A 41,949-nucleotide genomic window follows, 5' to 3' on the forward strand; every position below is an offset into this window, starting at 1 on the left:
GTGAAGTGGTGCCGCGAGGGCGTGCCCGTGGAACTCCTCGTCGACGTCGGCCGCCCCGTCCCCGCCGCCGACTGAACGCAGGCACCGAAACGGCGCGGGCCCGGGAGCTCGAACTCCCGGGGCCGCGCCGTGTGGCGGTTTCTGTGGCGGCCTACGCGGCGGCCTGGTTCCCCGCCGTGCCGTAGTGCTTGCGCAGCACGTCGTACGCCTCTATGGCGATCTCCTCGGGCGGGCGGCCCGTCGCTTCAGCCTGGGCGATGAACAGGCGAGAGAACTCGGTCACCGCACTGTCGGGCAGAACCCACGCCGACGCCTCACCGGCCGGTGCGCTCGACGTGTCCGCACCGTTTCTCTCGGCCTCCCCCGCGGCGGCCGGTGCCGGTGCCGGCGCCTTCTTCGCGGCGGCCTTTTCTGCCCTGGCCGCCGCCTCCTCCTTCACGACCCGGGCAACGGTCTTGCGCGCGAGGGTTTCGAGCTTGTCCGGCGCCGGGATCTTCTTTCCGTCCCCGACGCGTTCCTTCGCGCTCTGCACGGCCGCTCGCAACACCTTGGCCGTGGGCTTGTTCTCGGACCCCTCCTTGGTGCCCTTCCACAGCGCCCGCGCCGAGTCCGCGCCCCACTCCCGGTAGGCGGGGACGAGCTCGCGCGCCGTGCCCTCGTTCGGGATGGACAGCTCCCGCATGACCGGCGCCGCCGCAATGAGGCGGTCGACCTGCGAGACCGACACCCCCCACCGGGCCATGGTGTACTCGGCCCACGTCATCCGGTAGTGCCGGTGGAGCTCCTTGTCCTTGATCGTGTCGAACGCCTCGCCCGCGTCGGCCGCAGCCTTCCCGAACGCCTGAATCCGGCCCTCGCACTGACTCAGGAGGAGCCGGTCCTCCTCGGAGAGCGGACTCACGGCGTCGCCCGTGTCGTCCGCCCCGGTGGTGGCCGGTGCGCCCCCCTCGTCGTTGTTCGAATTCGCATCGAACACTTTCCCGCCAATTGGCGGGACGCCCCCCTCGGCCGGGGCGGGCGCCGCCCCGGCCTCAGTCTCCGGAGCGGCCTCGACTCCCGGGGTTCCCGCGGGTGCCGGCACTCCGGGCGCGGTGAACGTGGCGGGTACTGCGGGCTTCTCGGGCTTGCCCGTCCCCACACCCCGCCCCCGGGTGGCCAAGGCGTCGCCGAACACTGCATCCATGCTCATCTACTGAATCGCCACCTTCGTCAGGATCTCGACAGCCACCCTATGCATGGGGTCGTCGTCGTCGAGAGCGAGTGCCTTCCCGAACGCCCGCGAGTAGCCGTGCTCGCCCTGCTGATTCGGGACGGTGCTCTCCAATACGGGGATCTCGCGCTTCTCCAGGGCGCGGCGGGCGTCGTCGGTGGCCTTGGCGGTGTGGTGGGTCCGGGTGAACAGGACGACGAGCTCGGGGCGGCGCCCCGTGGTGTCTTCCAGGTACTTGAGGGCGAGCCACACGGACGCCGACCGGTGGAGCTCACCCTCGGCGGGCTGGAGACACAGAACGACGAGATCCGACATGGCGAGTGCCGAGTGATGCGTACCGCCGGGGGTGTTGGACCATGCTCCGGTGTCGATGCCGAGCAGGCCACCGGCCGGGGTCTCCTCGGCGATGGTCCCCGGGAGGTGAAGCGCGCTGTACTGCGCCTTGACGGGGCGGCCCTTGACCATGCCGCCGCACATCTGATCCCAGGTGTAGAGAGAGCCGTCCTCGTCCTCGCCCGGCTGGTCGGAGTCGATAGCGTTCGTCGGGTAGCCCATGCGGGCCCAGTGGCCGCGGACGTGGGCGAGGGTGTGAGTCTTGGTCGACCCGCCCTTGCCGACGAAGGTCACGCGGCGGCCCTTTTCAGGGAGCTGGAACATCAGTGATGACATGGCGGAAGGCTATCCGCCGCATCCGTGATCCCGGCGCCGCTTTTCACTCGCGCGGCGCGGCGTGGCCGCTCGGCGCGGACCCCTATCCCCCGTACGTGTCCCGGCACAGGTCGGCGAGGCCGCGCGCGGTCCACCGGTTCGAGGGACACGCCCCGCCGCCTCCGTGCCTCCTCCCCTGTCGGGGCGCCCGCAGGGCCGGGGGAACTGGGGCGTCGTCCCTGGTCACACCAGACACCGGGCAGGGCGCCGACAGGGGGCGCGACAGGGGGTGCGACCGCCCGCGCGGCCGTGCGTCGGGGACGAGCTCGACCGGCCGCGCCGGGGCGGCGGGAGGGTCGAGGAGCTCCTCGTCCTCCTGGTCCTGGTCCTCGACGACGTCCTCGGCCGTGGCCTCGACGGCGGCGCGGTCCGGGTCGTAGATGGCGGCGAGTCGGGCGAGTTGCTCGCCGATCCCCCGCGTGCCTGCGAGCGGCGCGGCGAGCTCGTCCCAGACCTCCTCGGCGAGCTCGACGTACGCCCGGCCGCCGAGCACCGTCACGGCCGCCCCCGAGATCCCGAGCTCGTGCGCCTGCCGGCGCAGCGTCTCGCCGTCGACCGTGCCCGGGTCACCGGCCTTGAGGTCGTAGTTCAAGAGGTGCCGGTCGAGCTCGACAAGCCCGTACTTGGCCGACAGGATCAGCACCCGCCCCGACCGGCCGCCCTGGGTGAGGACGTCGGCCGCTCGGCGCATCGCCCGGTGGTAGCTCCCCACGTAAAGCGCCCCGGCCCGCTCGCCGATCACCGGCTCGCCCTTGCGGACTCCGTCGGCATACACAGCCTTGCGGCCCCCGCACGCCACGAGTACGACGCGCTCGCGCTCCTCGGCCGCGGCCCGGCGGCGGCCCGCCGCGGTGATCCGGACCTCTCCCGCGTCGAGCTTCCACACGGCCTCGGCCACGGGCACCGTGCGGCCCTGGGGCCGCGTCCACTGGACGAGCCCGGCCGCCCCCAGGGAGCGCGCCGTCCGGAGGTTCACGGACGCGGGGAGGAAGCCCTCCGGGTGCGCGGCGGCGGTGTGCAGCCAACGGCGCTGTACCGGGGTGAGCTCGACGGCGGGGAGCTCCTCGTCCTCCTGGTCCTCGACGACGTCCTCGGCCGCGGCCTCCTCGACCGGCGCCTCGTCGGCCGGGAGCTCCTCGCCGTCGAGGGCGGCGAACAGGCGGGCACTGCGGCGGTGCTCGGCGGCGCGCAGCTCGGCGAGCTCACGCTCGAACGCCTCGGCGGCCGGGTCCTGGGTGTGGTCCGCGGCGGCGAGGAGCTCCTCGGCCTCGGCCTCGTCGTGCATGGCGTACAGGGACACCGGGCCCTCGGCCTTGACGACGTCCCACGCGATACGCGCAGCCTGGTCCCACATCGGGGCGGCCGGGTCGACGTACCGGGGAAGCGCGGAGATCCCGAGGAAGTCGGCGACGGCGGCGAACGCGTCGGCACGGAACCGACGGGCGTACGCGCGGGCCCCGCCGGCATCGGTGCATTCGAGGGCCTCCTCACCGGCCGCGCTGCGGGCCCACCGGCCGTAGATGCGGACGGCCTTGGTGGTCAGGGCCTCGACGCGGGCGAGGTAGCGCGGGACAGCGGACAGGTAGCGGGCGAGGCGCTCGGGGTCGCCGGACACGTCGAGGCGCAGCTCGTCGGGCGTCGGCGCCGGGGCGTCGGGACTGGCCGGGTTGTAGTGCAGCGTCCTGTACGGGTGGCGGGCCTCCACCCGGTAGATCACCGCGAGGCGGCGGGCGGCGGCGGCGCGGGCCTTGCCCTTCCCCGCGGCCGGGGGGAACTCGACGGCGGCCTCGGCGCGGCCACGGGCGACGGCGATCCGGGTTCGGGTGGCGTACTCGGCAGGCATTCGGCGCGGCTCCTGTGTTCGGGGTGCTGATCTCCGGACACTTTCGCACAGTCGCACTACAACTACAAGTGAAACTCACAGTTGTGGTCCAAGTTCGCGCAGCGAAAGGGGCGGGCCCCGGTAGTTGCCTACCGGGGCCCGCCCTGCCGTGCGCGGTCCGCCCTACTCTTCGCGACCCGCGTCCCGGCCTTCCTTGATGAACCTCGCGGGATTCGCGCCCTTGGCCACCGTCTCTCGGAACCACTCCATCGGCCGGACGCCCTCCTCCTTGCAGTAGCCCGGGTTCGGGCCGAGGCGGAACCCCCCCGGCAGGGGCGTCCCGTCGGGCTTGCGCGGCACGACCGCGCGGGCCGTCGGGTGCGCCGAGGGGTAGATCACGCAGTCAGACAGGACCGCGAGCGGGACCAACCCGAGCGCGTTCCACGTCTTGACCATCTTCCGGTGGGCGCCGACCCGCGCCGCACTGATCACGGCGGCGCGAATGTCCGGCCGCCACGTCGGCCGCTTGAGTGCCGGCCACGGCGCGTTACGCCCCTCGCGCTTCCCCTGCGGCTTCTCTCGCAGCTTGCCGATACCGCCCTTCGCCGTTTGCTTGATCGCCGACAGGAGGGCGACGGCCTCGGGGTCACGCTCCTTGACGGTGGACATGGCCGAGAGGAAAGCCTCCTCGTCCATGTCGGCCGTGATGCCCAGATCGGCGAGGGTGTCCATGTAGGCATCCCGCAACCTGTTGTGCCACAGGTCGAGGTACCCGCCCGCCTCGGGCCGCAGCCACGCGGCGATGGGCCGGACCTCGATCCCCAGCTCGACCGCGTACGCCAGGGTCGGCGTCGCGTACCAGGCCGGGCCCGTCGGCGCCTTCCCGTCCGGGGTGAACGGACTCGGGAACTCGGCCGGGAGCGTCTTCCATGCCTTGGTGACGAGATCCTTCGTGCGCAGCTCGGCGCCGGACAGGTCGACGAGCCAGGACCCCGGAACCTTCTTGTCGAACCGCGGCCCGTCGGTGTAGACGGCCTCGCCGATGCCCACCGTCAAGCGGTTGGCCGCCGCGAGAAACGCCGTGTTGATGTCGAGGCCGACGACGTACGGTGCGGCGGCCTCGGCCTCGGTCGGCGCCCGGTGCCACGCGAGGGCCTCCTCGGCGAGGACGTGCGCCGGGTCCTTGGCCTCGTCCCGGGTGCGGTCCTTGGCGAGCGGGTGCTCGTCCGGCGCCTCGGGCGGGGCCGGGTCGACCGGCGCGGAGAGCGAACCCTCGACCGGCACCCGGTGGGGCCGTCCGGTACCCCGGTCCCGGACGAGCCGGGTCGGCGGCCGAAGCGCGGTCATCAGGGCGAGGCTGCAAGCGGCCGTCGAGCCGGTCGGCGTGATCACGCGCTCGGCGTACTGGCCGAGGACGTACGCGAGGGCGGCCGGGTCGGCGGCGACGTCCTCAATCCCACCCCACCGGAGGTGATCGGCGAACGCACCCCACGGGATCGTGGCGACGTAGACCTCGACGCGGTCCCGGTACAGGAAGGACCAGGGCGCGAGGCCCGCGCGGGAGAGCTTCCACCCGCCCTCTTCCACGGCCTTGACCGCCGGGTGGTCGTCCGGCACCCGCAGCCGCTTGCGGTCGTCGAGCCGGGCGGGCAGGCCGAGGGCCTCGACGGCGCCCTCGGTGAGGACCAGGAGCGGGCCGGACTCCTCGCCGTACTGCGAGAGGGGACCGGCGCCCAGGCCGTACGCGACGGCCCACTCGGCGGCCGTCGCCAGGTCGACGACGTCCGCCGGCACGTCCATGCGCTGTACGTCCGTGCGGTGGGCGATGAGGACCCCGCCCTCGGCGTCGAGGACCAGGAGCGGAGCGGCGTAGGTCTTCTCGGTCATCAGCGGAGGTCCAATTCCACGTAGTCAATGTCTTTGAACTCGACGTCGAGTTGTTCGGCGTCGGTGCCGGGGGTGCGGAAATACTCCTCGGCGAGCCCCTGCCCGAGGAGCCGGTTCAACTCGTCCTCGTCACCCGCCCGCAGGGCGTCGAACACCTGCGGAATCAGGTGGTCGGGCACGTCCTCGGTGAGGCGACGTACGCGAGGGTCATCCGTACTGTCCGGGCCCGCGGTGAACCCGAACGACGCCCGGGTCTCGATCGTCATACCGCGCTGCTGGGCCTCCTTCTGCGCCCGCGCCGTAACGCGCGGCTGGTGGTCCTTGACGGCCTCCTTCTGCAAGCGGTCGAGGATCTCGGGCTTCGAGTTGGCGATGTTCCGCTCGCCCTTGACGTACCGCTGCACCGTCCGGCGGGAGACGCCGAGGCGTTCGGCCACCTTCGCCGTGTTGCCCTTCTCCTTGCGCATCAGGGCGTTGAACTGGCCCCTCGGGGTCTTGGGGGCGCTGCGCGTCTGGAACCGCGCTCGCATTGCGTCGATCAGCTTTCCCATGGTCACGGCTCCTCTCAGGCAATCCGGAAGACGGGGGCGGGGGCGGGCGGGTCGAGGCACACACCGCCGCCGCACAAGACGTTGCCGGGCAACGTGGTCTTGACGGCGGTTCGGCAGACCCGGCACTCGGCCATGCGCGGCGCGGTGCGCTGGGTGACCACCTGTCGGGCCGGGATGACGTACTGGGCCGGGAGCTTGCGGAGGAGCCTGTCCAAGTAGCCGTTCGGCCGGTACGCCTGCCGGTTCTCCGTCGCGTCGAGGGCGCGGAGGAGGGCCTCCTCGGGCCACCCGTTCCGCAGGCACCAGGCAACAGACTTGGCGGCGAGGGCGCGCTCCTCGTCGGTGACGCCGACGAACCAGCGGACGCGGTCGATGATGGACTCGGCGAGTGCCGGCACCGCTTCCAGTGCCGCCCCTTCCAGGCGCGGCGCGGTGAACCCGCTCAACAGGGTGAAGCGGTCCGCCTTGCGACCGAGGTTCTTCCCGTTCTCCCGGATCGGCACCGGGCGGAAGGCGACGAGGTCCGCGCGCACCAAGTGCGGCCGGTGGCGCTCGATGGTCCGCAGGCTCACGCCCGCGATCTTGGCGAGCTCCTCCATGTGGACCTGTCCCTCCCATCCGATGGCGGCGAGGGCGACGAGGCATTTCGCACAGGTGGGGTCGGGCGCAACCACGTTCGCCGCCCATTCCTGGGCCCCCGGCAAGAGCGGCTGACCGATGCCGCCGCCCAGCGGCGTGCGCCGGTCGGCGTCGATGCGGGAGTGTGCGAACAGGTGCGCCAAGTGATCCTGCGTGGCGCGCTTCTTGAGGCCGACGATTCGACCGAGGGCCTCGGTCGTGAGCCACGTCTCAGGGTCGGCCGTGTGGTGTTCTTCAAGGGCCCCGTAAACCTTGTGGCAGTTGGGGCAGTCGTCAGGGCTGATATCACGGTGGGGTGCCACTAATCGGCCTTTCCGTCCGCTGCGGTGTCTCACCCGGGGGTGCGCGGGTAGACTCCGCCACAGACCTAGAGCAGGGTCCATGCGGAAGCCTCGGACGGGTAGGAGAGCCACCTCCTATGACCCCGACGGGGCTTTTCGCATGTGTGGAGCGGGTCGAGGGACAGGCGCGCAGCCTGTACCGGGTCAGACCGTGATGACCTCCTGCGATCCGCCGACCACGGCGGCGATGCGCCGGGGGGAGAGCTTTTCCACGGCGTGCGTCGGGCCGCACAGGAGGTCAGGAACCGGGATGCCGTAGTGCGCGGACAGGCGGTCGATGTCCCCGAGGGACCAAGCGGCGGCGCCGGTCTGCTTGCGCGAGACCTGCCCCTGAGTGATCCGCAGACCCGCGGCGAGCGACGTCTGATTCTCGCCGCAGGCGCGCATCAGGGCCGCGACCGTGATCCGGAGCGTGCGCTCGCTGGTACTCAAGGCGGCTGCGAACTTCCCCATATGCTCTGACCTCACTTTTTGTGAGCTGGGCTCATAACGGCAGCTAGCGGGGTCCGGCGATTCCGGCCCGACCGGTGCACACTCTTCCACGGTTGCACGTCAACTACAAGTCTTGCTTGTAGTGAATCTCCGGACGTGTCATCCTCGGGGTATGACTGACACCCCCGTGAAGACGATCAAGGAACTGCGAGAGGCGTCCGAGGCGTCCGAGGCCCAGGCCAAGAAGGACAAGGCGGCCTTGCTGGACGCGACCGTGAAAGAGGCCATGACCTCGACCGCGTACGGCCATCTGTCCGCCGTCGCCCGCGAGGCCGGCATCGCCGCGCAGTACCTCCGGACCCTGATTGAGGACCGATACCCCGGATGGCTCGACCGGGCCGCCGAGGAGCGCGCGGCGGGGAAGGCCGAGCGTGGGAGCAAGTCCAAGAGTCGGGGAGCGAAGGGGGAAGGAGGCAGGGCCGCACGTAAGAGCGGTGCCACCGCCGCGTGATGATCCCGAGGCGGGTCGTCGCCGCCGTCGAGCACCAGGCCCGCCCCGTCCTCGCCTGACGTCCGGAAGGACTCCCATGGACCAGCCCGAAACCGCCCCCCAGGCACGCGAGTTGCTCCCCGCACCGTCGCGCAGTGAGACCGAGCTCCCGGTTACCCCGATGCTCGACGAGGCCGCCGCCCTGTTCACCCCGGAGGCCCGCAGCCTCGCCGAGGAGATCATCGCCGTGGGCCGCGTGAGCCGGTTCTCGCCGGACACGCAACGGGCCCTGTTCGTTGGTCAGTCGGGGTCGGGGAAGACGAGCGCCCTCGCCGTCACCCGGGCCCAGCTCGACGCCGCCGGCACCCCGTACGAGGAGGCCGACGACGGCCACGGCCGGATCACCATTCGCACCCGCCCGGCGGGTGCCGAGTCCCCCAAGGAGTGACCCCGTGAGTGCTCTCCCCGCCGAGGAACCGACCAACCCGTACCGCACCCAACACGGCGGCGGCCCGCGCACCGTCACGCAACTGCGGGCCGCCCTCACCGCGGCCTCGGCGGCGGACCGCGAGGAGTTCGAGGCGCAGCTCGGCGAGCTCGACCTCGACGACCCCGAGGAGTACGCCGCCCTCGTCCGCGCGTGGCGGCACCGCCTCGTCATGCGGACCCGGCCCGAGATCCTCGCCGCCGTCGCAGCCTCGACCGACCCGGCCGCCCCGCGCTTCACGTCCGAGGAGATCCTCGGCGCCGACGGCCACCAGGAGGCGAGCCGGTGACCGAAGGCACCCCGTGGGCGGTCGTCTACAGCGAGACCGGCCGCGCCGGACTGGCCACGGCCACGGCCGAGGAGCGGGCCGCCGTCCTCGGCTTCGAGAAGCGAGTCGACGCCTCGCCGTACACCTGCGGCGAGTTGTACCCGGACCGGGTCGGCGGCCTCTACACCGCACTACTCACCGTCGGTGGCCGGATGGCGTGGACCAGCGTCCTGTACCGGGTCGACGAGGCCCGGCGCGAGGTTCTGATCGTCGCTATCGTCTCGGGGCCCTGATGCCGGCGGGGGGAGCGATGGCGGACAGCTCGACGCCGGACCGGGTGGCGGCGGCCGTCGAGGAGCACGCCCGGCGGCGCGCGTGGTGGGAGGCCGAGACCGCCATCGCCGCCGTGGTGTCCGATCCGGAGGTTCGGCGCCTGGGCGAGGAGATCGAGCGGGCCGAGGCCCTCCTCGGCGAGGAGCTGCGGCCCCGCTTCCAGCCCTTCCGGGACCGCTACGACCGAGCCGTACGCGAGGCCGACCTCGACGCCCTCACGCGGACGTGTCCCGGGAAACACGGCCGGTGGGGACGTATCTGCGTACTCGACACCGGCCACGACTCGACCGCACCGCACTGGGGGATCACGGCCGAGGGACACCCTGTCGCGTGGCTCGGGAGCGCACCCGACGACGACTGACCCGGAAGGCGCCGGCACCGCGGACCGGAACGACAGAGCGCCCGCCCCGAGGAGGGGGCGGGCGCTCTGTGCTGTGCGGGTGCGTCAGTCGAGCGGCGCGGCGTAGCGCAGGGTCCAACCGCGGCCGAGGGTGTGCCGGGTGACCTCGACGACCCGGCCCTCGGCGGTCCGGCCGACGTGCGTCACGGTGAGGAGGAGCTCGCCCTCCTCGACGCCGAGGGCCTCGGCCTGGTCCGCCGTGGCGGGCCGCTGGTCGACGTCCTCGACGGCCTCGGCGCCCTGGTCGAAACCGGCCTCGCGCATCCGGGAGATGATCCCGCCCGCCCCAGTGTCGACCTGTTCGATACCGGCGGCCTCGGCGACGTCCGCCGGAATCCATGTGTCGGCGAGCTGGACCAGGCGCTCACCGTCGTACATGCGCCGGGCGCGGACGACGACCGGCCCCTCGACGCCGAGCAGCTCGGCGACGTCGGCCGGGGCCTCGGCGCGGCTCACCGTCACCTCGGCCCGGGGCGCCCCGCCGCTGCGGCGCGTCTCGCTCTCGTACGCGCCGTGCGCGCCGTTCGCCTCGCGGTTCTCGGTGCGGTACCGGCTGCGCGCGTCCCGGACGATGCCGCCGTTTGCGCCGATGGTGTTCTGTGCCATGTGCGTGATCCCTTCCGGTGGGGTGGTCAGTGGGTGGGGCCGAGCGGCCAGGAGTAGGACAGGCGCCACAGGTGGGTGGGCATTACGTGAACGGTGACCTCGACCGTGCGGCCGTCCTCGGTGCGCCCGATATGGGCGATCTCGTAAACGCGCTGGTCTTCCCGCATGTCGAGGCCCGCGACCTCCTCGGCGGTAGGAGGACGGACGTCGATCTCCTCCGTGATGGTGGCCTGCGCGTGACCGAGCTCGGCGAGGCGTGATTTAGACCCGCCCGGCCCCGTGTCGATCTCTTCGAGCCTGGTCCCCTCGGCGATGGCGAGGGGGAGGTACGACGTTGCGAGCTGCACGGGTACGTCATCGGCGAGCATCCGCCGGACGCGGGCGAGGGTCGACACATCGTTCGCGTCTACCCCGAGGAGGTCCGCCACCCATGCCGGCGGCCGTACGTGCTTGGTGGTGGTGACGCTCGACGGGGTCATGCCGAGGCCGCGGATCTCGGCCTCGAACGCCCCCCGGGCCTGCCCCTCTTCGCGGCGGGCCCGGACGTAGCGCGACGTCGAGTCCCGAACGATCTTCTTGACGATCCGGTGCACGAACATGCCCCGGCGGCTCTTGTCGATCAGTCCCTCGGAGGCGAGCAGGCGCAATGCCTGTGCGGCGGTCCCCCGATTCGTGCCGATCTCGTCGGCGAGCTCCCCCTCCGTGGGGAGCTTGGCACCCGGGGCGTAAGTGCCCCGCTGGATGCGCGTGCGCACCTCGTCGGCGACTGCGCGAAAGGTCGCTCGGCGCGGCTCGTCCTCTGTCATGCGGGTCACCTTATCTGGAAGCCATTCCGTGGCGCTTGCTACCGACACAAGCATGAATGGAATCCAAGACTATTGCAATGGATTCCATTCAGTGCTTCACTCATGTCGTGCCGATCAAACGGCACCAACGAGGGCCCTGGGGCCTGAGTTGCTGTGGTCCGCCACGCCTGAAAGGGCGCGGCCCCGGGGCGTCTAGTCCACGCACACCGGGGCCGCTCGGCGGACTCCCCTGACACGACAGAGGAGTGATTCCGCGTGCGCACCACCATGCCCGAAACCGCGCTTAACCTGCGAATCGGCACGGCCGATTCCGCCACCGGAACTGTCCCGTCCCGCCTCGACCTCTCCGCCGAGCTCGGCCTCGACGTCGACCTCATCCTCGGCCCCATCGGCGGCGACGAGAACGAGCTCGACGAGCTCGCCCGCCTGTACGCGCTGGTCGACATGGCCGACTCGGACCTCATCCCGCGCGGCGCGTCCCTCGACGTGATCGCCGGAATCGTCGAGGAGATCGAGCGCGAGGACGACGCCCAGGGTTACGAGGCCGACGACTTCGCCGAGGGGTGGGCCGCGTGATCACCCGCCACTCCGCCGCCCGCGCCGCCCGCGCCCTCCTCGGCTCCGCCGACCGGCTGCACCCCGCCGCCCTCCTGGTCCTGGTCCTCGCCTTCGCGGGACTCGCCCAGCTCGCCGCGCCGCTCGTCGTGACCCTCCTCACCGCCCTGGTGACCGGGGCCAAGGCCGCCGCGTTCCTCGCCGGGGCCGCCGTCCTCGCCCGCCTCGCCGTCCGCGTGGCCGCGACGTTTCCCCGCCCCCGCACCGCCCCGCCGGCATCCCCGACCGCGCCCCTCCCGCCCGCGGTCCCGTCGGTCCCGACCCCCCGCACGGCCCGATGACCGCCGCCGCGTGCGCCCTGGTCGGCGCCGTCTCCGAGGAGACCCTCACCGCCCACGGCTTCACCCGCCGGACCGACGTCCACCAGGCCGCCCGGTGCGCCGAGCTCTGGGCCGCCGAGAACCGCCGCCGCAGTGACCGCGAGGCCCTCGACCAGGACCAGGAGGCCACCCGATGACCACCGTTGCCCGCCGTGTCCTCGTCGTCTCGGTCGCCGGTTTCGCCGCCGCCGTCCACCACATCGCCACGGGGGCCCTGACCCTCTTCCTCCTGGCCGACTGGTTCCTCGTCTCGCTGATCGCCGGACACACCGGACAGGCCATCATCGCCGCCGCCGTCGGCGCCCTCCTCGCCGCCGAGGGCATCCGCGCCGACCGGGTCGGCCGCCCCTTCCCCCACTGCCCCATCTGCCCCCTTGTCCGCCGGGGCGCCCGTAAGGAGATCGCCAAGTGAGTACGTCGTTCTACGAGGAGCGCCGCCTCGACCGGAAGAACGAGCGCGAGGAGGACCGCCGCGACCGCCTCGCCGAGGCCGAGGCCATCCGCCAGGAACGCCTTGCCGAGGCCGAGGCCGCCCGCATCCGGGAAGAGGGCCGCGCCGAGCAGCTCCGCAAGGACAAGGAGGCCCGGCAGGAGGAGGAGCGCCGTCTCCGCGCCGAGCGCAAGCGCGAGAAGGCCCGCCGCAAGGCCGAGCGGAAGAAGGCCCGCGCCGAGCTGTTCGCCAAGCTCGGCAAGGAGGGTGACACCGTCGGCGCCCTGATCGTCATGGCGTGCGGCATCGTCCCGGCCCTGTACTTCCAGCTCCGCGCCCTCAACGGGGAGAACCTCCCCGGGATCATCAGCCTGTGCCTGGCCGTGATGCTGGAAGCCGGGGCATGGGTGGCCACCGTGAGCGGTGAGCGCGCCAAGCGCGAGGGCCGCCCCGTCGGCCGCTTCCGGGTGGTCATGTGGGCGTGCGCCACGTTCGCCGCCGTCATCAACTACTCGCACGCACCCGGCCCGTCCGGCGGGTGGCTCGCCTGGGTCCTCGCCGCCGCCTCGTACGCCGGGGTGTTCTTCTGGGAGGTCCGCGGGTGGGGTCGCCACGGCACCAAGGCCACCCGCACCAAGGCCCAGCGCAAGGAGGCCCGGCGCCGCCGCCGGCACGACCGCAAGCGCCGCCGCCGGTTCCCCGCCGTCTACGCCCGGTACACCGACATTCTGACCGCGCACCCGTACGGCGCCGTCGACCGCGAGAAGGCGTGGGCGGACGCGTGGCGCGACACCCACGGCGCCGACCTCGCCGTCACGGCCGGTGTCGTTGCGCACCGAGGCGAGGCAGACAAGGCCCTCGCCGCAGCCCACGGCGTGGGGGTCGAATCCCTCATGGTCGAGCAGCTCCTCGACGACGTGTTCGGCGGTGACGGCGGCGACGACGGACCGGCCGCGCGCCGCTCCTCGAAGGGCCCGAACGGAGGTCCGAGCAAGGGTGGCCGAACCGCGAAAACCCTTGGGCGCAAAGGGAAGCAGGCACTCGGCCGCCTCACCGGACGGACCGCTCCGAAGGTCCCGAACAAGCCCCTCGACGAGGCCGACCTCGAACGTGTCCGCTCCCTCGCCGACGTCCTTCCCGGCGGCGCCGGAGACCTGTCCGTGAACAACGTCCGGAACGTCATCGGCGGCGGCAATTACCGGTACGCGATGCAGCTCCGTGACGCCGTCAAGGCCGAGAGGGAGAACTGATGAGCGCCACGTTCAACCCGCCCCGGCTCCTGATCCTCGCGGCCCCCGCCGGCATCTACCCCACGATCACCCTCGCGCCCGAGCTCGGGTGGGACTGGTCCGCCGGAATCGGCGCCCTGGTGTTCGCCCTCGTCCTGTTCGGCCCCGCCCTGATCCGCCGCGCCGCCCAGGCCGCGGCGGTCCGGCGAGCCACCAAGAAGGCCGAGGCCGCCGCCAAGAAGGCGAAAGAGAAGGAGGGCAAGAAGTGATGGCCGAGAGCGTCTACCGCCAGATTGCCCGCGAGCTCGCCGCCGAGGCGGACCAGCACCGCGCCGACCGTCACCCCCAGCTCGGGCGGTGCGCCGCCGAGCTCGGCCTCGTCTACCTCGAATTCGACGCCCACCCCCCGGCCAGTGAGCACGGAGTGAAGGCGTGGGAGGCCGCCGAGGCGGCCCGCGAGTCCCTCCAGTTCGGGACGGCCGTCGGCTGCGGCGCCGACACCGCCGCCGCCCGCCTTCACCTCGCCCTCGACGCCCTCGCCCGCGCCACCGCCGAGCGCGCGACCCCCTGACACCCCCGGGCCCGGCCGCCCCCTCCCCCCGGCGGCCGGGCCGACGGCCCCCGTACTTGAGGAAGGAACCACCCGCATGAGCACCACCGAGACCGAGCACGGCGAGCGCGAGGCACAGCTCGTCGACCTCACCGTCTACCAGGACCCCGAGACCCTCCGCCGTCTCGGCGAGCTCTCCCGGACCGCCGCACAGCAGACCGAGAACGGCGTCGCCGACCTGTTCACCGGCACGGTGCGGCTGGACAAGGTCGAGGGGGCCCCGGCCGAGGCCGGCACCTTCGAGCAGCTCGACGAGGAGGAGCTCGACGAGGACGAGCGCGTATCCCTCGGCCTGCGCCCGATCATCCCCGAGACGTTCCTCGACCCGGGCGTGTGGCGGCAGCGCCGCGCGGTGTGGCTCAACTCGGCCGCCTTCCACGCCGTCCGCAGCCCCGTCTACCTGTGGCGGTTCATCAAGACGAGCGCCATCGGCGCCCGCGTCGGCGTCCGGGACGCCTGGTCGTACCTGTTCGCCACCGAGTACGGCGAGCTCGCCGACAAGGTCCGCCGCGCCAAGGCCGGTGCCGAGCACATCGCCGACCTGCGGGCCGACCGGCGCAAGGAGGCCAAGGCCCGGCGGCGCGAGCCGGTCACGGTCTACGCCCTGACCGGCTGCACCTCCTACGCCGCGGCCGTCATCGCCCTGGGGGAGACCTGGGGCCTGGTCCTCGCCGCCCCGGCCCTGATCCCGTTCTTCGGCCTCCTGTACGTCCTCGGACACCGCGAGCTCGCCCGCCGGGCGCCCGATGGGACGTTCGCGTTCCTCGACAGCACCGCGGGCGCCGACCACGACGGCCCGGTGACTGACGAGCGGATCACCAACGCCCTGCGCGAGATCAAGCTCCTGACGGCCGAGCAGACGATCAAGCCCGTGGGCCTTGCCACCCGCGACGAGCTCGGCAACACGACGCTTGAGTTCAAGCTCCCGGCCAACGTCATTTGCAAGGCCCTCAAGAGCAAGGCCGAGCAGTTCGCCGGGGCCCTGGGCCTGTCGCTGGAACGCATCGACCTGACGCAGGGCGAGACCCCGGCCGACGTCGTTCTCTGGGTGTCGGCGACGGTGCCGTTCTCCGGTGACGCGCCCGTGTCCCCACTGGTCAACGCCGACCGCTGGTCCATCTGGGACGGCGTCCCCTTCGGCTCGAACCGCAAGGGCTTGCGGAAGACCCTCCAACTCCTGTGGTCCTCGATGCTGTTCGGCGGCGCCCAGGGTTACGGCAAGACCTCGGCAATGCGGGTGCCGGCCGCCGCGGGCGCCCTCGACCCTCAGTGCCGGATGCTCCTCGCCGACTTCAAGGGCGGCGCGGACTGGGAGGAGCTCGAAAACATCGCGCACCGCGTGATCATCGGCGCCGACCCCGCGAGCGTCGACGAGTTCATTGACCTCGTCGACGAGCTGATCGAGGAAATGGACACCCGCTTTGCCAAAATCCGGCGGATGCCCAAGGCCGAGCGCCCCGACATGCGCCTGACGCCCGCCATGGCCCAGGCACACGGGATGCCCGTCCTCATGTTCCTGATCGACGAGATTCAAGAGGCGTTCGGCGTGGTCCTCGCCCGCAAGGACGGGTTGAAGGAATTCGCCGCCCTCGTCGAGAAGCTCGCCCGCCTCATCCGGCGCGGCCGGGCCTGCGGCCTCATCATCGTGGCCGCCGCGCAGCGCCCGAGCGCCAAGAGCGTGCCGACCGACTTCCGCGACGTCATCCTCAAGCGGTACAGCGTGCACACCGTGGACGACACGTCGTCCGACATGATCCTCGGCGACGGACAGGCCAAGCGCGGGCACACCGCCGCCGGACTGGGCCGGATCGGCGTCGGCATCCTCGCCGAGGAGGCCGGTTCCGAGAAGCTCCAAGTCGACCTGATCACCCCGCAGGAGTTCGAGGTCATCTGTGCCCGAGGCCGGGCCCTGCGGATCGAGGCCGGCACCCTCACCGGCTACGCCGCGTCGGGCCTCCTGACGGTGTCCGGCATCCTCGCCCAGATGCGGGCCGCGTTCGAGGCGGCCGGGGTTGAGGAGCTCGGCAGCACCGACATTGCCCGACTCCTGCACGAGCAGGACCCGGCGGCCGACTGGGGCCAGCGCGACGGCGAGAGCGACAAGGCATGGTCGAGCCGCGTCGGCGCCCGCCTCGGCCGCGAGATCGAGGAGGCCCTCGACGGATCGGGCCGCACCCTCGACCGCGTCAAGGTGACCACCCTCGCGGGCACCGAGGGCCGCGGATTCCGCCGCACGGACCTGACGCTCGTACTCGGTGCATAACGGGACGAACCGACGTGTCCGGGAACGTGTCCCCGCCGCAAAACCGCAGGTGGGGACGTGTCCCGGACGTGTCGGCCCCCCGGCCGGGGTGTCCCCAGCGGACACCCCGCCCAGGGGCCCGACACCCCCCTAGACACCGCCGAGACCTGCACAAACAGGGGCAAAGCCACCCCCCAGGACACCGCCCCGACACCCCGAAATCCCACGCACAAGGAGTCGAGACCCGATGGACGTCACCGCCCGCACCGCCCCCGCCGAGCCGGTCCTCTACCGCCCCGAGCCCGTCGAGACGGCCGCACTGGCGACGACCCTCCCGTACCTGTCCCCGGTGCCCATCCCGGGCGCCGTCGAGGCCGTCACCCCCAACGGCGCCCGGGTGTGGCTCCTGGTCTCCAGGATCGAGCCCACCGGCCCGGCCGCCGCCCCCGAGGCCCTCCCGTCCGCGCCCGTCCCCGCCTGGGCCAAGACGACGGCGCTCCTGGCTCTCTCCCTGTCCGGCTCCTCGGTCCTCGGCGCCTACGCCCTCGGCCTGTTCGCCGAGGGCCTCGCCGCCCTCGTCGCCTCGCTCGTCCTCTTGGCGAAGTTCGCGTTCGTCCTCGCCCTCGTCCTGGGCCTGTTCGTCGTCGTCGTCAAGCGCCGTGCCGGCGGGGGGAGCGTCACCGCCGAGGCCACCAGCACCGCCACCGCCCGGGGCCTGTTCGCCAAGGCCACCGCAACCGCCACCGCAACCGCCATCGCAAAGAAGTAAGGAGACCCCGCCCATGACCGCGATCAAGGTCCGCGGACCTCTCAAGATCGGAACCGACACCCTGCGGTGCCCCGGCCGCGGCGAACGCGACACCCCGCGCGAGCTCACCCTCATGGCGAACGGGAAGACCGTCACGGCGACGTGCGGCCAGAAGCACAAGGGCGAGGACGGCGGACGCCGCGCGCAGTGCTTCTTTCCCGTCGAGCAGCTCACCGCCGCGAACCTCGGCATCCTCGCCCGGGGCAAGCCCGGCCGCTTCCGCCTGACCCTCACGGACGGGACCAAGGTCGAGGGCATCCTCGCCACCGTCAGCGCCGCCGCCAACTCGACCGCCGCCCGTGCCGCCGCCGCCGCCGACGCCAAGAACGGGAAGACCGCCCAGGCCGGGCCCGCCAAGCCTGCCGGTCGGGCCACGGGCGGCGCGATGACGGCCGCGTTCGGCGCCCTCGCCGCCGTGGCAGGCGCCGCCGGACAGGCAGCGGGCGCCGCCGGGCAGATCGCAGCCGCCGGGGCCTCGGCCGTCGAGTCGGCATCGAGCCTCGGCCGCGAGGGGATCGGCGTCGCCCGCGACGGCATCCGCGAGGCGGGGGCGTACGGCGAGCGCCGGCACGAACGCAAGATGCGCGCCGCCGACGGCGGCGGGTCCGAGGACTGACGGCAGGAATCGAGCGCCCTCGGGGGCCGGGTGAATCGGCCCCCGAGGGCGCCGTCATGTCCGGGGCGTGCGCCGGGTCGAGGACGCGCTCGAACACCGGACGATACTTTCAAGTCAACTCACAGTTGGACTTGTAGTCGTGATGCAAGTTGTGCCATGGTTGACCCGCCGCACCACACCGAAGGAGACACACCCTTGAAGATCACCGACGCCCAGACCAAGGCCCTCCGCCTGATCCTCGACAACCCCCGTGGGGTCGTCGCGTGGCTGCGCGGCGAGACCGGTTTCCTCAAGATCCACGGCAACACCGAGAACCGGCTCCACTCGCTCGGCCTGGTCGAGGCCGTCAAGATCGGCACGAACACCCGCGCCGTGGGTACCGAGCACGTCGAGTACGACGTCACCGTCTGGACCCTCACCCCGGCCGGGTACGAGGCCCTCGGCGTCGAGGCCCCGGCCGTCGAGGAGATCCCGGCCGCCGAGGAGGAGGTCCTCCTCCCGCTCCCCGAGCGCTTCCGCGCCGCCTACGAGGCCGAGCTCGCCGAGACCCACGCCGACGCCGACAGCGCCCCGTACCGGCAGGTCTGGCAGCACGTCACCAGCGGTCGCCCCCTCGCCCCGCGTTGGCTCCTAGGCCACCTCGCCGACGTCGCCGCGCTCCTGGCGGACCTCGTCGAGGAGTCCGAGGAGCACCCCAACACCCGCGCCACCCGCAGCCGCGGCGCCGCCGAGCTCCTCGACCTCCTCGCCCGCCACGGCGCCCGCCCCTGGCCCTCCATCGGCCACGGCCTGCGCCCGTGGGGCGACGAGGCCCCGCACTGCGAGGACTGCGCCGAGCAGACCGGCCCCCGCCCCCCGGCCGCCGTCACCGCCACCGAGGCCGCCGCTGACGAGGAGCGCGCCGCCCGACGGACCGCCTACGAGGCCCGCCTCGCCGCCGAGCTGCGCAAGACCGAGGACGAGATCGCCGCCGAGCACGGCGAGCACATGCGGCCCGGCGCGGCCGTCGAGTGGACCAACCCCCACAACGGAGAGACCGCGTACGGAGTCGTTCAGTCGGTCTACCGCCGCCACAACGGCAAGGCCGCCGCGGACGTCGAGCTCCTCGGCCGCTCGGGCGGGTCCATCGACGCCGAGCAGCTCGGCCCGATCACCGGCCGGTGCGGCGCCGCCCTCCCCACCGACCCGACCCCCTGCGACGGCGCCCCGGCCGTGACCGTGCTCGACTCCTCCAACGCCGGGGCCGACGGGTGCGAACGCCACGGCGCCCGCCTCCTCGCCATCCTCGACGGCGGCCGGGTGTACGCCCTGCCGACGGCCCCCGAGGGCGCCGCCCTGCGGGTCCACCGGTCCGCCGGGACCGGCCGCCCTGCCGCCCGCGTGACCAGCCTCCGGGAGCTCGTCACGACGGCCCCGGCCCCGGCCCCCGCCTTCCGCCCGTTCCCGCGCTTCACGCTCGAACCCGGCTGGGTCGACGTGGACGTTCCCGGCTGGGAGCTCAAGGGCGACAAGGAGTCCGGCGAGTACCTGAGCGACTGTCACGAGACCTTCCGGCCGGACGACTCGAACGCGGACATCGAGGCCGCCATGGAGTGGGCCGAGCAGCTCATCGGCGCCCGGCAGGAGTGGGCCCACGTCCGTGAACGCGGCTTCGACCGGTGGGAGGCCGGCACCCGCGACTGACCGCACCGCACACCGCAGTGCCGGGCCCCGCTGGGTGAATCACCGGGGCCCGGCCCGACCCCAGAGAGGAACCACCGCAATGAAGACCGAGACCCGAAACAACGTCGTCCACACGATCCCGCTCGGGACCGCCCGCCTCCGCCTCCTGGCCCTCGGCCTCGTCCGCACGGCCGTCCCGGCGCTCGCCGCCGTCGCCGCCGCGTGGGCCGTCGAGCCGCAGCTCAACGCCGACGGGTTCGCCCGCGTCGCGTACCTCGCGCTCGTCGCCGTCCTCGCCCTGTCGGCCGTCGACAACGTCCTCGTCAACGCCACCGAGCGCGCCTACCGACGGGCGTACGGCCGCGTCCACGGCCCGCGCTCCTGGTCCTGCGAGGACTGCGGACGCCAGATCACGGCCCGGGAATGGACGCCGTTCGACGCCGCCGCGTTCGAGACCCACCTCGCCGACCCGCGCGCCCACGACTGCACCCACAGCTGACCCGCCGGCACCCCCCGGGGGTCTCGCCCGAGGCCCCCGGCCCGCATCGAACCGAGAGGAACCACTCGACATGACCGCCAACCGCGCCGCCGCCTTCCCCGCCGTATACGCCCTCCTGCGCGTCGCCGCCGACGTCGCCGACCACTGGGTACAGAGCGACCACCAGGCGCAGCACAAGGCCAAGCCCGGCGCCGAGGGGCACAAGGCCCTCGCGGGACACGTCGCCTCGTACACCGCCACGCAGGCCGCCGCACTCCTCGTCGGGAACCGCGTCCTCGGCCTCGGCCTGCGCCCCCGCAGCATGGCCGCCGCCCTCGCCCTGTCCGGCGCGACGCATTACGTGATCGATCGCCGTTGGCCGGTCCGCAAGGCGGCCGAGGCCACCGGTAAGGGCGCGTTCTACGAGCTCGGCGGCCCGCTCGGCGGCGCGTACCTGCTTGACCAGGCGACACACCACCTCGTCGAGGGGTTCGCCGCGTACCTCGCCGTCCGCGACTGACTCGGCCCGCTCGCCCGCCGGGCGGCGACACCGCCGCCCGGCATCCTCGAACGAACCGCACTTTCAAGTCAACTCACAGTTGGACTTGTAGTCGTGATGCAAGTCGTGTCATGGTTGACCCACCGCACCACACCGAGGGAAGGAACCCCATGAACGAGATCGTCGCCCGCGACATGACCCCCGAGCAGACGTTCACCGCCGCGGCCACCGGCCCCGTCCTCGCCGACGTCACCTGCCCCGACGGCACGGTTACCGTCACCGTCGACCCCGCCGCGACCGTCGCCCGCGTCCGCGTCTTCACCCAGGACGGCCCGGACTCCCCGGCCGCCGACGCTGCCCGGGGCGCCCGCATCCAGCAGAACGCCGAACGCCTGGTCGTCGTCGTCCCCAAGGTCAAGCAGAACGGCGCGAACTTCGGGGGCGTCAGCTTCCAGTCGTTCGGCGGCGGCGTGACCTACGTCAACGGCGTGCAGTACAGCGGCAACGTGACCGTGGTCAACGGACAGGTCATCGGGGGCGGCGCGCAGGGCTTCACGCGCGGTGTCGAGGTACATGTCACCCTGCCCGCCGGTTCCGGTGTCCAGTACAGCGGCGAGAACGGCAGCCTTCACACGTACGGCACCGTCGCCGCCATCCGGGCCGAGTCCAGCAACGGCAGCATCAAGGCCGAGACCGTCGGCCGCATCGAGGCCGAGGCGGGCAACGGGTCGATCAAGGTCGGCACCGTCACCGAGTGGATCGACGCGGACGCGAGCAACGGCTCGGTCAAGGTCGACAACCACATTGGCAACGTCGCCCGCGTCCGCGCCGGGAACGGCTCGGTCAACTTCACCGTCGGCGCCAGGGCCACCGGCCGCATCGACATCAAGGCGGGCAACGGCACGGTCAAGCTCTACGGCGTCCGTGGCCGTGACGACCTCGACGTTCGCGCCACGGCCGGTAACGGCAGCGTCAAGAAGTTCTGACCGCACGACACCCCGGCCGGGGCGGGACTCCCGCCCCGGCCGTTCGTATCCCAGGGAGGAACGTCCACCATGACCACCACCGCCGAGGCCCAGCACGCCGAACCGGCCGAGATCGAGCTCGTCAGCTTCGGCTACCTGCACGGCGACGCCCCCGAGGCTGACCTCGTCATCGACATGCGGCGCCACTTCCGAGACCCCCACGTCAGCCCCGAACTGCGCGAGCTCACCGCCGAGCACGAACTCGTCACGCGCGCCGTGTTCGGCACCGCGGGTGTCCCCGAGCTCGCCCGCGCCGTCCTTGCCGTCGTCGCCGCCTTCCGCTCCGGACCCTCGGCCGGAACGGTCCGCGTCGCCGTCGGGTGCGCGGGCGGCCGGCACCGCTCGGCCGCCATGGTCAATCACCTGGCCATGCAGTACGGCAACGAGCTGCGCGTCCGCGTCGAGCACCGGGACATTCACCGGCCGGTCGTCGCCCGATAGACCGACCGCCCTCAACCCGCCAACCCGCCTCACTCAAAGGAGCGCCCCCATGTACCAGGCCGGTGACGAGGTACAGATCCTCACCTGTGAAGACGACCCCCGCGCGGCCGGAAAGACGGGTGTGATCGTGGACGAGGTCCCGCCCGGCAAGCTCACGCAAGGCCGGTGGACTGTGAAGGTCAATGCCTTCTGGATCGCCAACGTCCTATGTCACCCGCACGAGTTGAGCTAGCAGGCCGCACACGGAAGCGCCCGGCCCCGGTGAGGGGGTCGGGCGCTTCCGTGTGTCAGTGGGGGAGTGGGCCCTACGCGGGGCCCCCGCTCGCACGTTGGGCCCGTTCGTCGACCAAGGCCGCCCGAACGGCCCGCGCGTAATCGACCCCGATCCGCAGCCGCTCGGCGCGCTCCCACAGTTCGAGCCGTCGCCTGTCAGGTATTCGCAGCTCGTCGAGCAGCCGCTCGCCGCCGGTCATCACTTCCATGCGCCCGCCCTCACCATGACGTACGACCACGGGGCCACCCGGAACCGTTCGTGTCCGGTGTCGCGGGTGTGCTCAGCCATCCAACGGGTGAGCGCCGCCTCGTCCTCCTGGTCCTTGGAGTCCGCGCCGCAATCGGCCTCCTCGCCGGACACGCACACCGCCTGAAACACCGGTTCTGCGAGCTCATCCGGCGTGACGCCGTACTGCCGGAACCGGTACGTCCCCCTCGTCACCGTGTCACCTCAGCCGCTCGCCGTGGTGGACGGGTGCGCCGTCCTCGCCGGTCTGAGGGTCGCGCGAGCTCACCGTCATGGTGAGTTGGTACTCCCACATGTCCACCACGGGCCCCGGAACCCGGGCGAGACTCAGGCCGTGCGGTTCGAGGCCGGGCGACTTCCGGGCGATGTCGGCGGCGGCCTGTAGGGCGTCCGCCGCGGTCGTGCCCGTGCACACCAGGGCGGTGAGCGCGCTCACGGTGACGTCGCTTGACGGGTCGAGTCGGTCGAGTGCACCGACGGCTTGACTGGCCTCGTCGAGGGAGCGCACGAGATCGTGCGCGAAGGGGGGCGTACGGTCCGGGTGCAGGAGCTCGACGCCGTCCTCGACGGGGCGGCGGGTGGCCGGCAGATGCGCGGCGGGGCCGCGGTCCGGGCGGGGTGTTCCGTTCGTTGAATGCGCCATGTCCGGACGGTACGGGCCGCCGGGCCCGGGGTGAGCACGCACAGTGCGTGCCTTGTTCCGCAGGCCCGTATGTCCCCAGCTCACAGAACATGAGGGATGCGCATACGGGCCGTTGGGGGCAGAGAAGCGGCCCCCCGGAGGGTGAATCACCGGGGGGCCGCCGCGGACCAGGGTACGGCGCCAAGGTGCCACCGAACCGACAGGCCCCCGGAGCCAAGGCGCGAGGCTCCGGGGGTCTGCGGGGGCCGTGCGCAGCTCCCACGGGGGGAGGAGCCGCGCACGGGGTCAACAGGCGCGAGCGTGTTCCACGCGCCGGGCCTCGGCGACGAGGACCGCCTCGCACAGCCGGGCAGGGTCAACGTACCGCGCGCAACCGAGCGTTGGGCGGCTGAGCCAAGCGGCTACGAACCCGCCCGACGGCCCGTGCGGGACGACGAGGTACGTCCCGGGCGTGAGGGCGCGTACGCCCTGCGGGCCCTCGACCGCGGACCCTGCGGGCACCAGGACGATGAGCTCGTTCCGCGCGTGGTCCGCGAACACCGGGTGTCCACCGTCGAGGGGTAGGTCGAGGACGTCGAGCGCCGCGAGGCCGCGCTCAAGAGGGGCAATGGCGAGGGCTTCCCACCGGCCACCGACGGTGTCCCACGGTGCGCCGACGGCGACGAGGGACGTAGCACCGCGGCCGGCATGTCGCAGCCGGTCGAGCGTCTCGTCATCAGGGTTGAGGAAGTCGGCCCACCTACGGGGGTTGTTCTCAGGAGTGGCCATATCCGGACCGTAAGGGGCGTACAACAGGAAGTAGGCACGCACTGTGCGTGCCTTGTTCCCCGGCCCGGAGAAGTGCCATGGAGACACAGGGAATCGGCCGCCGCGTCGCCTACTGGCGAGAGCGCCGCCGCATCACGCAATCCGACTTCGGGGCCCTTATGGGCCAGTCCCGCCGATGGGTGCAGGATCTCGAAGGCGGCAAGCGGCAGACGGACCCCCGCCTCTCCGTCCTCGAACGCGCCGCCGCCGTCCTCAACGTGCCGTTGGCGACGCTCCTCACCGACGGCCCCCGCCGTCAGTGCATTGACGGTGTCGAGCTCGACGCCATCCGGGCCGCACTGCAACGGCACGACGTACTGACCGGGACCGCCGACGACGATCCGGCCGCCCCGCTTCCGCTCGACACCCTTCACGGCCGCCTCGTCCATGCCCGCACCGCGTTCCAGTCCGGGCACTTTGCCAGTCTCGGCCGCCTGGTCCCCGAGCTCCTCATCGACACCAACCGGGCCGCCGCCCGCCACCAGGGCGACGACCGCCTCGGCGCCTTCCGGCTCCTGTCCCTCACGCTCGAACTCACCGAGGCCGCCGGCATCAAGTACGGGGACCACGACTTAGCCCTCGTCAGTGGCCACCGCGCCGTGGCTGCGGCCGAGCGGTCGCAAGACCCGGTCATCATGGCCTCGGCCGCCCGGCACCTCACCGACGCCATGACGGCCCAGGGACAGGCCGAGGCCGCCGCCGCGTTCGCACTCGCCGTCGCCGCCCGCCTCGAACCTGACCTTCGCACCCGGGGCGCCGACGGCCTGTCCGTCCTCGGGATGCTCTACCTCAAAGCCGCCTTGGCCGAGGCCACCATCGGCGCCTCGGACGACCGCCGCGCCTCGACCGCGGCCCGCAACGTGCCCGGCCTCCTGGACCAGGCCGACGAGCACGCCGAGGAGCTCGGCGCCGACGGAAACGCCGTGTGGACCGCGTTCGGGCCGACCAACGCCCGGTTGTATCGCGTGGCCGCTCACGTCCAGCTCTCCGAAGGCGCGGACGCCGTCGCCGTCGCCGCGGACATTCCGAACCCCGCCCGCGCCGCCCTGCCCAAGGAGCGCCGCGCCCACCTCCTCACCGACCTGGCCCGCGGACTCACTCAGGCCGGGCAGCGCACCAAGGCCGTCGATACCCTCCTCGACGCCGAGCGCGAGGCCGAGGAAGAGGTCCGGTGCCGGCCGCGCACGCGCCAACTCGTCGAGGACTTGCGCCTCCTGGGGGCCGGTTCCGCGGAAGGCCGCTTGCAGGCGCTCGCCTCGCGCTGTGGACTGCCCGGGTGACACAACGCACCCTGTACCTGATCTCATGTGCCGCGCCGCCCGCCCGGCACCTCACCGTCCCTATCCGCGGCGCCCAGGCCCGGGGGTGGGACGTCTGCCTCGTCCTCACCCCCAGCGCCTACCGGTGGGCCGCCGAGGACCCCGAGGGGAACCTCGACGAACTGCGCGAGCTCACCGGCCGGGTGGTCCGCCACGAGTACAAGCTCCCCTCACAGGCCGACGCGTTCCCCGACCCGGACGCCCTCCTCGTCGCCCCCCTGACGAGTAACAGCCTGAACAAGTGGGCCGCCGGGATCTCGGACACGCTCGCCCTCGGCCTGATCACGGAAGGGATCGGCCTCGGCCTGCCCATCGTGGCGTTGCCTCATTGGAACGATGCCCAGGGCCGCCACCCGGCCGCCGCCCGCAGCGTTGCCGAGTTGCGCGCGGCCGGGGTGACGCTCCTCCTGGGCGACGGTGACGCCCCCGGGTTCGTCCCGCACAAGCCCCGGCACGGGGACGTGCACGCCTACCCGTGGGAGCTCGCCCTCGACGCCCTGCCGACGTCCTGACGAACCCGCCCTTCCCTGCGCCCGGCTCCCCAGGGGCCGGGCGCGCGTTGTGCCCGGTGAAACCCGACGGCGCCCCGGCGCGGCCGTGCGCGAGGATCACAGGGCACGCCCCGCCGGGCGTGCGGGACAGAAAGGGGGAGACGTGGGAGCTCTACCGAACCCGAGGGACCTCGTCGACGGACTACCCGGCGGCGCGTTCGGCCTCGGCGGGGGTGGCTTGTTGGCCGGGATGATCGTCGTTGCGGTGCTCGCCAACCAAGGCACCCCGGGGGACCGGGAGAAGTTCAACCGGAGCATTGAACAGTTCTTCGGCAACGCCGCCGCCGGCATCGGCCGTTACCTGATCGGCCGCGAGCTCACCGGCGAGGCCCGCAGCGAGGCGACGTGGTGGAAGGCAGGCGCACCCCTGCCCGACGACAGGGCCACCGAGACGCCCGTCGAGCAGCTCGGCGCACGCCCCGGCACCCCGGCCGCCGTCTCGTTCGACAAGCCGTCCAAGGCCCGCCGTGCCGCCCGCGCCGCCACCGCCCCGGTGCGCCTCCTCGGCGGCGCCCTCGCGGGCATCTGGCGCGTTCTGCGCGCCTGGTCCCGGTGGCCGTACGCCGCCCGCTCGGCGGCCCGCCTCGCCCCGATCCCGCTCGCCTGGGGGTGGTGGCGATTCCCCGCCGAGACCGAACTCGCCCTTTACGCCATCGCGTTGACCGCGTTTGTTGCAGCCCTCACCAGTCCGGCCGCACTGGGGTGGTGGCGCATCCGTCCCCTGTGGACAGATGGACAAATCTACGGGCCCGGCGTCTGGGTTGCAGTGCGTCAGATCCTCCGAATGGAGGACACGGAACCGCGGGCGCGTTGGCTCTCTGTCCCTGATGACGTCCGCGCGGACGGTGCTCGAATCGTGCTGCGTATTCCGGCGAGTTGGATCGGCGGGCCCGAGGCCGTCGGGGCAATAGAGCGCATCATCGAGGAGCGGGTTCCCGGTGAATGGGTGCCCCAATGGGAGCGAACCGGCAAGGAGCATTACGTCCAGTGGACACCCGCGCCGAAGCCCACACCGAAACCCGTCCTCCCCGAATACGTCCCGTGGAAGTCGACGGGAGACCCGCGCCGCGTGTTCGTCGGCCTCGCAATCGAGGGGGATTCGATTGTCGACGCCGTCATTCAGACGCAGTCCGCTACGCCGCATTGGGGTGTGGCCGGTGCCACCGGTTCGGGTAAATCGACGGTGCTTTACATCCCCGTCGTGCACGGCCGCATGAATGGCGAACTGATCGACATTCTCGACACGAAACGGAACAGCCTCGCCGAGGCCGAAGGATATTCGGGCGTCCGCATTCACAAGACGGTACGCGAGTGCATCGCCGCGTTCGCGGAATTCCTCACGTCGATGATGGCGGCCGAAGCGGCAATGCAAAAGGGTGCCGATCCGGCACTTCGGGCCCAGCTCGTACCCCGCACGCTTGTTGTCGACGAATTGCCGACCTTGATCAAGCTCGCATATACGTGGTGGCGCTACGGCCTCAAGGGAAAGGGAACGCCCCCCTTCCTTGACTGGCTCTCGATCATCCTCCTGCAAGGGCGCTCGTCGAATCACCGCGTCGTCGTCGGAACGCAGCAATTCGCCAACGCATTTTTCGGTGGCACGATGGAGCGCGCCCAGATCGGCACGAAGATTGCAGTCGGACAGCAGGACCGCGTTTCGTGGGGCGTGGCATTCGGGCAGAGCACACCCGTTCTCGGGTACGACACCGACGTAAAGGGCCGTGGCGCCTACTCGGACCAGCGGAAAGACCCCGACGCCGATTACCTGTACGTCCGGGAGATTCAGCCGAGCTACATCACGCCGGAAGTCGGACAGTTCCTTTCGATGTGCCAGCAGGCCCCGGCCTGGTTCGATGCCGGCGCCATGGCCCCGTGGATTACCCCCGACGTCCTCGACGAGGTCAACGAGACCGCCGCGACGGCCGCGTTCCTCCCCGGTGGCAAGTACGGGCCCGCGGCCCTCCCCCCTGTCGGCACCACGGCCGCGAGGGGGATCACGGGGGGTTCGCCCAGCTCACAGCAGACGACACCGGTACTCACGACAGGGGGCGCGACAGGCGGCACGACAGGTGCTGGCCCCGAGCTCGTCCCGGCCGAGGCCGAGGACCAGGCCGAGGCCGTCGTCGAGACGTACAGCCTCGCCCAGGCGTTTGAGCGCGGCATCATCCCCCACAAGCCGAGCACCATCCGAACGTATTTCAAGCGCGGTGAAAAGCGCGGCATCAAGGCCCCGGAAGGCATCACCGACGGGCAGACCTCCTTTTACAGCGAGGAGGAGCTCACGGCCTGGCTTGCGGAATGGCAGGCGTGGCAGGACAAGAACAACACCGCGCCGCCGCCGCGAAAGAGCACCGAGGCGGACAAGGAAACCGAGGAGGCCCCGAGTGCTTGATCCGGCCCAGGTAAAAGGGATCTTCCGGGAATATCTCGCCGAGGAAGGTGCCGACCTGAAAGAAGGGAGGGCCGCGTTCCTCTCGGTCGATTTGGTTCACGGTCGTATCCGTGCATACTCGGCCGACGAGTACGCGGACATTGCCCCCGTTCTCGTCGGTAGCGGATGGCACATGCGTTGGCCTATCCCGCCCGTCGGCAACGCGAGGGCGAACGAACTAATCGCCGATACGGCCAAGCACGCGGACAACCTTTTCAAAATGGTTTCTCTGCGAACCGATCCCGACCCACACGGCGTGATTCTGTATGCCGGTGCAGGAACCGCAATCGACGCCATTCAAAGGCGCTGCGCGGAAGAGTGGACAACCTATTACGAGGCTCCCCAGGGGGTCTAAAAGGAAAAGCGGACGGGGGCGCCGAGTGGTCACTCGGCGCCCCCGTCCGCGTTCGTAGCGGGTGGCGCCTCTCTTAATGAGACGAACAAGTCCGCCGGTACTCCAAAGGTTCTAGACAGGATCGGGAACCAGCGCGGCGGGACTTTCTGTCGACCGCGCTCGACATGACAGTACGTCGATTTCGACACCTTGAGTACGCGGGCAACGTCCTGTGCGAGCAACCCGGCGGTAAGGCGAAGAGAAACCAGCGAAAGCGATTCGCCGTCCTCGATCAACTCGGAAACCGGCACGCCGAGGACATTCGCAAGGAGTTGCAGGCGCTCGGGGCGGGGGAGTCGACCCGTTGTTTCCCAAGTCGACACCGCAGCCCGTGAACAACCCAAAGCGGCGGCCAATTGACTTTGCGTCATCCCGCGCTTTCTGCGCAGGTGTCGCAGCCGCTCACGGCGTATGCGCACCCGTCTTGCCCCCCGTCTCGTTGGCCGTGTTGGGGCGGCACTCTAGCGCCCTTGATCACCTCCGTGGGCGCCTGTGTCACAGCCCAGCCACAACCTGACGGGGACGGTTACCAACTTCTTTGACGCTGTGATCCAACCCGGCATATGGTCGATCATCGAGTGGCCACATATGCCCAAGTGGGCTGAGTTGCGGGGGAGGTTACGGGGAGTGGTGTCGCTTGGAACCATCGCCCGGAAGGTCATGGGCCTGCCGGAGCCAACCGGTAAGGACGGGACCGGCGAGAAACCGACGGCCGGTGTCCCCCGGCAGAGCGAGGCGGCGCCGCACCGGCCAGTGAACCCGTGGGAGTCCGCGGGCGCCGAGCTGCGACAGCAGACCGCCACCGGCAAGGCCGCGAACGGCACCCGGCCCGCGCCGTCGAGAACCTCCTCGGGCACCCCGTGGACGCCGCAGGACGAACGGTCGGGCGCCGTGTTCTTGAAGCGTCTCGGCCGCGGCCTGGTCTGGTTCGTGGTCGTCCTCGCCGCCATCACGGGAGTGCGCGCCTGGTTCATCCCGCCGAAGGCGCCGGCACCCAAAGCGGCCACCGTGAAGACCGAGGCGGCCTACCCCGAGGAGGCGGCGCAGGCCGTCGCCGCGCGGTTCGCCCGCGCCTACCTCGGGTGGGACGAGAGCAAGGTCGAGGAGCGCGAGCAGCTCCTCGCGTCCGTCCTGCCCCCGGACGCCGACACCACCATGGGATGGGACGGGCACGGCCGCCAAGACGTCCTAGCCGTCCAGCCGGGCGCCGTGACCAAGACCAAGAACGCCCAGGCGCGCGTACACGTTGAGGTCCTCATCCGGCCCGTGGCCGAGGCCGAACCCGCCAAGGACAAGAAGAAGGCGACGGCCCCGGCCCAGGAGGCGGCCCGATGGGTCGGCCTCGACGTGCCGGTTGCCGAGTCCGGCGGGCAGATCGTCGTCACGGGACGGCCCGGCCTCGTCGGCATCCCCAAGCACGGACCCAAGGCGCCGGACACGCCCACGACAGAGACCGACGCCGAACTGAGCGCGCAGACCGAGAGCGCCGTCGACAAGTTCTTTGCGGCATACGCCGGGGGTGACACCGACTCCGTCACGGCGCCGGGCGCGAGCGTGCCGGCACTCCCGGCCGGGGTCGAGTACAAGGGGCTCGTTACTTGGTCCGCGGACGCCGGAAGCGGCGACAGTCGGACCGGTACCGCCCGCGTCTCCTGGTCCCTCGGCGGGGCCTCGGTCGAGCAGGTCTACCGCGTGACCATCACGCGGGTGTCGACGTCGGACGCCCACCGTTGGCAGGTGGACGACGTCCGCGGCGGGTCGGCCTGACCCGTCATGTCCCCAGCTCATAAATCATGAGCATCCGTCATAACTCCTGGCTAGCCTGCCCATTCACGTACAAGGGGGAACCCGTGGAACCTGTGCACCGCCTCGTCGAGCTCGCCGCGCCACTCACCACCGGGGCGGAGCTCAAAGACTGGATCTTGGTTGTGGTGGGGAACCTGTTCGCCGCGTTCCTCGCGGTGAGGGCCCTCGGACACTTCCTGAAAAAGGAGTGGGGCGAGATGGTCACCCTCGGGGTGGCCGCCGTGTTCGTCGGCGCGATCATCTGGGCCCCCGACGCCGTACAGGGGTTCCTTACGGGTGTGTGGGGCAAGGTCTCGGGGTCTGCCTGATGCGCGTAGGGCACACGTACACCAGGCATTTTGACCTTGAGACCAAGCAACACGAGTTGCTCGGGATGGACCTCGGGGAGGGGGCGCCGCGTCGCGCCCTCGTCCTGGGGCTCGTGCTCTACGGGCTGTGGACCGGCGCTCTGTTGCTCCTGTTCGGCCTCCCCTCCAAGATCACTTTTACGCTCTACTTCCTGCCCCCGCTGATCACCGTTGTCTACGGCACGCAGCGATCACGGATAGTCGAGCGCCGATGGAACATCACCCGGTGGAGCATCGGGATTCGGTACCTCGTCCTCGGTCACCGGCCGATCATCAGCGCCGGGCGTCGCGCCGCCAACCGAAGCGAGTGGATCAGCCGCCGCGCCCGGTGGGCCGGTAAGGCCGAGATCCTCGCCGAGTCGCCGCTCGGGCCGCTCGTCGAGCGCTGGCTCGGCGCCGAGGAGTCCGTCCCGTCCGGTGCCGGCGCCCCGGTCCGACTCGCCGCACGCCCTCGCCTGTACGGCCCTGACGCCGTCGGCAAGGCGTACGGCCGCAAGGCAATGCAGCAGTACAGGGGGAACACGTCGTGAAGGTTCTACAGAAGGTCGGGACGTTCCTCGGGGTGGGCGGTGACCGCTCGGCGATGCCGCCGCAGTACGTCGCCCTGGCCGACGGCCTCGTCATCACTGACAGCCACACGGAAGCCTGGTACGTCCTCGCCTCCTCGAACACCGACCTCATGTCCGAGACGGCGAGGGACGGCGAGCTCGACGCCGCGAACTCGGCCCTCGCGCGCACCCTCGCCGGGCACGACTGCCACCTACGGGTGTTGTGGTCCCCACTGCACGCCGAGGACTACGCCGCCGAGGCCGCCGAGATGTTCACCGCCGGGGACTGGCAGGAGTGGGCACAGATCCGCATTGGCCGCCTCGAACAGATCGCCCTGCCCTCGCGTCACCTCCTCCTCGGCGTCCGCCTCACCGAGCGCGCCGGGCAGGCGCAGAAGCTCGGCCGCCGAGGCGTCGAGGGCGGCCTCGGCCTCAACTCCTCGACCGTGGGTTCCCGTGAACTCGCGCGCCTCGATGCCCAGATGCGCCGCCTCGGTCGACGGCTGGAATCCTCCCCGTGGAAGGCGCAGCCGGCATCCGTCGAGATGCTCGCATGGATGATCAGCCGCGAGCAGCACCGCGGAACGCCCCTCCCCGCCCCGCGTGCCGGCGTCATCGCGGGCGCCAAGCTCGCCGCCCTGACACGCGGGCGCATCCTGCCCCACCCCGACCACCTGCGGGTGGTCGACGCACACGGCGACGTGACGGCCTGGGTGTCGGTGCTGACGATGAGCGGGTTCCCCGAGCAGATGGAGAGCCCGGGAAACGGCGAGTGGCTGCGCGTCCTCTCCGAGATCAACTACGTGCCGGACGTGGACGAGGACGGCCTCGACCCCGACCTCGACCCGGCCGCGCTCATCCAGCCCGTCAGCCCCGAGGCGTCCGTCCGGTTCCGCGTGATGCCCAAGCGGGACGCCCTCAAGAAGGTGGACGAGGCCCGCAGGTTGGCCAAGGAACAGCGCCGCAGCGCCTCGAAGGCATCGGCCGAGGACCCCGGCCGGGACATCGAGGAGACCGAGGACGTCATGGCCGAGCTCACCCGCGACATGCGGCGTGAGGACGTGACCCTCGTCGAGGATCACCCCCGACTCGTCGTGACGAGCGAGACGTCCCTCGAAGACCTCCGGGCCCGCATCGACGCGGTGATCACGCACTATGGCGGCTTCGGGATCGAGGTCACGGTCGGCGAGGAGGAGCAACGCGAGCTCTGGCTCGAAATGCAGCCGGGCGACCAACTGCGCGTGCCCGACCTCGGCCACACCCGCGACGTGACGGCCCTGTCCGGCTCCTGGTGGTGGGGCGGCGCCAAGGTCGGCGACGACCGCGGCCCCATCGTCGGATACCTCACCGGCAGCACACCCGGTGTCTTCCGTAACGATGTGACCGCGGGAAGCGACAGGGGAGACGCGACGACGACGGCGTTCGTCGGCCGGTCCGGACGAGGCAAGACGACGGCGATGATGCTCTCGCTCCTCGACGCCGGGTTCCGCGGCTCCTACGCCCTCGCGCTCGACTTCAAGGGCGACCTTGGCGGCCTGGTCACCGCGGCCCGCCGCTACGGCCTGAACGCTCACCTCATCGAGACCGGCCCCAAGTTCGCCGGGGCCGTCGACCTGTTCACGCTCCTGGCGTCCGAGGGCGTCGACGTCGCCCGCGGTGAAGTGCCCGCCCAACTCTCCGTTGCCATCCCCGAATGGCTGCGCGAGGCCGGGGCCGAAACACCCATCACCCGCGCGGTGAACGAGGTCATCGCCCAGGGCGAGCCCGCCACCTGGAAGGTGATCGAGTACCTGCGGAACATGGACGACGAGCTCGGCCGCAAGGCGGGCGAGGCTCTCTACGAACTCGCGCAGAACGCCTTGGGTGCGCCGTTCATGGGCCGCCCGACCGGCGCCGGGGCACCCATCAACCCCGAACCGGGGATCTTCGTCGTGCAGATGCCGGGTCTGTCCCTGCCGCAGCCCGAGGAGGGCCGCCGGGACTGGACTCCCATGAAGCGCCTGAGTGTCGCCCTCATGCACTCGATGTTGGCGTTCGGTGTCACCACCGCAGGCCGTCGAGACCTGCGCGGCCTGCGCAAGGTGGTGGCGGTCCCGGAGGTTCACGTCCTCACGGCGACGCGAGAAGGCTCGTCCTTCTTGCAGTACATCGCCCGAGTGGGCCGCGCCCTGGCGACGTCGCTCCTCCTGGACACGCAGGACCCCGAGTCGCTCGTCTCCATGGTCGGCGTCCTCGAACAGCTCACCACCGTGGCGGGTTTCCAGCTCACCACCCGCGAGCAACAGAACGCCTTGGCCGAGCTCCTCAGCCTGCCCAAGGACGCCCACAGCCGCGCCCTGATCCAGTCCGTGGGCCTCCTGCCCGACGGCGAGATTCGGCACGGCCATTGCGTGATCCGTGACCGCCGGTTCTCCTGCGCCACCGTCCAGTGGGACGTACCGAGCGACGAGCTTTTGAAGCTCCTCGACACCTCGCCCAAGGCGGCCGACCAGTCCGCAGACGACGACCCCGTGAGCATGGAAAAGGTGGACGCATGACGCGCAAGACGACGGCCGCCGTACTGGCCGCCGGCATCCTCGCCCTTGCCGGATGCTCCTCGGACGGCGACGGCGGAAAGGACAGCAACCCGAGTGCCGGCGGGCAGGAGGCCCCCCAGGACGACACGCTCGTGAAGGTGGCCAAGCGCTACCAGGAGGCCGCCAACCGCGAGGACTGGAAGGCCGCTTGCGGCCTCAGCTCCTCGCGGCTGCGCGGCGGCACGGTCGAGGAATGCGCCGACCGGCTCACCGTGGACGAGCCCACGCCCGACCCCAGCGAGTCGAGCCCCTCACCGTCGTTCTCCCCGCCGACGTACGCCGACGGCTCGACACCCGAACCCGTCGCGTCCCGCACGCCCACCGGGCCGGACCGTGCCGACACCGGCCCCGTCTCGGCCTCGGACGTCGTCGAGGTCTCGGCGGTCGAGGACCACCCGGCCGGGTACGGCGTGCTCGTCACCTACACCGTGAAGTGGCCCGACAAGGACGCCACCACCACTCGCCGCGCGCTGCGCCTGGTCCAGCAGGGCGGGGCCTGGCTCGTCGACCAGCACGAGGACGTACAAGAGGGCGACATGGGGCACGGCTCGCCGGTCCGCGCCGCCCTGTCAGGGGGGTAACAGTGCTCGTCTACTACAACCTGCCGCGGCTGCGAACCGTGGCGATTCCGCTCCTGTTCGCTTTCACCACGTTGATGGTGTTCGCCGGACAGGCCCACGCCGCGGATATCGACCCAACGGGAATCGGCGACCTCATGCCGTCGCCGGACTCCAAGGTGCCCGAGGGGGAGGGCACCCTCTATGAGACGTACAGCAATCCGACTCTGTGGCAGCTCGATTCCGATTTCGGCAAGTGGGACGTTCTCGACCCGATGGCCGAGTCCATCGCGGATATCTGCATGGGCCTGATCGCCGTACTCGGTACGGCGTGCATCGTGATCGTGCAGTGGATTTTCCAACTGACCACGATCCCGGAACTTGAGAACGCCATCACCAAGTCCATCGGCGGGGCCGCCAAGGGCCTTACCGTGACGCTCCTCCCGAGCGCACTCGCCGTCGGCGGCCTGGTGGCATTCGTTCAGCACAAGAAGGGCGGCGGGGGCGGGGGCCTGTCGCAAATCGCCTGGGTGCTGATCTCCGGTGTGGTCTCGATCTCGCTCCTGACCAGTCCTCAGACCTGGGTCGGCGGCATCGACAGCGCCCGTCAGGTCGGGTCGAGCGTCACCATGAACGCCACGGCGCAGGGCCTCGGCGACGGATCGGGCGACTTCCCGTTCAAGCTCGACCATAAGCCGAAGTTCAGCGGCAACGGCCGGGATGACGCCCTCCGCAAATCCAGTGACGCCGTGTGGCGCGCATATGTGGCGACCCCATGGTGTGTCGCAGAATTCGGCTCTTTCGAGGTCTGCGAGAAGTACGGCAAAGACCTGTTGGACCAGGGCACCGACAAGGACAAGCGCAAGGAATGGTTGCAAGACACCGTCGATGACGATGCAGTCGGCGGCGACTCTGTGACATGGCGTCAGGGACATAGCCCCGTCGGCCGGATCATGGTCACCATTCCCGCCCTAATCTCCATCATCCTGTTCGCGGCCCTAATCCTGATGCTCGCCTTCACCTCATTGGCGAGCCTCCTCGGCGCCCTCATGCTCCTGTTGACGGGCGTCATCTTCGCGTGCCTCTGGGTCATCCCCGGCCGCCCCCGCGAGTGGGGCCTCGCCTGGTTCGATCAGATCCTCGCGCGGACCCTCGAAAGCCTCTTCGCAACGATGGCCCTCGGCGCGGTTCTATCCCTACAGGCCGCTACGACGCAGATGTTCGGCGTGTACGGGTGGCTCCCCACCAGCGGCCTGAGCATTGCCGCTGCCATCGTTGGGATGAACTTCCGGGCCGTCGTCGCCCAAATCTTCGGCGTCCGTGGCACCACTTCCGGGATGCTCGGCGGCCTCGCCGTCGCCAAGATGCTGAACGGAGGCGGCGGAGGCCGCAGCCGCCGCCGGGGCGGCGGCGACTTCGACCACCAGCCCGTGCGCACCGTGCCCGGCCGCCGACGTCGCCGAGGCGGAGGCGGCGGGGGAGGCGGCGGGGGAGGCGACGACGACCTGCCGCAGCTCCCCGGCGGCGGGGGAGGCGGCGCCGCCGACGACTCGGGCGTCATCCTCACCCGCGTACCACGCCACCGGCCACCCGCGCCGGCACCCCGCCCGCTCCCGGCTACGGCCGGTGCAGGGGCAGGCCCGGCGCTCCCACCCGGCGGCGGCGCCGGGACTGTCGGCGGACGCTCCGACGCCCCGGTGATCACGCTCGACCGCGAGCGGTCCGACGTCACCGGCAAAGCCCGCGCCACCCTGCCCCCGCCGCCGTCGAGGCCCCGCGCCGCACTACCCGGCGGCAAGGAGGGCACCACGGGGCCCACGGGGACCGCCGCAGGGGCAGGAGCCGCCCGTCCGGCCATCGGGTCGGGCCCGACTCCGGTCATGCGCCCGGAGAACGGCGCCGCCCCTAACTACGCCTTCCGGCAGGCTCCACCGCCCTCGCGGCCGGGCGAGCCCAAGATCATTCAGGCGACGGTTATCCGCAGTACGCCCAACGGTCCGCCACCGCGGCCGACCGGGAGCACGCAACCGCCGCCCCGCGCCACCGCGCCGGCACGCCGCACAGCGGCCCCGGCGGTACCGGCGCCCAGGAACACCGGCCGACGGGGGTAAGCCATGGCGAAGAACGACGAACCGACCCCGGAGGAGTGGCGGGAGATCCTCGCCTCGTTCTCCTATCCCGAGGAGGTCAAGAAGGCCAAGGGCCGCCGCGGGCGACGCGAAGCCAAGCGCGAGCACCGCGAGAGCGTCCGCCGCCTCACCAAGGAATACGTTCGAGAGGAGCGTCGCCGCGACCCGCTGCGCCCGGCCGGGGCCCTGGTCATCGTGTTGGTGATCCTGGGCCTCGGCGTCGGGGCCCGTTTCCTGTGGCCGAGCCTCCTCGGCGACAGTCACACGGGCGACCGCGTCACGGCTACCGCGAGCCCGACCCCCGGCGCCCAGGAGGAGGAGCCCGCGGCGACGCCGAGCAGCTCCTCGGCGTCGGCGTCGCCGAGCTCCTCGGCGGCCGTCGACCTCAGCAAGCCGGACCACGTCGCCGAGGAAGCCGTACGGATCTACCTCACCCGCAACCCGCCCAAGGACGGCGACCACACGGCGAGCGTTCTCCGGGCACAGCCGTACATGACGGCGGCCCTCGTCGAGAACCTCGCCGGGCACACCGACCCGGGATGGGCCAAGCTCGTCAGCCGCGGGGGAGTGGCCACCGTCCGCACGGTCAAGGTCGAGCCCGTCGGCAGTGATCTGCCGGTGGACACCCCCGTTCGTGTCTGGCGGAAGACCACGGCGAAGGTGGACGTCGAGGGATACGAGGACTACAGCGAAACCACCGTGCTACAGGTCGAGTTGACGACCAACGGCGACGGCGACGGGTGGCGCGTCTCCCGAATCCTGGGGCTGTAGTGGACGGACGCGACGCCGTCCGGACCCTGGGCCGTTTCGCCGGGTCCGGACTCAAGATCAAGGCCACTGCCATAGCGTCGGTGGTGTTCGTGATCTTCCTGTTTGTCGTCGGCATCTTCGGTGCCGGCATCGGCGGGAAGGCGTTCGCCGACTCCTGCGGCGAACGCGGAACACCCGGCGTCGACTACGGCGACGACGGCGAGGGCACGGCCCAGCAGCCAACCGGCAACATCCGGAAGAACCAGATAGCGAACGCCAAGATCATTGACAAGGTGGCTGACGACGGCGGCCTGTCCGGTCGGGCAACGCTCATCGGCCTGATGACCGCCCTACAGGAGTCGACCCTCCTCAACCTCGATCACGGCCACCTCGACTCGATCGGCCTGTTCCAACAGCGGCCGTCGCAGGGCTGGGGTACGAAGACGCAGATCATGCAGCCCAAATACGCGGCCGGCATGTTCTTCTTCGGCGCCAACCGCGACACCACCGCCGGAATCCACGGCCTGACCGACATACAGGGGTGGGAGACGATGGGCCTCGGGGAGGCCGCACAGAAGGTGCAGTCGTCCGCCCATCCCGAGCTGTACGACGGCCAGGAGGACGCCGCCCGGCAGATCGCCAAAGAGGCCGGCATCGACCTAGACCGCCCCGGCAAGGGCGGCGACGCCGACGAGGACCAGGAGCAGGGCGACGACACGGCCACGGCCAACCCGGACGAGGACGACGATCCCAACGCCGAGTGCTACCCCGAGGACGCCAACGACCGCCCCGGCAAGCCCGGTGCCGCCTTCCACGACGGTGACGCCCCGTGGCCCGCGAACGTGAAGAACCCCCGCAGCACCGCGGACGCCATCGCGTGGGCCGAGAACGAGGCCAAGACGGGCGGCAAGGACTGGTATCGCGCCTGTCTCGCGTTCGTTGCTCGGGTGTACGGCTGGAGTTTCTCCGGGGTGCCCTACGCCATCGACCACTACCGCGAGATGCCGGCCAGCATGAAGCACGACAAGGACCGGAATCCGCCGCCCGGTGCCCTCATGTACTGGGAGACCGGCGGGCGGGCGGGTCACGTTGCTGTGTATCTCGGTGACGGGAAAATTGCCAGCAACGATATTCTCCGTCCGGGTTACATTGACGTCGTACCCGCCACCGACATTGAAAGCAAGTGGGGTTCTACATACGTCGGTTGGGCACCACCGTATTTCCCCAAGGGTGGATAGATCGGAGAAAGACCAATGACCATCACTGACCCCGACCAGATTCCCGCAACCCCGATCTACACCATCACCGTCAGCTCGAACGGCGTCGCCGCGGTCAACGGTGAGGAGGTCACCGAGCCGGGCCTCAACGCCAACGAGGCCCGCGTCCGCGCCCTCGCCGAGGTCCGGATCAAGGCGGCCTTTCACGGCCGCCCCGTCCGCGTGCTCGCCAAGGAGGCCGACGGGGCGGCCTGGCCCCTGATCGTGGACGTCAACGGCGACGTGGTGACGCTCGACCACCCGCACCCGACGCCGCCGGCACCCGTGCCCGCCCAGGCTCCCCCCGCGGCCCCCAGCGCCCCGGCCGCGGCCGAGCTGGTCGTGACCTTCGCCCCGGAAGGGGCACCCCAGCGGGCGGCGGTCAGCACTCAGGCCCGCACCGCACAGCAGCCCGCCGCGCCGGATGCCGGCCGCGCCACGGCCGCCGTACCGCCCGAGTGGGCCGCGCCCCTCCCGCCGCAGTACGCATCCGTCTGGGCCGAGCTCGTCGCCCACGAGAAGGCGGGACGGCTCGTCGAGGCCATCGTCGCCGCCGCCCAGCTCGAAACCGCCCTCTCGGGCGCCTTCGGGCCTCTCGCCCCGCCCACGGTCAACGTGATGACGACGAGGGCCGCGCTCACCGTGCGCCGGGTCGAGGAGACAGAGGATTGGGCCGAGACGATGGAGCTCCTCGTCCAGACGGCGCAGCGCCGCCGCGAGGCAGGGGCCCCCGAGGACGAGACACAGCGCGTGATCAGCAACGCGCACGCGGTGTGGATTCGCCTCGCCGTGGAAGATCCCGAGTACGCCCGCGAGACGGCCGAGCCGGTGCTCGTCCTCCTGGGGGACCAACCGGAGAACAAGCGGCGCGCACAGGCCGTGATCCGCGTCCTCGAACGGGGCGCAGCGGCGTAGCAAGGCACCGCCACCGCGAACGCGCGAGACCCCCCTCCCGACACACGGGGAGGGGGGTCTCGCGCGTTCTGGGCCGGGGCGCAGCGAGGGGGCGCAGCAAGGCGCGGCAGGGCGCGGCGTAGGGCCTCAAGCGGCCCTGACGGGCCCTTTCTTCCGGGGCGTGGCCCAGGGTGCCACACGGCACGCCGCGCACCGCCCTGCGGGCCCTGGCGGGCCCTCCGGGCGAATCGCCGGGCGCCTTCGGCGCGTTCACCGGCGATTCGGTCCCGCTTCGCGGGACCGCCCTTTTGCCTGCGCCTTCGGCGCGCACCGGCAAAAGGGTTGTCGGCCCTGCGCCTTCGGCGCGCACCGGGCCGACAAGCACGCGTCGCGCCGTGCGGCCTCCTGGGTCACGCCCCGGAAGCACAACGCGAAAGGCGCTTTCAGTGACCCCAATTTCATGCCCGCATTGCGGCGGCCTCTCGGCCTACCGCATTCGGCCCGACGGCCTGTTCGGGTGCCCCGAATGCGGAAACCTCCTCGACCGCCGCGATATCGACCTCGACGGATTCGAGGTCTGGGTCGTCGACGAGACCGGAACCCTCGGCAAGGTGCAGGACCCCACCGAGGCCCGCGAACGGCTTCACGAGTACCTCGACGACTACCTCGACGAGCCCCTCGACTCCTATTTCGAGGCGAGCATCCTCAACGCCTTTGAGTGGGCCGCCGCCGACGTCCTCGACGCCATGAACGCCGGTCTCCGCATCCCTGAAATGGAGAGCACCAAGTGAGCAACGGATTCCGATTCCAGCTCGGCACTCCGGACCAGGAATGCCGATACCCCGTCCGTCTCGACGGACTGCACATCGGCCGCATTTACCGTTGGCACGGCGCTTGGTACGCCGTCCCGGCGGGACACTCGGAAGAAATCCGAGTCGCCGCCGGAAGCGCCGGGAAGGAACTCGCCGCCGGGTACCTCGTCGCAATGTACGACCTGCGACAGATCACCCCGCAGGACGAGAACGAGGACGAGGCCGCCGCGCCGCGCGAATTGGTCGGCCCGGTGCCGCTCCTGCATCCCCGAATGCCCGCAACGCCTCGGAACACCGAGGCTGCGCGTAAGGCAATGGCCGGACTCGCGGAATTCCTTTGGACTCCGCTCGGCGGTTATCCGGGTGCGGATAACCCGTGGTTCCTCCGTTGCGAGCTCTGCGGATGGCAAGGCCCCCGCTATTGGTCCCACTTGCGCGGGCGCAATGGAAACCCGCCCTCGGCATTCCGGCACCCCGGATGCCTCGACGTGGAAAAGGTCCGCGCCGCAATCACCGTCTACGGCAAGTGAAAGGCAGAGGAATGACGGACCTTTACGCGGACGGCGCCGCCGAGGCCAACAGGACCCGCGCACACTGGGCACTCACGGCCCTGGAAGCGTTCGGCAAGGAGACCGGGCAAAACTACATCGACGGCACTCTCGACGTGGGCGACGACGTTCTCAGGGAATTGGGCGGCGACCTCCTCGCCGACCTGTTTCACCTCGCCCGCCTCAACGGCTGCGCCCCTGAACTCGTCATCGACGCGGGCCTCATGCACTTTGAGGCCGAGCTCGACGAGGAGCGGGCCGAGGAAATCGAGCCCTACCTCGAAAGGGCCAAGGCCGCAGGGGTGGAGCTCTCGCCCGGTGACTTCAAGTGGGACGAGGACCGGCCGACCATCGACGGGATGGAACCCGCCGACTGGTTCGACCACATGACGGACTGACAGAACGGCCTAGGTAACGACTAGGCAACAGAAAAAGGGTGACCGGTGAATGGTCACCCTTTTTCCATGCCCAAATGCGCGGCCAATCGACAGCCCTTCGGGCTGGGCCGCCTCTATGTGGCCTTCGGCCACGGGCGGCCTGGTCCCGCTTCGCGGGCCCGAAAGGAAACCCGCCCCCTAAGTGGCCTTCGGCCACGGGGCGGGAAAGACCCGGCCCTATCGGGCCGCCGCTATCGCGGTGGGCCCCTTTAAGGCGCTTCGCGCCGGGGCCCGCCCCTGCGGGGCAAAGGAAAACGGCCTACGGCCGTTTGGAAAACGAATGCTAAGGTATTCTCATAAAGCCAAGGAATTACCCGGAAAAGGCACTTGATAAAGAGGCGACCACCGCGCTTGACAAAGAATTTAGTAAGCCCTATGGTGGGAAACCTAAACGGAATTAGATAAGGGGAGGTGAGGGAAATCGGAACCAAGTTCGAGGGAAACGGAATCGACGAGGTCACCCCCACCCCTCCTAGCCAGCCTAGCCGCGAAGCGGCAAAAGCCCAGGTCAGAGGCCGCGAAGCGGCCAGAGCAACCCCCACAACCGCCGTGAAACGGCGGTCAGGCTCCGCGAAGCGGAGCCCTCGACGGCGTGAAACGCCGTCAGGGGATCGGCGAAGCCGATCCCTGGTGGTAGGCGGCGAAGCCGCCTACGGACCCGCGCGCGGG

At 71.1% G+C, this 41,949-nt stretch carries 51 protein-coding genes; 37 read left to right on the top strand and 14 right to left on the bottom strand.

Annotation, left to right across the window (positions count from 1 at the left end; all coding sequences use genetic code 11):
* Positions 1–151 precede the first annotated feature (151 nt).
* The 7 genes from ACZ56U_RS39075 to ACZ56U_RS39105 form a co-directional block, all read right to left on the bottom strand.
* Entirely contained in the window at positions 152–976 is an 825-nt protein-coding gene (locus ACZ56U_RS39075) for a hypothetical protein (protein WP_469088697.1), read from the bottom strand.
* 213 nt (positions 977–1,189) lie between these two features.
* Positions 1,190–1,879, bottom strand: coding sequence for a hypothetical protein (locus ACZ56U_RS39080; protein ID WP_469088698.1), 690 nt, complete (start codon positions 1,877–1,879; stop codon positions 1,190–1,192).
* 82 nt (positions 1,880–1,961) lie between these two features.
* Complete coding sequence (locus tag ACZ56U_RS39085; protein ID WP_469088699.1) at positions 1,962–3,761, bottom strand: DUF6884 domain-containing protein; 1,800 nt, start codon at positions 3,759–3,761, stop codon at positions 1,962–1,964.
* A 162-nt stretch (positions 3,762–3,923) separates the two neighbouring features.
* Positions 3,924–5,627, bottom strand: a complete 1,704-nt coding sequence (gene tap, locus ACZ56U_RS39090; RefSeq protein ID WP_469088700.1) for a telomere-associated protein Tap — start codon at positions 5,625–5,627, stop codon at positions 3,924–3,926.
* Positions 5,627–6,178 (bottom strand): telomere-protecting terminal protein Tpg, encoded by a 552-nt coding sequence (gene tpg, locus ACZ56U_RS39095; RefSeq protein ID WP_469088701.1) that lies wholly within the window; start codon positions 6,176–6,178, stop codon positions 5,627–5,629. The genes tap and tpg overlap by 1 nt, the downstream gene beginning before the upstream one ends.
* Before the next feature lie 14 nt (positions 6,179–6,192).
* Positions 6,193–6,960 carry a hypothetical protein gene (locus tag ACZ56U_RS39100; protein ID WP_469088702.1) on the bottom strand — a complete coding sequence of 256 codons (768 nt, stop codon included), beginning with the start codon at positions 6,958–6,960 and terminating at the stop codon, positions 6,193–6,195.
* Positions 6,961–7,302: 342 nt separating this feature from the next.
* Positions 7,303–7,611: a hypothetical protein gene (locus ACZ56U_RS39105; RefSeq protein ID WP_010645433.1), complete on the bottom strand. Its 309-nt coding sequence runs from the start codon at positions 7,609–7,611 to the stop codon at positions 7,303–7,305.
* Between the two features lie 151 nt (positions 7,612–7,762).
* Between ACZ56U_RS39105 and ACZ56U_RS39110 the strand changes: the two genes are divergently transcribed.
* From ACZ56U_RS39110 to ACZ56U_RS39130, 5 genes are all read left to right on the top strand, one after another.
* Complete coding sequence (locus ACZ56U_RS39110) at positions 7,763–8,101, top strand: hypothetical protein (RefSeq protein ID WP_469088703.1); 339 nt, start codon at positions 7,763–7,765, stop codon at positions 8,099–8,101.
* Between the two features lie 76 nt (positions 8,102–8,177).
* Complete coding sequence (locus tag ACZ56U_RS39115; RefSeq protein WP_469088704.1) at positions 8,178–8,528, top strand: hypothetical protein; 351 nt, start codon at positions 8,178–8,180, stop codon at positions 8,526–8,528.
* 4 nt (positions 8,529–8,532) lie between these two features.
* Complete coding sequence (locus ACZ56U_RS39120; RefSeq protein ID WP_469088705.1) at positions 8,533–8,856, top strand: hypothetical protein; 324 nt, start codon at positions 8,533–8,535, stop codon at positions 8,854–8,856.
* Positions 8,853–9,128 (top strand): hypothetical protein, encoded by a 276-nt coding sequence (locus ACZ56U_RS39125; RefSeq protein ID WP_469088706.1) that lies wholly within the window; start codon positions 8,853–8,855, stop codon positions 9,126–9,128. The genes ACZ56U_RS39120 and ACZ56U_RS39125 overlap by 4 nt, the downstream gene beginning before the upstream one ends.
* A gap of 17 nt (positions 9,129–9,145) precedes the next feature.
* Positions 9,146–9,529, top strand: a complete 384-nt coding sequence (locus ACZ56U_RS39130) for a hypothetical protein (RefSeq protein ID WP_469088707.1) — start codon at positions 9,146–9,148, stop codon at positions 9,527–9,529.
* A gap of 84 nt (positions 9,530–9,613) precedes the next feature.
* Here ACZ56U_RS39130 and ACZ56U_RS39135 read toward each other — a convergent pair whose 3' ends face one another.
* Together ACZ56U_RS39135 and ACZ56U_RS39140 are read right to left on the bottom strand one after the other, a co-directional pair.
* Complete coding sequence (locus ACZ56U_RS39135; RefSeq protein WP_469088708.1) at positions 9,614–10,174, bottom strand: UTRA domain-containing protein; 561 nt, start codon at positions 10,172–10,174, stop codon at positions 9,614–9,616.
* A gap of 26 nt (positions 10,175–10,200) precedes the next feature.
* Positions 10,201–10,980 carry a GntR family transcriptional regulator gene (locus tag ACZ56U_RS39140; RefSeq protein WP_469088709.1) on the bottom strand — a complete coding sequence of 260 codons (780 nt, stop codon included), beginning with the start codon at positions 10,978–10,980 and terminating at the stop codon, positions 10,201–10,203.
* Between the two features lie 255 nt (positions 10,981–11,235).
* Between ACZ56U_RS39140 and ACZ56U_RS39145 the strand changes: the two genes are divergently transcribed.
* The 16 genes from ACZ56U_RS39145 to ACZ56U_RS39220 all read left to right on the top strand — a co-directional run bounded on the left by ACZ56U_RS39145 (position 11,236) and on the right by ACZ56U_RS39220 (position 22,187).
* Positions 11,236–11,556, top strand: a complete 321-nt coding sequence (locus ACZ56U_RS39145; RefSeq protein WP_469088710.1) for a hypothetical protein — start codon at positions 11,236–11,238, stop codon at positions 11,554–11,556.
* Positions 11,553–11,876, top strand: a complete 324-nt coding sequence (locus ACZ56U_RS39150) for a hypothetical protein (protein WP_469088711.1) — start codon at positions 11,553–11,555, stop codon at positions 11,874–11,876. Before ACZ56U_RS39145 ends, ACZ56U_RS39150 begins: the two co-directional genes overlap by 4 nt.
* Positions 11,873–12,052, top strand: coding sequence for a hypothetical protein (locus ACZ56U_RS39155; RefSeq protein WP_469088712.1), 180 nt, complete (start codon positions 11,873–11,875; stop codon positions 12,050–12,052). The genes ACZ56U_RS39150 and ACZ56U_RS39155 overlap by 4 nt, the downstream gene beginning before the upstream one ends.
* The gene (locus ACZ56U_RS39160) at positions 12,049–12,327 is read left to right on the top strand and encodes a hypothetical protein (protein WP_469088713.1); all 279 of its coding nucleotides are present in this window, start codon (positions 12,049–12,051) and stop codon (positions 12,325–12,327) included. Before ACZ56U_RS39155 ends, ACZ56U_RS39160 begins: the two co-directional genes overlap by 4 nt.
* Positions 12,324–13,595, top strand: a complete 1,272-nt coding sequence (locus ACZ56U_RS39165) for a DUF2637 domain-containing protein (RefSeq protein ID WP_469088714.1) — start codon at positions 12,324–12,326, stop codon at positions 13,593–13,595. The genes ACZ56U_RS39160 and ACZ56U_RS39165 overlap by 4 nt, the downstream gene beginning before the upstream one ends.
* Positions 13,595–13,843, top strand: a complete 249-nt coding sequence (locus ACZ56U_RS39170; RefSeq protein ID WP_469088715.1) for a hypothetical protein — start codon at positions 13,595–13,597, stop codon at positions 13,841–13,843. Before ACZ56U_RS39165 ends, ACZ56U_RS39170 begins: the two co-directional genes overlap by 1 nt.
* Complete coding sequence (locus tag ACZ56U_RS39175; protein ID WP_469088716.1) at positions 13,843–14,145, top strand: hypothetical protein; 303 nt, start codon at positions 13,843–13,845, stop codon at positions 14,143–14,145. Before ACZ56U_RS39170 ends, ACZ56U_RS39175 begins: the two co-directional genes overlap by 1 nt.
* A gap of 76 nt (positions 14,146–14,221) precedes the next feature.
* Positions 14,222–16,447 carry a P-loop NTPase family protein gene (locus ACZ56U_RS39180; RefSeq protein WP_469088717.1) on the top strand — a complete coding sequence of 742 codons (2,226 nt, stop codon included), beginning with the start codon at positions 14,222–14,224 and terminating at the stop codon, positions 16,445–16,447.
* Positions 16,448–16,673: 226 nt separating this feature from the next.
* Complete coding sequence (locus tag ACZ56U_RS39185) at positions 16,674–17,195, top strand: hypothetical protein (RefSeq protein ID WP_469088718.1); 522 nt, start codon at positions 16,674–16,676, stop codon at positions 17,193–17,195.
* A 13-nt stretch (positions 17,196–17,208) separates the two neighbouring features.
* Entirely contained in the window at positions 17,209–17,850 is a 642-nt protein-coding gene (locus ACZ56U_RS39190) for a hypothetical protein (protein WP_469088719.1), read from the top strand.
* A gap of 195 nt (positions 17,851–18,045) precedes the next feature.
* Positions 18,046–19,533 (top strand): hypothetical protein, encoded by a 1,488-nt coding sequence (locus ACZ56U_RS39195; RefSeq protein WP_469088720.1) that lies wholly within the window; start codon positions 18,046–18,048, stop codon positions 19,531–19,533.
* Positions 19,534–19,612: 79 nt separating this feature from the next.
* Positions 19,613–20,011 carry a hypothetical protein gene (locus ACZ56U_RS39200; protein ID WP_469088721.1) on the top strand — a complete coding sequence of 133 codons (399 nt, stop codon included), beginning with the start codon at positions 19,613–19,615 and terminating at the stop codon, positions 20,009–20,011.
* Positions 20,012–20,081: 70 nt separating this feature from the next.
* Positions 20,082–20,510, top strand: coding sequence for a transcriptional regulator (locus tag ACZ56U_RS39205; protein WP_469088722.1), 429 nt, complete (start codon positions 20,082–20,084; stop codon positions 20,508–20,510).
* 149 nt (positions 20,511–20,659) lie between these two features.
* Positions 20,660–21,475 carry a DUF4097 family beta strand repeat-containing protein gene (locus tag ACZ56U_RS39210; RefSeq protein ID WP_469088723.1) on the top strand — a complete coding sequence of 272 codons (816 nt, stop codon included), beginning with the start codon at positions 20,660–20,662 and terminating at the stop codon, positions 21,473–21,475.
* 69 nt (positions 21,476–21,544) lie between these two features.
* A complete protein-coding gene (locus ACZ56U_RS39215) occupies positions 21,545–21,955 on the top strand; it encodes a RapZ C-terminal domain-containing protein (RefSeq protein WP_469088724.1) in 411 nt (136 codons plus the stop codon).
* Positions 21,956–22,004: 49 nt separating this feature from the next.
* On the top strand, positions 22,005–22,187 hold the full coding sequence (locus ACZ56U_RS39220; protein WP_469088725.1) for a hypothetical protein: 183 nt from the start codon (positions 22,005–22,007) through the stop codon (positions 22,185–22,187).
* A gap of 73 nt (positions 22,188–22,260) precedes the next feature.
* Here the strand turns inward: ACZ56U_RS39220 and ACZ56U_RS39225 are convergent, their stop codons facing one another.
* The 4 genes from ACZ56U_RS39225 to ACZ56U_RS39240 form a co-directional block, all read right to left on the bottom strand.
* A complete protein-coding gene (locus tag ACZ56U_RS39225) occupies positions 22,261–22,437 on the bottom strand; it encodes a hypothetical protein (protein ID WP_469088726.1) in 177 nt (58 codons plus the stop codon).
* A complete protein-coding gene (locus ACZ56U_RS39230) occupies positions 22,428–22,670 on the bottom strand; it encodes a DUF7848 domain-containing protein (RefSeq protein ID WP_469088727.1) in 243 nt (80 codons plus the stop codon). The genes ACZ56U_RS39225 and ACZ56U_RS39230 overlap by 10 nt, the downstream gene beginning before the upstream one ends.
* A gap of 4 nt (positions 22,671–22,674) precedes the next feature.
* Positions 22,675–23,118: a hypothetical protein gene (locus ACZ56U_RS39235; protein ID WP_469088728.1), complete on the bottom strand. Its 444-nt coding sequence runs from the start codon at positions 23,116–23,118 to the stop codon at positions 22,675–22,677.
* Between the two features lie 285 nt (positions 23,119–23,403).
* Positions 23,404–23,886, bottom strand: a complete 483-nt coding sequence (locus ACZ56U_RS39240; protein ID WP_469088729.1) for a hypothetical protein — start codon at positions 23,884–23,886, stop codon at positions 23,404–23,406.
* Between the two features lie 77 nt (positions 23,887–23,963).
* Here ACZ56U_RS39240 and ACZ56U_RS39245 point away from each other — a divergent pair, with 77 nt between their 5' ends.
* The 4 genes from ACZ56U_RS39245 to ACZ56U_RS39260 all read left to right on the top strand — a co-directional run bounded on the left by ACZ56U_RS39245 (position 23,964) and on the right by ACZ56U_RS39260 (position 28,581).
* The gene (locus tag ACZ56U_RS39245) at positions 23,964–25,205 is read left to right on the top strand and encodes a helix-turn-helix domain-containing protein (RefSeq protein ID WP_469088730.1); all 1,242 of its coding nucleotides are present in this window, start codon (positions 23,964–23,966) and stop codon (positions 25,203–25,205) included.
* Positions 25,202–25,756 (top strand): flavoprotein, encoded by a 555-nt coding sequence (locus tag ACZ56U_RS39250; protein ID WP_469088731.1) that lies wholly within the window; start codon positions 25,202–25,204, stop codon positions 25,754–25,756. Before ACZ56U_RS39245 ends, ACZ56U_RS39250 begins: the two co-directional genes overlap by 4 nt.
* 142 nt (positions 25,757–25,898) lie before the next feature.
* Positions 25,899–28,187 carry a type IV secretory system conjugative DNA transfer family protein gene (locus ACZ56U_RS39255; protein ID WP_469088732.1) on the top strand — a complete coding sequence of 763 codons (2,289 nt, stop codon included), beginning with the start codon at positions 25,899–25,901 and terminating at the stop codon, positions 28,185–28,187.
* Positions 28,180–28,581: a hypothetical protein gene (locus ACZ56U_RS39260; RefSeq protein WP_469088733.1), complete on the top strand. Its 402-nt coding sequence runs from the start codon at positions 28,180–28,182 to the stop codon at positions 28,579–28,581. Before ACZ56U_RS39255 ends, ACZ56U_RS39260 begins: the two co-directional genes overlap by 8 nt.
* A gap of 29 nt (positions 28,582–28,610) precedes the next feature.
* On the opposite strand, the gene ACZ56U_RS39265 is transcribed toward ACZ56U_RS39260, so the two are convergent.
* Positions 28,611–29,039: a helix-turn-helix domain-containing protein gene (locus ACZ56U_RS39265; RefSeq protein ID WP_469088734.1), complete on the bottom strand. Its 429-nt coding sequence runs from the start codon at positions 29,037–29,039 to the stop codon at positions 28,611–28,613.
* 211 nt (positions 29,040–29,250) lie between these two features.
* Between ACZ56U_RS39265 and ACZ56U_RS39270 the strand changes: the two genes are divergently transcribed.
* The 12 genes from ACZ56U_RS39270 (at position 29,251) to ACZ56U_RS39325 (ending at position 41,241) form a co-directional block, all read left to right on the top strand.
* Complete coding sequence (locus tag ACZ56U_RS39270; protein WP_469088735.1) at positions 29,251–30,387, top strand: conjugal transfer protein; 1,137 nt, start codon at positions 29,251–29,253, stop codon at positions 30,385–30,387.
* Positions 30,388–30,470: 83 nt separating this feature from the next.
* Positions 30,471–30,734, top strand: a complete 264-nt coding sequence (locus ACZ56U_RS39275) for a hypothetical protein (protein ID WP_469088736.1) — start codon at positions 30,471–30,473, stop codon at positions 30,732–30,734.
* Positions 30,735–30,799: 65 nt separating this feature from the next.
* Positions 30,800–31,303: a hypothetical protein gene (locus ACZ56U_RS39280; protein ID WP_469088737.1), complete on the top strand. Its 504-nt coding sequence runs from the start codon at positions 30,800–30,802 to the stop codon at positions 31,301–31,303.
* A complete protein-coding gene (locus ACZ56U_RS39285) occupies positions 31,300–33,858 on the top strand; it encodes an ATP-binding protein (RefSeq protein WP_469088738.1) in 2,559 nt (852 codons plus the stop codon). The genes ACZ56U_RS39280 and ACZ56U_RS39285 overlap by 4 nt, the downstream gene beginning before the upstream one ends.
* Complete coding sequence (locus ACZ56U_RS39290; protein WP_469088739.1) at positions 33,855–34,478, top strand: hypothetical protein; 624 nt, start codon at positions 33,855–33,857, stop codon at positions 34,476–34,478. The genes ACZ56U_RS39285 and ACZ56U_RS39290 overlap by 4 nt, the downstream gene beginning before the upstream one ends.
* Positions 34,479–34,480: 2 nt before the next feature.
* Positions 34,481–36,565: a hypothetical protein gene (locus ACZ56U_RS39295; RefSeq protein ID WP_469088740.1), complete on the top strand. Its 2,085-nt coding sequence runs from the start codon at positions 34,481–34,483 to the stop codon at positions 36,563–36,565.
* 3 nt (positions 36,566–36,568) lie between these two features.
* Positions 36,569–37,354, top strand: coding sequence for a hypothetical protein (locus tag ACZ56U_RS39300; protein WP_469088741.1), 786 nt, complete (start codon positions 36,569–36,571; stop codon positions 37,352–37,354).
* A complete protein-coding gene (locus ACZ56U_RS39305) occupies positions 37,354–38,571 on the top strand; it encodes a C40 family peptidase (protein ID WP_469088742.1) in 1,218 nt (405 codons plus the stop codon). The genes ACZ56U_RS39300 and ACZ56U_RS39305 overlap by 1 nt, the downstream gene beginning before the upstream one ends.
* Positions 38,572–38,586: 15 nt before the next feature.
* Positions 38,587–39,504, top strand: coding sequence for a hypothetical protein (locus tag ACZ56U_RS39310; protein WP_469088743.1), 918 nt, complete (start codon positions 38,587–38,589; stop codon positions 39,502–39,504).
* A gap of 425 nt (positions 39,505–39,929) precedes the next feature.
* The gene (locus ACZ56U_RS39315) at positions 39,930–40,274 is read left to right on the top strand and encodes a transposase (RefSeq protein WP_469088744.1); all 345 of its coding nucleotides are present in this window, start codon (positions 39,930–39,932) and stop codon (positions 40,272–40,274) included.
* Positions 40,271–40,825 (top strand): hypothetical protein, encoded by a 555-nt coding sequence (locus ACZ56U_RS39320; RefSeq protein ID WP_469088745.1) that lies wholly within the window; start codon positions 40,271–40,273, stop codon positions 40,823–40,825. The genes ACZ56U_RS39315 and ACZ56U_RS39320 overlap by 4 nt, the downstream gene beginning before the upstream one ends.
* A gap of 11 nt (positions 40,826–40,836) precedes the next feature.
* Positions 40,837–41,241, top strand: a complete 405-nt coding sequence (locus ACZ56U_RS39325; protein ID WP_469088746.1) for a hypothetical protein — start codon at positions 40,837–40,839, stop codon at positions 41,239–41,241.
* The last annotated feature ends 708 nt before the right edge of the window (positions 41,242–41,949 follow it).

It is taken from the genome of Streptomyces sp. NPDC034103 (assembly GCF_055575395.1).

Bases quoted from the DNA above. Each gene is read 5' to 3' on its own strand.
- ACZ56U_RS39080 (WP_469088698.1), bottom strand. From the start codon at position 1,879: ATGTCATCACTGATGTTCCAGCTCCCTGAAAAGGGCCGCCGCGTGACC.
- ACZ56U_RS39085 (WP_469088699.1), bottom strand. From the start codon at position 3,761: ATGCCTGCCGAGTACGCCACCCGAACCCGGATCGCCGTCGCCCGTGGC.
- tap (WP_469088700.1), bottom strand. From the start codon at position 5,627: ATGACCGAGAAGACCTACGCCGCTCCGCTCCTGGTCCTCGACGCCGAG.
- tpg (WP_469088701.1), bottom strand. From the start codon at position 6,178: ATGGGAAAGCTGATCGACGCAATGCGAGCGCGGTTCCAGACGCGCAGC.
- ACZ56U_RS39105 (WP_010645433.1), bottom strand. From the start codon at position 7,611: ATGGGGAAGTTCGCAGCCGCCTTGAGTACCAGCGAGCGCACGCTCCGG.
- ACZ56U_RS39110 (WP_469088703.1), top strand. From the start codon at position 7,763: ATGACTGACACCCCCGTGAAGACGATCAAGGAACTGCGAGAGGCGTCC.
- ACZ56U_RS39115 (WP_469088704.1), top strand. From the start codon at position 8,178: ATGGACCAGCCCGAAACCGCCCCCCAGGCACGCGAGTTGCTCCCCGCA.
- ACZ56U_RS39130 (WP_469088707.1), top strand. From the start codon at position 9,146: ATGGCGGACAGCTCGACGCCGGACCGGGTGGCGGCGGCCGTCGAGGAG.
- ACZ56U_RS39135 (WP_469088708.1), bottom strand. From the start codon at position 10,174: ATGGCACAGAACACCATCGGCGCAAACGGCGGCATCGTCCGGGACGCG.
- ACZ56U_RS39140 (WP_469088709.1), bottom strand. From the start codon at position 10,980: ATGACAGAGGACGAGCCGCGCCGAGCGACCTTTCGCGCAGTCGCCGAC.
- ACZ56U_RS39155 (WP_469088712.1), top strand. From the start codon at position 11,873: ATGACCGCCGCCGCGTGCGCCCTGGTCGGCGCCGTCTCCGAGGAGACC.
- ACZ56U_RS39160 (WP_469088713.1), top strand. From the start codon at position 12,049: ATGACCACCGTTGCCCGCCGTGTCCTCGTCGTCTCGGTCGCCGGTTTC.
- ACZ56U_RS39170 (WP_469088715.1), top strand. From the start codon at position 13,595: ATGAGCGCCACGTTCAACCCGCCCCGGCTCCTGATCCTCGCGGCCCCC.
- ACZ56U_RS39175 (WP_469088716.1), top strand. From the start codon at position 13,843: ATGGCCGAGAGCGTCTACCGCCAGATTGCCCGCGAGCTCGCCGCCGAG.
- ACZ56U_RS39180 (WP_469088717.1), top strand. From the start codon at position 14,222: ATGAGCACCACCGAGACCGAGCACGGCGAGCGCGAGGCACAGCTCGTC.
- ACZ56U_RS39185 (WP_469088718.1), top strand. From the start codon at position 16,674: ATGGACGTCACCGCCCGCACCGCCCCCGCCGAGCCGGTCCTCTACCGC.
- ACZ56U_RS39190 (WP_469088719.1), top strand. From the start codon at position 17,209: ATGACCGCGATCAAGGTCCGCGGACCTCTCAAGATCGGAACCGACACC.
- ACZ56U_RS39200 (WP_469088721.1), top strand. From the start codon at position 19,613: ATGAAGACCGAGACCCGAAACAACGTCGTCCACACGATCCCGCTCGGG.
- ACZ56U_RS39205 (WP_469088722.1), top strand. From the start codon at position 20,082: ATGACCGCCAACCGCGCCGCCGCCTTCCCCGCCGTATACGCCCTCCTG.
- ACZ56U_RS39210 (WP_469088723.1), top strand. From the start codon at position 20,660: ATGAACGAGATCGTCGCCCGCGACATGACCCCCGAGCAGACGTTCACC.
- ACZ56U_RS39215 (WP_469088724.1), top strand. From the start codon at position 21,545: ATGACCACCACCGCCGAGGCCCAGCACGCCGAACCGGCCGAGATCGAG.
- ACZ56U_RS39220 (WP_469088725.1), top strand. From the start codon at position 22,005: ATGTACCAGGCCGGTGACGAGGTACAGATCCTCACCTGTGAAGACGAC.
- ACZ56U_RS39225 (WP_469088726.1), bottom strand. From the start codon at position 22,437: ATGGAAGTGATGACCGGCGGCGAGCGGCTGCTCGACGAGCTGCGAATA.
- ACZ56U_RS39235 (WP_469088728.1), bottom strand. From the start codon at position 23,118: ATGGCGCATTCAACGAACGGAACACCCCGCCCGGACCGCGGCCCCGCC.
- ACZ56U_RS39240 (WP_469088729.1), bottom strand. From the start codon at position 23,886: ATGGCCACTCCTGAGAACAACCCCCGTAGGTGGGCCGACTTCCTCAAC.
- ACZ56U_RS39245 (WP_469088730.1), top strand. From the start codon at position 23,964: ATGGAGACACAGGGAATCGGCCGCCGCGTCGCCTACTGGCGAGAGCGC.
- ACZ56U_RS39280 (WP_469088737.1), top strand. From the start codon at position 30,800: ATGGACCTCGGGGAGGGGGCGCCGCGTCGCGCCCTCGTCCTGGGGCTC.
- ACZ56U_RS39290 (WP_469088739.1), top strand. From the start codon at position 33,855: ATGACGCGCAAGACGACGGCCGCCGTACTGGCCGCCGGCATCCTCGCC.
- ACZ56U_RS39300 (WP_469088741.1), top strand. From the start codon at position 36,569: ATGGCGAAGAACGACGAACCGACCCCGGAGGAGTGGCGGGAGATCCTC.
- ACZ56U_RS39310 (WP_469088743.1), top strand. From the start codon at position 38,587: ATGACCATCACTGACCCCGACCAGATTCCCGCAACCCCGATCTACACC.
- ACZ56U_RS39325 (WP_469088746.1), top strand. From the start codon at position 40,837: ATGACGGACCTTTACGCGGACGGCGCCGCCGAGGCCAACAGGACCCGC.